Source organism: Streptomyces sp. NPDC006711 (assembly GCF_042869775.1).
Classification (GTDB): Bacteria; Actinomycetota; Actinomycetes; order Streptomycetales; family Streptomycetaceae; genus Streptomyces.
In genome coordinates this window covers 1-54,333 of record NZ_JBIAGO010000005.1, presented here as the reverse complement: position 1 = coordinate 54,333, position 54,333 = coordinate 1, and the positions used below count along the sequence as shown (strand labels likewise).

General features: G+C 72.2%; 52 protein-coding genes and 2 pseudogenes (1 of these 54 only partly in view). 26 read left to right on the top strand and 28 right to left on the bottom strand.

The features are described from left to right. Together ACFYM2_RS12995 and ACFYM2_RS12990 are read right to left on the bottom strand one after the other, a co-directional pair. Window positions 1–1,095 carry the 5' portion of an amino acid permease gene (locus ACFYM2_RS12995; RefSeq protein WP_388458942.1) on the bottom strand. 372 nt of this gene lie to the left of the window's left edge, so the window shows 1,095 of its 1,467 coding nt (coding positions 1–1,095); its start codon is at window positions 1,093–1,095; its stop codon lies off the left edge, out of view. Window positions 1,096–1,303: 208 nt separating this feature from the next. Continuing rightward, window positions 1,304–2,005 (bottom strand): FCD domain-containing protein, encoded by a 702-nt coding sequence (locus ACFYM2_RS12990; RefSeq protein WP_359001171.1) that lies wholly within the window; start codon window positions 2,003–2,005, stop codon window positions 1,304–1,306. 137 nt (window positions 2,006–2,142) lie between these two features. Here ACFYM2_RS12990 and ACFYM2_RS12985 point away from each other — a divergent pair, with 137 nt between their 5' ends. Both ACFYM2_RS12985 and ACFYM2_RS12980 read left to right on the top strand, forming a co-directional pair. After that, window positions 2,143–2,652 carry a gluconokinase gene (locus ACFYM2_RS12985; RefSeq protein ID WP_359001174.1) on the top strand — a complete coding sequence of 170 codons (510 nt, stop codon included), beginning with the start codon at window positions 2,143–2,145 and terminating at the stop codon, window positions 2,650–2,652. An 11-nt stretch (window positions 2,653–2,663) separates the two neighbouring features. Then, the gene (locus ACFYM2_RS12980) at window positions 2,664–4,070 is read left to right on the top strand and encodes a gluconate:H+ symporter (RefSeq protein WP_388835894.1); all 1,407 of its coding nucleotides are present in this window, start codon (window positions 2,664–2,666) and stop codon (window positions 4,068–4,070) included. Here the strand turns inward: ACFYM2_RS12980 and ACFYM2_RS12975 are convergent. The 4 genes from ACFYM2_RS12975 to ACFYM2_RS12960 all read right to left on the bottom strand — a co-directional run bounded on the left by ACFYM2_RS12975 (window position 4,056) and on the right by ACFYM2_RS12960 (window position 8,857). Beyond that, window positions 4,056–4,757: a cytochrome b/b6 domain-containing protein gene (locus tag ACFYM2_RS12975; RefSeq protein ID WP_388835891.1), complete on the bottom strand. Its 702-nt coding sequence runs from the start codon at window positions 4,755–4,757 to the stop codon at window positions 4,056–4,058. The genes ACFYM2_RS12980 and ACFYM2_RS12975 overlap by 15 nt on opposite strands. Then, window positions 4,696–5,430 carry a molybdopterin-dependent oxidoreductase gene (locus tag ACFYM2_RS12970; protein WP_388835888.1) on the bottom strand — a complete coding sequence of 245 codons (735 nt, stop codon included), beginning with the start codon at window positions 5,428–5,430 and terminating at the stop codon, window positions 4,696–4,698. Before ACFYM2_RS12970 ends, ACFYM2_RS12975 begins: the two co-directional genes overlap by 62 nt. Before the next feature lie 52 nt (window positions 5,431–5,482). Further along, window positions 5,483–7,024, bottom strand: a complete 1,542-nt coding sequence (locus ACFYM2_RS12965; RefSeq protein ID WP_388836220.1) for an APC family permease — start codon at window positions 7,022–7,024, stop codon at window positions 5,483–5,485. A 177-nt stretch (window positions 7,025–7,201) separates the two neighbouring features. Beyond that, entirely contained in the window at window positions 7,202–8,857 is a 1,656-nt protein-coding gene (locus ACFYM2_RS12960) for an FAD-binding dehydrogenase (RefSeq protein ID WP_359001186.1), read from the bottom strand. 166 nt (window positions 8,858–9,023) lie between these two features. Here ACFYM2_RS12960 and ACFYM2_RS12955 point away from each other — a divergent pair, with 166 nt between their 5' ends. From ACFYM2_RS12955 to ACFYM2_RS12930, 6 genes are all read left to right on the top strand, one after another. After that, complete coding sequence (locus tag ACFYM2_RS12955) at window positions 9,024–9,920, top strand: DMT family transporter (RefSeq protein WP_350229489.1); 897 nt, start codon at window positions 9,024–9,026, stop codon at window positions 9,918–9,920. A gap of 88 nt (window positions 9,921–10,008) precedes the next feature. Further along, on the top strand, window positions 10,009–10,524 hold the full coding sequence (locus ACFYM2_RS12950; RefSeq protein ID WP_388835885.1) for an NUDIX hydrolase: 516 nt from the start codon (window positions 10,009–10,011) through the stop codon (window positions 10,522–10,524). A gap of 61 nt (window positions 10,525–10,585) precedes the next feature. Further along, window positions 10,586–10,972: a YidH family protein gene (locus ACFYM2_RS12945; RefSeq protein WP_388458934.1), complete on the top strand. Its 387-nt coding sequence runs from the start codon at window positions 10,586–10,588 to the stop codon at window positions 10,970–10,972. Beyond that, a complete protein-coding gene (locus ACFYM2_RS12940) occupies window positions 10,972–11,292 on the top strand; it encodes a DUF202 domain-containing protein (protein WP_388458932.1) in 321 nt (106 codons plus the stop codon). Before ACFYM2_RS12945 ends, ACFYM2_RS12940 begins: the two co-directional genes overlap by 1 nt. 280 nt (window positions 11,293–11,572) lie before the next feature. Then, complete coding sequence (locus ACFYM2_RS12935; protein WP_388835883.1) at window positions 11,573–12,595, top strand: phosphotransferase family protein; 1,023 nt, start codon at window positions 11,573–11,575, stop codon at window positions 12,593–12,595. 8 nt (window positions 12,596–12,603) lie between these two features. Continuing rightward, on the top strand, window positions 12,604–13,818 hold the full coding sequence (locus ACFYM2_RS12930; protein WP_359001201.1) for an acyl-CoA dehydrogenase family protein: 1,215 nt from the start codon (window positions 12,604–12,606) through the stop codon (window positions 13,816–13,818). Window positions 13,819–13,830: 12 nt separating this feature from the next. Here ACFYM2_RS12930 and ACFYM2_RS12925 read toward each other — a convergent pair whose 3' ends face one another. The 3 genes from ACFYM2_RS12925 to ACFYM2_RS12915 all read right to left on the bottom strand — a co-directional run bounded on the left by ACFYM2_RS12925 (window position 13,831) and on the right by ACFYM2_RS12915 (window position 16,966). Further along, the gene (locus tag ACFYM2_RS12925; protein WP_388836217.1) at window positions 13,831–14,427 is read right to left on the bottom strand and encodes a TetR/AcrR family transcriptional regulator; all 597 of its coding nucleotides are present in this window, start codon (window positions 14,425–14,427) and stop codon (window positions 13,831–13,833) included. 116 nt (window positions 14,428–14,543) lie between these two features. Further along, window positions 14,544–16,196, bottom strand: coding sequence for a class I adenylate-forming enzyme family protein (locus tag ACFYM2_RS12920; protein WP_388835879.1), 1,653 nt, complete (start codon window positions 16,194–16,196; stop codon window positions 14,544–14,546). Continuing rightward, entirely contained in the window at window positions 16,193–16,966 is a 774-nt protein-coding gene (locus tag ACFYM2_RS12915) for an SDR family oxidoreductase (protein ID WP_388458924.1), read from the bottom strand. The genes ACFYM2_RS12920 and ACFYM2_RS12915 overlap by 4 nt, the downstream gene beginning before the upstream one ends. A 1,106-nt stretch (window positions 16,967–18,072) precedes the next feature. Here ACFYM2_RS12915 and ACFYM2_RS12910 point away from each other — a divergent pair. Then, window positions 18,073–19,377, top strand: coding sequence for a serine-threonine protein kinase (locus ACFYM2_RS12910; RefSeq protein ID WP_388835876.1), 1,305 nt, complete (start codon window positions 18,073–18,075; stop codon window positions 19,375–19,377). A gap of 17 nt (window positions 19,378–19,394) precedes the next feature. Here the strand turns inward: ACFYM2_RS12910 and ACFYM2_RS12905 are convergent, their stop codons facing one another. After that, complete coding sequence (locus ACFYM2_RS12905) at window positions 19,395–22,175, bottom strand: penicillin acylase family protein (RefSeq protein WP_388835873.1); 2,781 nt, start codon at window positions 22,173–22,175, stop codon at window positions 19,395–19,397. A 551-nt stretch (window positions 22,176–22,726) separates the two neighbouring features. Here ACFYM2_RS12905 and ACFYM2_RS12900 point away from each other — a divergent pair. The 3 genes and pseudogenes from ACFYM2_RS12900 to ACFYM2_RS12890 all read left to right on the top strand — a co-directional run. After that, a complete protein-coding gene (locus ACFYM2_RS12900; protein WP_388835871.1) occupies window positions 22,727–23,338 on the top strand; it encodes a hypothetical protein in 612 nt (203 codons plus the stop codon). A gap of 62 nt (window positions 23,339–23,400) precedes the next feature. Next, the gene (locus tag ACFYM2_RS12895; protein WP_388835868.1) at window positions 23,401–24,069 is read left to right on the top strand and encodes a 3-keto-5-aminohexanoate cleavage protein; all 669 of its coding nucleotides are present in this window, start codon (window positions 23,401–23,403) and stop codon (window positions 24,067–24,069) included. Between the two features lie 93 nt (window positions 24,070–24,162). Beyond that, window positions 24,163–24,273: pseudogene (locus tag ACFYM2_RS12890) on the top strand (3-keto-5-aminohexanoate cleavage protein); the annotation flags it as partial. Between the two features lie 16 nt (window positions 24,274–24,289). Here the strand turns inward: ACFYM2_RS12890 and soxR are convergent. Next, on the bottom strand, window positions 24,290–24,751 hold the full coding sequence (soxR, locus tag ACFYM2_RS12885) for a redox-sensitive transcriptional activator SoxR (RefSeq protein WP_359001248.1): 462 nt from the start codon (window positions 24,749–24,751) through the stop codon (window positions 24,290–24,292). 168 nt (window positions 24,752–24,919) lie between these two features. Between soxR and ACFYM2_RS12880 the strand changes: the two genes are divergently transcribed. Continuing rightward, the gene (locus tag ACFYM2_RS12880) at window positions 24,920–25,381 is read left to right on the top strand and encodes a MaoC family dehydratase (RefSeq protein ID WP_359001251.1); all 462 of its coding nucleotides are present in this window, start codon (window positions 24,920–24,922) and stop codon (window positions 25,379–25,381) included. 61 nt (window positions 25,382–25,442) lie between these two features. On the opposite strand, the gene ACFYM2_RS12875 is transcribed toward ACFYM2_RS12880, so the two are convergent. The 3 genes from ACFYM2_RS12875 to ACFYM2_RS12865 all read right to left on the bottom strand — a co-directional run bounded on the left by ACFYM2_RS12875 (window position 25,443) and on the right by ACFYM2_RS12865 (window position 27,668). Then, window positions 25,443–26,078, bottom strand: coding sequence for a TetR/AcrR family transcriptional regulator (locus ACFYM2_RS12875; protein WP_359001254.1), 636 nt, complete (start codon window positions 26,076–26,078; stop codon window positions 25,443–25,445). 71 nt (window positions 26,079–26,149) lie between these two features. Further along, complete coding sequence (locus tag ACFYM2_RS12870; RefSeq protein ID WP_359001257.1) at window positions 26,150–26,437, bottom strand: YiaA/YiaB family inner membrane protein; 288 nt, start codon at window positions 26,435–26,437, stop codon at window positions 26,150–26,152. 79 nt (window positions 26,438–26,516) lie between these two features. After that, complete coding sequence (locus tag ACFYM2_RS12865; RefSeq protein WP_388835864.1) at window positions 26,517–27,668, bottom strand: acyl-CoA dehydrogenase family protein; 1,152 nt, start codon at window positions 27,666–27,668, stop codon at window positions 26,517–26,519. An 85-nt stretch (window positions 27,669–27,753) separates the two neighbouring features. Here ACFYM2_RS12865 and ACFYM2_RS12860 point away from each other — a divergent pair, with 85 nt between their 5' ends. After that, window positions 27,754–28,398, top strand: coding sequence for a TetR/AcrR family transcriptional regulator (locus ACFYM2_RS12860; RefSeq protein WP_388458913.1), 645 nt, complete (start codon window positions 27,754–27,756; stop codon window positions 28,396–28,398). A gap of 93 nt (window positions 28,399–28,491) precedes the next feature. On the opposite strand, the gene ACFYM2_RS12855 is transcribed toward ACFYM2_RS12860, so the two are convergent. The 4 genes from ACFYM2_RS12855 to ACFYM2_RS12840 form a co-directional block, all read right to left on the bottom strand. Further along, window positions 28,492–29,571 carry a Zn-dependent alcohol dehydrogenase gene (locus tag ACFYM2_RS12855; RefSeq protein WP_388835861.1) on the bottom strand — a complete coding sequence of 360 codons (1,080 nt, stop codon included), beginning with the start codon at window positions 29,569–29,571 and terminating at the stop codon, window positions 28,492–28,494. A gap of 79 nt (window positions 29,572–29,650) precedes the next feature. Next, window positions 29,651–31,045 (bottom strand): aldehyde dehydrogenase family protein, encoded by a 1,395-nt coding sequence (locus ACFYM2_RS12850; RefSeq protein ID WP_359001264.1) that lies wholly within the window; start codon window positions 31,043–31,045, stop codon window positions 29,651–29,653. A gap of 100 nt (window positions 31,046–31,145) precedes the next feature. Beyond that, window positions 31,146–32,564, bottom strand: coding sequence for a CitMHS family transporter (locus ACFYM2_RS12845; protein WP_388835859.1), 1,419 nt, complete (start codon window positions 32,562–32,564; stop codon window positions 31,146–31,148). 243 nt (window positions 32,565–32,807) lie between these two features. After that, window positions 32,808–33,383, bottom strand: a complete 576-nt coding sequence (locus ACFYM2_RS12840; protein WP_388458907.1) for a TetR family transcriptional regulator — start codon at window positions 33,381–33,383, stop codon at window positions 32,808–32,810. 147 nt (window positions 33,384–33,530) lie between these two features. On the opposite strand from ACFYM2_RS12840, the gene hmgA reads away from it, so the two are divergent. Genes hmgA through ACFYM2_RS12825 form a run of 3 tightly spaced genes read left to right on the top strand, consistent with a single transcriptional unit; the run spans window position 33,531 to window position 36,862 of the window. After that, entirely contained in the window at window positions 33,531–34,865 is a 1,335-nt protein-coding gene (hmgA, locus tag ACFYM2_RS12835) for a homogentisate 1,2-dioxygenase (RefSeq protein WP_388835856.1), read from the top strand. 23 nt (window positions 34,866–34,888) lie between these two features. Beyond that, the gene (locus tag ACFYM2_RS12830) at window positions 34,889–35,638 is read left to right on the top strand and encodes a GntR family transcriptional regulator (protein WP_359001276.1); all 750 of its coding nucleotides are present in this window, start codon (window positions 34,889–34,891) and stop codon (window positions 35,636–35,638) included. A gap of 24 nt (window positions 35,639–35,662) precedes the next feature. Further along, window positions 35,663–36,862, top strand: a complete 1,200-nt coding sequence (locus tag ACFYM2_RS12825; protein WP_388458904.1) for a type ISP restriction/modification enzyme — start codon at window positions 35,663–35,665, stop codon at window positions 36,860–36,862. A gap of 36 nt (window positions 36,863–36,898) precedes the next feature. On the opposite strand, the gene ACFYM2_RS12820 is transcribed toward ACFYM2_RS12825, so the two are convergent. After that, window positions 36,899–37,432 carry a GNAT family N-acetyltransferase gene (locus ACFYM2_RS12820; protein ID WP_350229516.1) on the bottom strand — a complete coding sequence of 178 codons (534 nt, stop codon included), beginning with the start codon at window positions 37,430–37,432 and terminating at the stop codon, window positions 36,899–36,901. Window positions 37,433–37,485: 53 nt separating this feature from the next. Further along, on the bottom strand, window positions 37,486–38,193 hold the full coding sequence (locus ACFYM2_RS12815; protein ID WP_388835853.1) for a TetR/AcrR family transcriptional regulator C-terminal domain-containing protein: 708 nt from the start codon (window positions 38,191–38,193) through the stop codon (window positions 37,486–37,488). Window positions 38,194–38,257: 64 nt separating this feature from the next. On the opposite strand from ACFYM2_RS12815, the gene ACFYM2_RS12810 reads away from it, so the two are divergent. Both ACFYM2_RS12810 and ACFYM2_RS12805 read left to right on the top strand, forming a co-directional pair. Further along, window positions 38,258–39,220, top strand: a complete 963-nt coding sequence (locus ACFYM2_RS12810; RefSeq protein WP_388835850.1) for an ATP-binding cassette domain-containing protein — start codon at window positions 38,258–38,260, stop codon at window positions 39,218–39,220. After that, on the top strand, window positions 39,217–39,999 hold the full coding sequence (locus ACFYM2_RS12805) for an ABC transporter permease (RefSeq protein ID WP_359001289.1): 783 nt from the start codon (window positions 39,217–39,219) through the stop codon (window positions 39,997–39,999). The genes ACFYM2_RS12810 and ACFYM2_RS12805 overlap by 4 nt, the downstream gene beginning before the upstream one ends. A 192-nt stretch (window positions 40,000–40,191) precedes the next feature. Here ACFYM2_RS12805 and ACFYM2_RS12800 read toward each other — a convergent pair whose 3' ends face one another. Together ACFYM2_RS12800 and ACFYM2_RS12795 are read right to left on the bottom strand one after the other, a co-directional pair. Further along, complete coding sequence (locus tag ACFYM2_RS12800) at window positions 40,192–40,455, bottom strand: hypothetical protein (RefSeq protein ID WP_350229520.1); 264 nt, start codon at window positions 40,453–40,455, stop codon at window positions 40,192–40,194. Between the two features lie 368 nt (window positions 40,456–40,823). Further along, complete coding sequence (locus ACFYM2_RS12795) at window positions 40,824–41,633, bottom strand: SGNH/GDSL hydrolase family protein (RefSeq protein WP_359001292.1); 810 nt, start codon at window positions 41,631–41,633, stop codon at window positions 40,824–40,826. 894 nt (window positions 41,634–42,527) lie between these two features. On the opposite strand from ACFYM2_RS12795, the gene ACFYM2_RS12790 reads away from it, so the two are divergent. The 4 genes and pseudogenes from ACFYM2_RS12790 to ACFYM2_RS12775 all read left to right on the top strand — a co-directional run. Next, window positions 42,528–43,346 carry a glycosyltransferase family 2 protein gene (locus tag ACFYM2_RS12790; protein WP_359001295.1) on the top strand — a complete coding sequence of 273 codons (819 nt, stop codon included), beginning with the start codon at window positions 42,528–42,530 and terminating at the stop codon, window positions 43,344–43,346. Next, complete coding sequence (locus ACFYM2_RS12785; protein ID WP_388835847.1) at window positions 43,343–44,377, top strand: glycosyltransferase family 2 protein; 1,035 nt, start codon at window positions 43,343–43,345, stop codon at window positions 44,375–44,377. Before ACFYM2_RS12790 ends, ACFYM2_RS12785 begins: the two co-directional genes overlap by 4 nt. Beyond that, window positions 44,374–45,183, top strand: a complete 810-nt coding sequence (locus tag ACFYM2_RS12780) for a polysaccharide deacetylase family protein (RefSeq protein ID WP_359001301.1) — start codon at window positions 44,374–44,376, stop codon at window positions 45,181–45,183. The genes ACFYM2_RS12785 and ACFYM2_RS12780 overlap by 4 nt, the downstream gene beginning before the upstream one ends. Before the next feature lie 2 nt (window positions 45,184–45,185). Continuing rightward, window positions 45,186–46,433 (top strand): annotated as a pseudogene (locus tag ACFYM2_RS12775) (lipopolysaccharide biosynthesis protein); the annotation flags it as partial. Window positions 46,434–46,438: 5 nt separating this feature from the next. On the opposite strand, the gene ACFYM2_RS12770 reads toward ACFYM2_RS12775, so the two are convergent. Continuing rightward, the gene (locus tag ACFYM2_RS12770) at window positions 46,439–47,818 is read right to left on the bottom strand and encodes a xylan 1,4-beta-xylosidase (protein WP_388835843.1); all 1,380 of its coding nucleotides are present in this window, start codon (window positions 47,816–47,818) and stop codon (window positions 46,439–46,441) included. Between the two features lie 103 nt (window positions 47,819–47,921). On the opposite strand from ACFYM2_RS12770, the gene ACFYM2_RS12765 reads away from it, so the two are divergent. After that, window positions 47,922–49,052, top strand: a complete 1,131-nt coding sequence (locus ACFYM2_RS12765; RefSeq protein WP_388835840.1) for a DUF5925 domain-containing protein — start codon at window positions 47,922–47,924, stop codon at window positions 49,050–49,052. Between the two features lie 43 nt (window positions 49,053–49,095). On the opposite strand, the gene ACFYM2_RS12760 is transcribed toward ACFYM2_RS12765, so the two are convergent. Then, a complete protein-coding gene (locus tag ACFYM2_RS12760) occupies window positions 49,096–49,470 on the bottom strand; it encodes a GntR family transcriptional regulator (protein ID WP_350229527.1) in 375 nt (124 codons plus the stop codon). Between the two features lie 109 nt (window positions 49,471–49,579). On the opposite strand from ACFYM2_RS12760, the gene ACFYM2_RS12755 reads away from it, so the two are divergent. Beyond that, window positions 49,580–50,083: a DUF402 domain-containing protein gene (locus ACFYM2_RS12755; protein WP_388835837.1), complete on the top strand. Its 504-nt coding sequence runs from the start codon at window positions 49,580–49,582 to the stop codon at window positions 50,081–50,083. Window positions 50,084–50,458: 375 nt separating this feature from the next. On the opposite strand, the gene ACFYM2_RS12750 is transcribed toward ACFYM2_RS12755, so the two are convergent. Together ACFYM2_RS12750 and ACFYM2_RS12745 are read right to left on the bottom strand one after the other, a co-directional pair. Next, window positions 50,459–51,043, bottom strand: coding sequence for a class I SAM-dependent methyltransferase (locus ACFYM2_RS12750; RefSeq protein WP_388835834.1), 585 nt, complete (start codon window positions 51,041–51,043; stop codon window positions 50,459–50,461). Between the two features lie 56 nt (window positions 51,044–51,099). Further along, window positions 51,100–51,549 carry a GNAT family N-acetyltransferase gene (locus ACFYM2_RS12745; protein ID WP_388835830.1) on the bottom strand — a complete coding sequence of 150 codons (450 nt, stop codon included), beginning with the start codon at window positions 51,547–51,549 and terminating at the stop codon, window positions 51,100–51,102. 289 nt (window positions 51,550–51,838) lie between these two features. On the opposite strand from ACFYM2_RS12745, the gene ACFYM2_RS12740 reads away from it, so the two are divergent. Further along, window positions 51,839–52,873 carry a lytic polysaccharide monooxygenase gene (locus tag ACFYM2_RS12740; protein WP_388835827.1) on the top strand — a complete coding sequence of 345 codons (1,035 nt, stop codon included), beginning with the start codon at window positions 51,839–51,841 and terminating at the stop codon, window positions 52,871–52,873. Between the two features lie 92 nt (window positions 52,874–52,965). On the opposite strand, the gene ACFYM2_RS12735 is transcribed toward ACFYM2_RS12740, so the two are convergent. Further along, window positions 52,966–53,826: an esterase/lipase family protein gene (locus tag ACFYM2_RS12735; protein ID WP_388835824.1), complete on the bottom strand. Its 861-nt coding sequence runs from the start codon at window positions 53,824–53,826 to the stop codon at window positions 52,966–52,968. Window positions 53,827–54,064: 238 nt separating this feature from the next. Next, on the bottom strand, window positions 54,065–54,333 hold a 269-nt coding region (locus ACFYM2_RS12730), incomplete at its 5' end, for a transposase (RefSeq protein WP_388835821.1).

The following is a 54,333-nucleotide window of genomic DNA, read 5'->3' as shown; positions in this document are numbered from 1 at the left end:
CGTGAACAGGACGCCGCCGTAGGGGACCTTGCCCTTGTTCATCACGCCGACGAACTTGGGCGCGGAGCCCGCGAGCGACATCGAGCGCAGGATCCGGCCGGTGGAGTACAGGCCGGAGTTCAGGCTGGAGAGCGCCGCGGTGAGGACCACGAGGTTCATCACGCCGGCCGCACCCGGCACGCCGACCTTGTCGAGGACGGTGACGAACGGGCTCTGGTTCTCGGAGTACTCGGTGTACGGAAGCAGCAGCGCGAGCAGCACCACGGAGCCGACGTAGAAGATGCCGACGCGCCACATGATCGAGTTGATCGCCTTGGGCAGGACCTTCTGCGGGTTCTCCGTCTCGCCGGCGGCGACGCCGCACAGCTCCACCGAGGCGTACGCGAAGACGACGCCCTGGATGACCAGCAGCATGGGCAGCATGCCCATCGGGAAGATGCCGCCGTGGCTGGTGATGTTGGCGAAGCCGGGCGTGGAGCCGTCGACGTCGTGCTGGGTCACCACGAGGTAGATGCCGACCAGCATGAAGGCCACGAGCGCGACGACCTTGATGATCGCGAACCAGAACTCCATCTCGCCGAAGTACTTCACCGAGATCAGGTTGGCGGTGAGCACGACGGCGAGCGCGACGAGCGCGCAGACCCACTGCGGGACGCTGCTGAACATGGCCCAGAAGTGGGCGTAGGTCGCGGCCGCGGTGATGTCGGCGACGGCGGTGGTGGACCAGTTCAGGAAGTACAGCCAGCCCGCCGTGTAGGCGCCCTTCTCGCCCATGAACTCACGGGCGTAGGAGACGAAGGCGCCCGAGGAGGGGCGGTAGAGCACGAGCTCACCGAGGGCCCGTACGACGAAGAAGGCGAAGACGCCGCAGACCGCGTAGGCGATGGCGAGCGAGGGGCCCGCGCCCGCCATCCGGCCGCCGGCACCGAGGAAGAGGCCGGTGCCTATCGCGCCGCCGATGGCGATCATGTTGATGTGGCGGGACTTGAGGTCCTTGCTGTAACCGGCGTCACCGGCGTCGATGTGGGGGGTGCCCGTGCTCGCCCCCGCGGGGGCACTCTGGGGCTCGGCCGCAGGCATGGTGCGGTCACTCATGGAGTAGTTCGCCTTTGTGAGGGGTCATGCGGTCGTGCGGGACCGGTTCGCGTCGGTGATGCAGATCGTCACCCTGGCACGGGCCGGCGGCCCATACTCCCCGCTGTCGGCACAGTTTGGCAGTGTCCAATGTCACGTACGGGCAGATTTGAGATGTTTCTGAGGTAACCGAAAGGTATCCGGTGCGTGTTTTTGTTGCTCAGGGTACCTAGGGCGCGAGGACGTCGAGTTCCTGGAGGGCGCCCACCGCGATCTCCCGGGTCAGCCGCTCCGCCTCCGCCGCGTCTCGTGCGCGCACCGCCTCGGCCACCCGCACGTGCAAAGTGACGGCCGCCGGATCGGGGTCGGGGAACATCACGCGGTGGTGGGTGCGGCCGGTCAGGACCTCCGCCACCACGTCGCCGAGCCGGGCGAACATCTCGTTGCCCGAGGCGTTGAGCACGATCCGGTGGAAGGCGACGTCGTGCACGAGGTACGCCTCCAGCCGGCGCCCGCGCGAGGTGGCCACCATGCCGAGGGCCTGCGCGGTGAGGTCGGCGCACTGCTCGGGGGTGGCGTGCAGGGCGGCGAGCCCGGCGGCCGCCGGCTCCACCGCGGAGCGCAGCACGGTCAGGGAGCGCAGCTGGCGCGGGCGGTCGGCGCCGGCCAGGCGCCACCGGATGACCTGCGGGTCATAGACGTTCCACCGCTCGGGCGGCTGTACGGTCACGCCGACCCGGCGCCGGGACTCGACCAGATACATGGATTCCAGGACCCGGACCACCTCGCGGACCACGGTGCGCGAGACGTCGAAGCGCTGGGCCAGCTCATCGGTGCGCAGCACGCTGCCGGGCGCGTAGTCACCTGCGGTGATCGCCAGGCCGAGGCGTTCGAGCACATGCGGGTGAAGGCCCCGGGCCCCAGTCGTCATGCGCCAAGCCTACGGGGGCGCAAGGAGGCTTCAAAAGTATGACTTTTACATCACGACCTCTTGAATATGTCGTACCTAATGGGTTTGAGTGTGCGCGACGGACATCGATGTCGATGAGGACAGCGAGGCACCACCGCATGAACTCCCCCCTGACCATCGTGGTGATGGGCGTCGCCGGGACCGGCAAGACCACCATCGGACCGCTGGTGGCGGCACGGCTCGGCGTCCCCTACGCCGAGGGCGACGACTTCCACCCCGAGGCCAACGTCGCCAAGATGTCCGCGGGCATCCCGCTCGACGACGCCGACCGCCTGCCCTGGCTCGACGCGATCGGCGCGTGGGCGCACGGCCGCGCCGGACTCGGCGGCGTCGTCAGCAGCTCCGCGCTCAAGCGGAGCTACCGCGACCGGCTGCGGGCGGCCGCCCCGGGGATCGTCTTCCTGCACCTGACCGGCGACCGCGCGCTCATCGAGCGGCGGATGGCCGAGCGCAGGGGCCACTTCATGCCGGCCGCGCTGCTCGACTCGCAGTTCGCCACCCTCCAGCCGCTCGGCGCCGACGAGGCGGGCGTCGCCGTCGACGTCAGCGGCACCCCCGAGGACATCGCGGAGCGCGCCGCCACCGCGCTGCGAACGCTCACCATCTAAGGATTTCCACCGTGACCAGACTCAGCGTCGAGTTCCTGGCAGCGGACGCCACGCAACCGATCACTTCGGCCGGCCACACCCAGCTGGGCATCGCCGTACTCGCGGGCATCGCCGTCATCGTCCTGCTCATCACCCGGTTCAAACTGCACGCCTTCTTGGCCCTGACCATCGGCTCCCTCGCGCTCGGCGCCTTCGCGGGCGCGCCGCTCGACAAGGCCATCGCCAGCTTCAGCGCCGGGCTCGGCAGCACCGTCGCGGGGGTCGGCGTACTCATCGCGCTCGGTGCGATCCTGGGCCGCCTGCTCGCCGACTCCGGCGGCGCGGACCAGATCGTGGACACCATCTTGGCCAAGGCCGGCAAGTCCGGCGGACGGGCCATGCCCTGGGCGATGGTGGCCATCGCCGCGATCATCGGGCTTCCGCTGTTCTTCGAGGTCGGCATCGTGCTGCTGATCCCCGTGGTGCTTCTCGTCGCCAAGCGCGGCAACTACTCCCTGATGCGGATCGGCATCCCCGCGCTGGCCGGGCTCTCCGTGATGCACGGCCTCATCCCGCCGCACCCCGGGCCGCTGGTCGCCGTCGACGCGATCGGCGCCAACCTGGGCATCACCCTCGCCCTCGGCGTCGTGGTCGCCGTCCCGACGGTGATCATCGCGGGGCCGGTGTTCTCGAAGTACGCCGCCCGCTGGGTCGACATCCCGGCCCCCGACAAGATGATCCCGGCCAGGCCCTCCGAGGACCTGGACAAGCGGCCCGGCTTCGGCGCGACGCTGGCCACCGTGCTGCTCCCGGTCGCCCTGATGCTGGCCAAGGCGCTGGTCGACATCGTCGTCGACGACCCCAAGGACCATGTGCAGCGCGTCGCCGACGTCGTCGGCTCGCCGCTGATCGCGCTGCTCGCGGCCGTCCTGGTAGCCCTCTTCACCCTTGGCCGGGCCGCCGGGTTCACCAAGGAGCGGATCTCGACGACCGTCGAGAAGTCCCTCGCGCCGATCGCGGGCATCCTGCTGATCGTGGGCGCGGGCGGCGGTTTCAAGCAGACCCTGATCGACGTGGGCGTCGGCCACATGATCCTGGACCTCTCCAAGGACTGGGCGATCCCCTCCCTTCTCCTTGCCTGGCTGATCGCGGTGGCGATCCGGCTCGCGACGGGCTCCGCGACGGTGGCCACCATCTCCGCCGCGGGTCTGGTGGCACCGCTCGCCGCCGACATGTCCAGCGCGCACACGGCGCTGCTCGTGCTCGCCGTCGGCGCCGGCTCGCTCTTCTTCAGCCACGTCAACGACGCCGGGTTCTGGCTGGTGAAGGAGTACTTCGGGATGGACGTCGGCCAGACGGTCAAGACCTGGTCGCTGATGGAGACGATCATCTCGGTGGTGGCGCTCGGCTTCGTGCTCCTGCTGTCACTGGTGATCTAGGCGCGCGCTTTCCGCGGCGTCGTCGGACTCCGACTCCGGCTCCCACAAGGGGTGTTCGCGCGTCGCCCACGTCCGCTCGACCGACCCGGTGCGCATGCCACGGCGTGCCTCCGGGTCGCCGAGCGCCATCCACACATGGCCGGCGACGACGATGCCGATGGCCAGCGACAGCCAGTCGTGCACGAACGTGGAGCCCGTACGCACCTCGATGGGCGCGAGGTGGGTGAACCACATCAGCACCCCGGTGCCCAGCATCACCAGCGCGGCGCCCGCGATCCAGCCCGCGTACAGCTTCTGCCCCGCGTTGAACTTCCCGGCGGGGCGCGGCGCGTGGAGCCGGCGCAGCGCGCTGCGCAGCCAGGTCCGGTCGTAGGGGTGGAAGCGGTTGAGCCGGCCGAGCTCCGCGCGGAACGCCCGTGAGGCGAGCCCGACGAGAGCCGGCGCCGGCAGCAGCACCCCGCAGATCTCATGCACCCGCACGACCAGTTCGCGGCGTCCGACGGCCTCGGCGAACTGCGGGACGTAGAGGATCGCCGCAGTGACCACACAGGCCCCCATCAGCCAGGCCGTCACACGGTGCACCCAGCGCACACCGGGCGTGAACCTCCTTACGGCGCTGGGGAGTTCAGGGGGCGGTGGGGGTGTCGTCGCGTCCGTTGGACCGGCCGACCCAGGCGTCGGTGTCATAGCCTCGCTCCTCCCAGTAACCCCGCTCGGCCTTCTCCGTCACCGTGATCCCGGAGAGCCACTTCGCCGACTTGTAGAAGTACATCGGCGCCACATACAGACGGACCGGGCCGCCGTGGACGTGGCTGACCGGCTTGTCCTGCATGCTCAGGGCGACCAGAACGTCGTCGCGGCGCGCCTGTTCGAGGGTGAGGCTTTCGCTGTAGGCCCCGTCGAAGCAGGTGAAGCGGACCGCGCCGGCACCGGGACGTACGCCCGCCGCGTCCAGGAGGCGCGAGAGCTGGACGCCCGCGAAGGGGGTGCCGGGCACCCGCCAGCCGGTCACGCACTGCACGTCGCGCACCAGACGGGTCTGCGGCAGCGCGCGCAGGGCGTCGAGGGTGTAGGTCGTGGGTCTGGTGACCATGCCGTCGATGGTGAGGCGGTAGTCGGCGGCGCTCTTGGTGGGGACCGATGAGGTCACCGAGTAGTAGCGGAAGCCGCCGCCGTTGGGCAGCAGGCTGGTGAGGCCGGTGGGGTCCTTGTCGGCGGCGGCGCCGAGGAAGGATTCGAGTCCGCCCTGGACGTAGCGGGCGGAGGCGACGCCGGCCACGCCGAGCCCGAGCATGCCGAGCACGAGTCTGCGGCCGATGGGGGTGCCCCGTGGTGGCGACGGGGTTGGTTCTGGTGTCACCCCCTGATTCGAACACCCGGGGGCGGGTCGTGCCAGGGTTCCGGTCCGCACGTCACCGTTCCGTCAGAATTCCGGCGGGCGGTTCAGGGGCCGGCGCGCCGCACGGGGCCGGACGCTCCGCCTCCCCGCCCCGGCCGATCCGGGCGTGCGTCCCGGGTCTCCTCGCCCGCAGCACGAACCCGTGGAGCAGCCCGCCCGCCCACGCGAGGACGAGGATCCCGGGCAGCAGCCGCGCCACCGCGTCGCCCGGGCCCACACCGATCAGCACCGGGAACTGTTTGACGGTGTACGCGGCGACTCCGAGCAGGGCGATGCCCGCGACGCCCGCCGCGAGAAGCCGCCACCACTGGGCGGCGGCCGCGCCGTGGCGCGCGAAGAAGACGATCACCGCGAGCGAGGTGGTGGCCAGGAGCAGGACCACGCCGAGGGCGCCCGTCGTGCTCGCCCAGGTGAACAGGTGCGTGACCGGTGCCGTCGCGTCGCCGGGCGGTCCCTGGTCGGTCAGCGCGAAAGCGGCGACGAGAGCCACCGAGAGCACGGTCTGGAGCAGTGAGCCGGTGGCCGGGGCGCCGCCCGCCGTGGTGCGCCCCACAGCGGCGGGCAGCAGTCCCTCGCGGCCCATGGCGAAGGCGTACCGGGACACGACCTGGTGGAAGCTGAGCAGCGCCGCGAACACGCCGGTCACGAACACGACGTGGAGTGCGTCGGTGAACGTGCCGCCGAGGTTCTTGTCGGCGAGGGCGAACAGCAGCCCCATGCCCTGTTTCTGCGCGGAGTCGGCGACATCGCGCGGGCCCGAGGCGAGGGTCAGCGCCCAGGAACTGAGCGCGAACAGCGCCGTCACACAGCCGATGGCGAGCAGGACGACGCGCTTGACCACGACGCCGGCGCGGCGGGTCTCCTCGGCGTACACCGGGGCCTGCTCGAAGCCGGTGAACGCGGCGGCGCAGAAACACAGCGCGATCCCGACGCCGCCCCTGGCCAGCAGGTGTGGGTTGAAGGCGTGCGGCGAGATCCGGCCTTCGGCCGGATGTGCGAGGGCCGCGACGTCGAAGACGAGGACGAGCGCGACCTCGGCGGCCAGGAGCACGCCGAGCACCGTGGCACCGAGGGCGATCCCCCGCCGGGCCAGGGCGCCGACCAGGGCCGCCGCGAGCAGCGCGGGCACCCACCAGTCGATGGTCACCCGCAGATGGGCGGCGAGAAGCCCCGAGACCTCGGCTCCGAACAGGCCATAGAGGCCGGATTGGAGCGCGCTGTAGGCGGTGAGCGCCCCCCAGGAGGCGGCGGCGCCCGCGGTCGGTCCGAGTCCGCGCGCGACGCAGGCGTAGAGCGCGCCGGCGTGGCGCACCTGGCGGCTCACGCCGGCGTACCCGACGCCGAACAGGGCGAGCACACCGCCCATGACCACGAAGAGGAGCGGCTGGCCGACGACGCCCGTCGCGGCGAACGCGGTCGGCATCACCCCGGCCACGACGACCAGGGGCGCGCTCGCGGCGAGGACCGAGGCCAGCACGCCCGCCCCGCCGAGCCGCCCGCCCCTCAGCGCCCGGCCCTGCCCGTCGTACGTGGTGCTCTCGGCCTCGCTCGGCATGCGGGATGACTGCCCTTTCGGTGAACGCGCGTCCAGCTCAAGGGAGTTGGCGCGGTCGTGACCGTAGAACGCGCGCGTGAACACGAAAGGGACGCCGCCCCAATGCGCGCTTGCCGTGCGGGGGCCACCGCATGATCGACTTCTCGTGGCCGCGCGGCCCGGCGCTGCCGCAGGCCGCTACGACACCGCGCGGGCCGCCGCCCGCCCCGCCGCGCGGCCCGAGAAGAGGCACCCGCCCAGGAAGGTGCCTTCGAGGGAGCGGTAGCCGTGGACGCCTCCGCCGCCGAAGCCCGCCGCCTCGCCCGCCGCGTACACGCCCGGCAGGGGGTCGCCGCCGGGGGTGAGGACGCGGGAGGACAGGTCGGTCTCCAGGCCACCGAGCGACTTGCGGGTCAGGATGTGGAGCTTGACCGCGATCAGCGGGCCGGCCGCGGGGTCCAGGAGGCGGTGCGGGGGCGCGGTGCGGATGAGTTTGTCGCCGAGGTAGCGGCGCGCGCCCCGGATGGCGGTGACCTGGAGGTCCTTGGTGAAGGGGTTGGCGATCTCGCGGTCGCGGGCCCGGATCTCGCGGCGCAGGGCGCTCTCGTCGATCAACGGCTCCTTGGTGAGCGCGTTCATGCCGCGCACCAGGGACGCGAGGTCCCTCTCGACGACGAAGTCCGCGCCGTGGTCCATGAACGCCTTGACCGGGCCCGGCACCTCCGCCCTGGCCCGCCCGATGACCCCGCGCACCGACATGCCGGTCAGGTCGGGGTTCTGCTCGGAGCCGGAGAGGGCGAACTCCTTGCCGATGATCTTCTGGTCGAGCACGAACCACGTGTAGTCGTACCCGGTCCGCATGATGTGGTCGAGCGTGCCGAGCGTGTCGAAGCCGGGGAAGAGCGGCACCGGCAGGCGGCTGCCGCGCGCGTCCAGCCAGAGCGAGGAGGGTCCGGGCAGGATGCGTATGCCGTGCCGGGCCCAGATCGGGTTCCAGTTCTGGATGCCCTCGGTGTAGTGCCACATGCGGTCGCCGTTGATGTGGTGGGCGCCGGCCTGTTCGGTGATGCCGAGCATGAGGCCGTCCACATGGGCGGGCACCCCGCAGAGCATGTGCTCGGGCGGGGTGCCGAGCCGCGGGGGCCACTGGGCGCGGACGAGATCGTGGTTGCCGCCGATGCCGCCGCTGGTCACGATCACGGCCTGCGCCTTAAGCTCGAAGGCACCGGTGACGGTCCGGGTGGACGCGGTTCCGCGCGCGGCGCCCGACGGCTCCAGGACCTCGCCGGTCACCGTGTCGATGACGCCGGCCGTGCGGCCGAGCCCCGTCACCCGGTGGCGGAACGCGAACCGAACAAGCCCCCGGGCGGCGCCCTCCCGCACCCTCCGCTCGAACGGGGCGACGATGCCGGGCCCGGTGCCCCAGGTGATGTGGAAGCGGGGAACGGAGTTGCCATGCCCGGTGGCGTCGTAGCCGCCCCGTTCGGCCCAGCCCACCACGGGGAAGAACCGCACGCCCCCGGCCCGCAGCCACGCCCGTTTCTCGCCGGCCGCGAAGTCGACATAGGCCTCGGCCCACGCACGCGGCCAGCGGTCCTCGGCCCGGTCGAAGCCGGCCGTGCCGTACCAGTCCTGGAGCGCGAGCGCCCGGCTGTCCTTGATCCGCATGCGGCGCTGCTCGGGCGAGTCCACGAGGAAGAGCCCGCCGAAGGACCAGTGCGCCTGGCCACCGATGGACTGTTCGGGCTCCTGGTCGAGCAGGATCACCTTCCTGCCCGCGTCCACCAGCTCCGCCGTGGCCACCAGGCCCGCGAGCCCCGCCCCGACCACGATCACATCGGCGTCGTACGCCATCGGCCGCTCACTCCGCTCGTCCGCCACGTTACCCGTGGGTCAGATCTTCGGGCGGCACCCACCCGGCGTCAACCGCCCGGCTGCGGGCACCCGGCAGGCAGCCGCCTCCCCGGGGCGCTATCGTCGGCCAAGGCAGCGCCCCCCGGCCGTACTTGAGGTGTACGTCGTGTCGGTCCTGGTCCTCGTCCTCGCCGTGAGCGCAGCGTGTTGTCTGGGCTCGGGCTTCGTGTTGCAGCAGAACGCGGCGCAGCACGCCCCGCTGAGCGACTTCCTGTCCCCGAGGCTGCTGCTCGACCTGGTGCGGATGCCGCGCTGGCTGGCCGGGATAGGCCTGATGGTGGCGGGCATGGCTCTCAGCGCCCTCGCGCTCGGCTGGGGCGAGGTGTCCCTGGTCGAACCGCTGGTGGCGACCAACTTGTTCTTCGCCATGTGGCTGTCCAGACTCCAGACCCACCAACCGCTGGGCCGCCAGGGCTGGGCGGGTCTCGCGCTGCTCGCGGGCGGGGTCACCGCGTTCATCGTGGCGGGCCAGCCCCAGGGTGGCGTCGCGGTCGCGGGGGCGCTGCGGCACTGGCTGATCGTGGGCCTGGTGGTCGGCATCGCCCTGCTGCTCGCCGCGCTCGCCAAGCACGCCCGGCTCAGCGTGGCGGCCCCGGTCCTGCTGGCCGTCGCGGCGGGCATGCTCTACGGACTCCAGGACGCGCTGACCCGGATCAGCGGCCAGCGCCTGTCGCGCGGCGGCTGGCCCGAGCTGATGGCGAGCTGGCAGCCGTACGCGGTGATCGCGCTCGGGGTGAGCGGACTCGTCCTCGTGCAGAGCGCCTTCGAGACGGCCCCGCTGCGCATGTCGCTGCCCGCCCTCACGGCGGCCCAGCCGCTCGCGGGGATCGCCTGCGCGGTCGGCTTCCTCGGCGACCGGCTGCGGACCGACACCGGAGCGCTGGCCTGGGAGGCCGCCGGGCTCGCGGCGATCGTCGCGGGCATCGTGCTGCTCGGGCTGCATCCCGCGATGCCGTCGGGCAGCGCGTCCCAGGAGGAGGCCCGCGACCTCCAGCCGCACTGAACGGCCCCGAGCGCGACGAAGGCGGGGCTGCGGGCTGCGGGCTGCGGGCTGCGGGCTGCGGGCTGCGGGCGGATGCTTTCATGGGCCCATGAATCCGGCTGACGAAATCCTGGACATCGTCGACGAGCACGACACCGTGACCGGGCAGGCCCGGCGCGCCGACGTCTACGCGCGCGGCCTTCGCCACCGCTGCGTGTTCGTCCTGGCCTGGGACGCGGCGGGCCGGGTCTTCGTCCACCGCCGCACCCCCCAGAAGCTGGTCTTCCCCTCCCTGTACGACATGTTCGTCGGCGGTGTGGTCGGCGCGGGCGAGTCCTACGACGTCGCGGCGCTGCGCGAGGCCGAGGAGGAGCTGGGGGTCACCGGGCTGCCCCGGCCCGTGCCGCTGTTCAAGTTCCTCTACCAGGACGGGGAGCTGAGCTGGTGGTCATCGGTGTACGAGGTGCGCTGCGAGCTGCCGGTGCGCCCGCAGGTGGAGGAGGTGGCCTGGCACGCCTTCCTGCCGCTCGCCGAGCTGGAGCGCCGCATCGACGACTGGGAGTGGGTGCCGGACGGGCTCGCGGCCTGGCGGCGGCTGCGCGCAGGCGGTCACGGGCCTTCGTGAGGGATGCCGGGCCGATGCCGGGCCGTCGTGAGGGCCGACGGGTAGGGTGCGGCAGGTGATCATGATCGTGCAGACCCTGCGGCTGTGGTTCGCGCCCGGGCGCATCGGCGAGGAGGGCGACACCCCCGACTACCGGTTCTCCCTCGCCAACGAGCGCACCTTTCTGGCCTGGATCAGGACCTCGCTCGCGCTGGTCGGGGGCGGTTTCGCGGTCGATCAGTTCCTGCCGGGACTGCGCTGGGGCGTCCGGGTCGCGCTCGCGCTCGCGCTGCTGGCGTCGGGGGTGCTGTGCGCGCTGCGCGCGGTCAACCACTGGGTGCGGTGCGAGCGGGCCATGCGGCGCGGCGAGGACCTTCCGGTCTCGCGCTTCCCCACCGTCCTCGGCCTGGCGGTGGCACTGGTCGCGGTGGCGATGGTGCTCGTCGTCGTCTTCGGCTGGGCGGGCTGATGTCCGCGCCGGGCGCCGCCCGCGACCCCGGGCTCCAGCCGGAGCGGACCCGGCTCGCGTGGCGGCGTACCACCTTGTCCTGCACGGTGGCGGCCGTGCTCGCCGCCAAACAGGCGCTGCGACAAGGGAGTTCACCCTTCGCCCTGGCGGCGGTGGCGCTCAGCGCGCTGGTCTGGCTCGGCTTCCTTGCCGTGGCGCACCGCCGCATCCAGACCCTGAGCGACGGCGCCCGCCCCCGGGTGCTCGCGCCCCGCGCCGCGCTGGGCGCCGCCGCGTGCACGGTGGCCCTGGCGTCATTCGCCGTCGCGATACTTTTCTGAGCCGGACGCCCGTTCTGAGCCGGACGCCGTTTCTCAACCGGACGCCCTTTGTCAGCCGGACGCCTCCTGAGCCGGACAACCTTCTGAGCCCAACGCTTCCTGAGCCGGACGCTCTTCCTGAGCCCGATGTTTTTCCGGGCCTCCCTCGCCCGACGCGGTTTTTCCGGGCTTCCCTCCCCCGACGCGCCCGCCGATCCAGGGGCCGGCCTGGACGGCATACCGACTGGTCGGTAGCGTATCCCGGTACACGATGACCGACCCCGCTGTGGAGGTGCCGAACATGAGCGCAGTCCCCCCGCCAGGCCTCGATCCGGAGCGGCTGCGGACCCATCTGGACCGCGCACGGCCGGGCCTTGTGAGCGGACCGCTCAGCGCCCGCCTGATCGAGGGCGGCCGGTCGAACCTGACGTATGTCGTCACCGACGGCGCCGGTCAGTGGGTCGTGCGGCGGCCGCCGCTCGGCCATGTGCTCGCCACCGCGCACGACATGAAGCGCGAGCACCGGGTCATCAGCGCGCTGCACCCGACGAACGTCCCGGTGCCCGAGCCGGTGCTGCTGTGCGAGGACGAGTCGGTGCTCGGCGCGCCGTTCTACGTCATGGAGTACGTGGCGGGCACCCCGTACCGCACCGCCGAACAGCTCGCGCCGCTCGGTCCCGAGCGGACCAGGGCCGCCGTGCTCTCCCTCGTGGACACGCTCGTCGAGCTGCACGCCGTCGACCCCGAGGCGGTCGGGCTCGGCGACTTCGGACGGCCGGACGGCTTCCTCGACCGCCAGCTGCGCCGCTGGGGCAAGCAGCTGGACGCCTCGCGCAACCGCGAGCTCGCCGGCATCGACGAACTGCACGCCGCCCTCGGGCGCGACCTGCCGGCCTCGCCCGCGCCCACCGTCGTGCACGGCGACTACCGTCTGGACAACGTCCTGATCGGCGACGACGACCGGATCAAGGCGGTGCTCGACTGGGAGATGTCCACGCTCGGTGACCCGCTGACCGACCTCGGGCTGCTCGTCATGTACAGCGCGAAACTCGACCTGCCCCACTCGCCGGTGTCCACCACGGCGGGCGCCGCAGGGCACCCCTCCCCCGCCGAGCTGATCGAACGCTACGCGGCCCGCTCCGGCCGGGACACCTGCGCCATCTCCTGGTACACGGCGTTCGCCTGGTTCAAGCTCGCCGTGATCCTCGAAGGCATCCACTACCGCTACACCCTCGGCCAGACCGTGGGCGCCGGGTTCGACCGCATCGGCGAGCTGGTCCCCGTCTTCATCGAGCACGGCCTCACCACCCTTCAGGAAGGCTGAACCCCCGCATGGACTTCGCATTCGACGCCCGCACCGAAGAGCTGCGGACCAGGCTCCTCGCCTTCATGGACGAGTACGTCCACCCCGCCGAGACCACCGCGCACGAGCAGCGCGCCGAGCTCGCCTCGCCCTGGGACACCCCGCGCGTGGTCGGCGAGCTCAAGGCCGAGGCGCGCCGCCAGGGCCTGTGGAATCTCTTCCTTCCCGACGCCGAGCACGGCGCGGGGCTCACCAACCTCCAGTACGCCCCGCTGGCCGAAATCACCGGCCGCTCCCCGCAGTTGGCGCCCACCGCCCTCAACTGCGCGGCCCCCGACACCGGGAACATGGAGGTCCTGGCCCAGTTCGGCTCGGACGAGCAGAAGAAGCGATGGCTGGAGCCGCTGCTCGCCGGGGAGATCCGCTCGGCCTTCGCGATGACCGAGCCGGAGGTGGCCTCCTCCGACGCCACCAACATCGAGACGCGGATCGAGCGGGACGGTGACCACTACGTCATCACCGGGCGCAAGTGGTACATCTCCGGCGCGATGAACCCGGACTGCACGATCTTCATCGTGATGGGCAAGACGGACCCGGGCAACGCCGACGTGCGCCGCCAGCAGTCGATGGTCCTGGTGCCGCGCGACACCCCCGGCGTCGAGATCCGGCGCGCGATGCGGGTGTACGGCTACGAGGACCACTCCCACGGCGGCCACGCCGAGGTCGTCTTCCACGGCGCCCGGGTGCCCGTGAGCAGCCTGGTCGGCGAGGAGGGCGGGGGCTTCGCCATCGCGCAGGCCCGGCTCGGGCCCGGCCGGATCCACCACTGCATGCGGCTGATCGGCATGGCCGAGCGTGCCATCGAGCTGATGTGCCGCAGGGCCGTGTCCCGTACGGCGTTCGGCAAGCCGATCGCACAGCAGGGCGTGGTGCAGGAGTGGATCGCGGACGCGCGGGTCGCGGTCGAGCAGCTGCGCCTGCTCGTCCTGAAGACGGCCTGGCTGATGGACACGGTGGGCAACCGGGGCGCGCACACCGAGATCCAGGCCATCAAGATCGCCACCCCGCGCACCGTGGTCGGCATCCTCGACGACGCCGTCCAGCTGCACGGGGCGGGCGGCGTGAGTCAGGACTTCCCGCTGGCCGAACTGTGGGCGGCGGCAAGGACGTTGCGGCTCGCGGACGGCCCGGACGAGGTGCACCAGCGCTCACTGGCCCGCCGCGAGCTGAAGAAGTACCTGTAGCGAAGGGGAGGTTCAGGGGCGCAGCGCGCGCAGCAGCAGGTCGGCGAGGTGGTCGGCGACCTGCTGCTGGGTGAGCGGGCCGCCGGGGCGGTACCAGGTGGACAGGTGGTGGACGGAGCCGAAGTGGTAGTCCACCACCAGGTCGGCCGGGGTCGCCACGGAGAACACGCCCGCCTCCTGGCCCTCTTCGATGAGCGCGCGGAACCGTTCGTGGTAGCGCCGGCGCTCGGCCCGCACCTGCTTGTTCTTCTCCGGGCTCAGTTGGTGCATCGAGCGGAAGAAGATCGCCGCGTCGTCCAGGTTGTCGATGGTGGTCACCACCACGTCGGCGGCCGCCTCGCGCAGCCGCTTCTCGATCGGCTCGTCCGCGTCGGCGAACGCGTCGAGCCGTTCCTGCTGGAGGCGCAGCACCCGGGCGTACACCTCCTGGAGCAGGTCCTCCTTGGAGCCGAAGTAGTGGTAGAGGGCGCCCTTGGTGACGCCCGCCGCCTCGACGATCTCCTGCACGGAGGTGCGGTCGTAGCCGTTCTCCGCGAACAGCCGGGTGGCGGCGGCGAGCAGCCGCTGGGGGACGGGCGTGGTGCCGCTCGTGTCCGTCGCCTTGGCCATCGCCGCCACCTTTCCGTGGTGCTTGCGCGAGGGGCGCTGCCCCCGCCGTGTGCTGGTCGCGCGGTACCGGTCGTGCCGCGCCGGCCGGCCGTTCACGCCGGCCCGCTCCTCGGGCGCTACGCCCGGTCGCGCAGTTCCCGCCTGAGGATCTTCCCACTCGTGGTCTTGGGAAGTTCCGTCAGGATCTCCACCTCGCGCGGGTACTTGTAGGCCGCGAGCCGTTCCTCGCAGTACGCCGCGAGCCGGTCCGGGTCGGCGTCCGCGCCGGGGCGCAGACTGACGTACGCCTTGACGCTCTCGCCCCGGTAGGGGTCGGGGATGCCCACGACGGCGGCCTCCCGCACCGCCGGGTGGGTGTAGAGGACGTCCTCCACCTCGCGCGGCCAGACCTTGAAGCCGGACGCGTTGATCATGTCCTTCATCCGGTCGACCACGTAGAGCCAGCCGTCGCGGTCCATGAACCCGATGTCGCCGGTGCGCAGTTCGCCGTCCGGGAACGCCTCGGCGGTGGCGTCGGGGCGGCGCCAGTAGCCGGGCACCACCTGCGGTCCGCGCACCACGATCTCGCCCTGCTCACCGAGGGGCACCTCGTTGCCTTCGGCGTCGATGATCCGTACGACCGTTTGCGGCCCCGGCACGCCGACCGAGAGCGTGCCGGAGACGGGATCGACCGGGGCCTCCCTCTCGGGCGGGACCGAGGCGCAGGGGGCGGTGCACTCGGTCAGGCCGTAGCCGTTGCGGATGTACGGTCCGAAGTCCGCGCGGAACTTCTCCACCAAGGCGGGCGGCAGCGGGGCGCCGCCCGAGAAGATGAGGCGGAAGGAGGCGAAGTGCTCCCGGGTGACACCGGGAGCGGCCGCGAGCGCCATGAAGGCCGTGGCGGGGCCGACCGTGTAGGCGGGGCGGTGTTCGGTGAACGCGTCCAGGACGACGCCCGGGTGGAAGCGGTAGGTCAGGATCAGGGTGCCCGCGTTGGCGAGGCAGGTCGCGAGTTCGCAGACCATGCCGGTGATGTGGAAGAGCGGCGCGAGCGTGAAGTAGCCCGAGCCTTCGGCTATGGGGTGTCCGGTGCGCTGCCTCTCCGCGTTGTAGGTGATGCCGCGATGGGTGTTCATCGCGCCCTTGGGGGTTCCGCTGGTGCCGGAGGTGTAACTGATCAACGCCGTGTCGTCACCGGATGGTTCCCGCCCCGCCGGAGCGTCGTGCTCCGCCCGGGCGACGGCGATGAGGTCGTCGGCGTCCGCCGGCCGGGGCAGTCGTTCGAAGCCGAGGACGCGCTTGTCGTCGCGGGTCTGGAGGTCGAGTTCGCAGGCGGTGAGCGCGATGCGTACCGGGGAGCGGGCGGCGCTCTCGCGCAGGTACTCCTCCCAGGCCCCCTCGGAGCAGATCAGCGCGGCGGCCTCGGCGTCCGCGAGGACGTGCGCCACCTCGCCGGACTTGTACATCGGGTTGAGCGGCACGACCACGGCGCCGGCCTTCCAGGCGCCGAGCAGGGCGATCACGAAGTGCGGGGTGTTCTGGAGCATGAGCGCGACGCGCTCGCCGCCGGCCAGGCCGCGCTCGGCCAGGTGCCCGGCCACGGAGTCGGACAGGGCGTCGACCTCCCGGTAGCTGAGGCGGCCGTCGAAGTAGGCGAGCGCGGTGTGTTCGGGGGCCCGGGCGACGGCGGCGCGCAGGGAGTGCAGCACCGTTTCGGGCGGGGTGATGTCCGCGCGCTGGGCGGCGCTGAGCTGGGTGAGCCAGGGCCTGGCCGCGTAGATCGAGGTCATCCCGCTTGCGTCTCCCACTTCTGCTGAAGGTGATTCATGTTGGCCAGCCAGCGGTCCGGGGTGGCGGCGCGGGCGGTGTAGTAGTCGGCCACCTCAGGGTGGGGCAGGACCAGGAAGCGCTCGTCGGCCATCGCGGCGAAGAGCGCGTCGGCGACCTCGTGGGGCTCGATCGCGGTGGGCTTGAGCACGAGGTCACCGGCCGTTCCGGTGGCGGCCAGCATGTCGGTGCGTACGCCCTGCGGGCAAATCGCGTGGACCTGGACGCCCCGGTGGCGGTAGGTCAGCGAAAGCCACTCGGCGAAGGCGAGCGCTCCGTGCTTGGTGACGCTGTACGGGGCGGCGCCGATCATGGTGAGCAGGCCGGCGGCGGAGACGGTGGAGACGAACCGGCCGCTGCCGCGCTCCAGCCAGTGGGGCAGCAGTTCGCGGGCGGCGCGGACGTGGGCCATCACGTTGACGTCCCAGGCGGCGGCCCAGACGTCCTCGGGGGCCGCCTGCGAACCCGCCGATCCGAGGCCCGCGTTGGCGCAGTAGATGTCGATGGGGGCGCCGAGCGCGTCGCGGGCGGGGCCGACGACGGTGGAGGCGTCGCCCGGCACGGCGATGGCGCCGATCTCGTCGGCGGTCCTGCGGGCCTTGTCGGCGTCCAGGTCGTTGACGACGACGCGGGCGCCCTCCTCGGCGAATCTGCGCGCGAGGGCCGCGCCGATGCCGCCGCCGGCGCCGGTGACGACCACCGTGCTGTTCTGGACCGCCTGTGCCGTGCTCATGGGGCCGCCTCTCCGCGGGTGCCGTGCCGTGCCGTGCCGGATGCCTTGGCAGACTAACCGGTCGGTATGTCGAGGCGAAACCCCCGCCGTCAACGCGCGGGCCACGTGCGCCCGGCGGGGCGTTCCCCGCACCCCTGACAGGGCTGGTGCTGGCCCACGGGGGCCGCTCGGGGGCAGGGCTCATGCCGGCCCACGGGGCCACCCCGGGGCAGGGCTCATGCTGGCCCATACAGGCAACCTCAGCCTGTCATGGGGGTCCCCCCTGGCCCTTAAGGCCTTGGGGGAGATTGAGGACGAGGCCCTTCAGGCCGAACGGGGTCTGGGGCGGAGCCCCAGGGACCTCGGCTGCGGGCCGTGGGCGGCTGGTCGCGCAGTTCCCCGCGCCCCTGGCGGGACTGGTGCTGGCCTGCACCGGCACCCTCAGCCCGTCCGGCGTTTGAGGACGAGGCCGTTCAGGCCGAACGGGGTCTGGGGCGGAGCCCCAGGGACCTCGGCTGCGGACCGTGGGCGGCTGGTCGCGCAGTTCCCCGCGCCCCTGGCGGGACTGGTGCTGGCCTGCACCGGCACCCTCAGCCCGTCCGGCGATTGAGGACGAGGCCCTTCAGGCCGAACGGGGTCTGGGGCGGAGCCCCAGGAACCCCGGCTGCGGACCGTGGGCGGCTGGTCGCGCAGTTCCCCGCGCCCCTGGCGGGGCTGGTGCCGGCCCGTGTGGATTGTCTCGGGGCAGGGCTCATGCTGGCCCACACAGGCAACCTCAGCCCGTCCGGCGATTGAGGACGAGCGCCTTCAGCGCGAACGGGGTCTGGGGCGGAGCCCCAGGGACCCCGGCTACGGACCGTGCGTGGCTGGTCGCGCAGTTCCCCGCGCCCCTGGCGGGACTGGTGCCGGCCCACCCGGTAGAGCCCAACCCGGCCCCGCCCCCGGCAGGGTTGGTGCTGGGCCACCCGGCATGGCCCGGCCCGGCATCGCGCCCCTGGCCCGCATGGGCATGGCTCGACCCGGCACCGCGCCCCGCCGCGCATCCGCGGTGTCCGGCGTATGGCCAGGTCCTCGCCGTCGCAGGACGATGGAGGACGCTCATCGTCGAGCGGACCGGAGGTCGGGGCATGACGGACATCGGAGTCGAGCCGTACCGGGAGATCACCTTCGACGCGGACGGCGACGCCGATCCCGCCGAGCGCGCCGCCCTGACCGGCGTGGACGCCACGGACCTGGTGCTGTTCGCGCACGGCTGGAACAACACCCCGACCTCGGCCCGGGGCCTGTTCCGCGCCTACTTCGCCGCCTACCCCGCGCTCCTGACGGGCGCCCCCGGCGTACGGCTCGCGTACGGGGGCGTGATCTGGCCCTCGATCCGCTTCGCCGACGAGAACATCCCCGATTTCCCGCACGCCGCGGCCAACGCCCCCGGCCCCGGACTCGACAGCGCGACCGTCGCCGCGCTCAAGGGGTTCTTCCCCGGCCAGGACGCCGCCATCGACCGGGTCGCCGCCTACCTCGCCGAACGCCCGGACAGCGCCGAGGCGTTCACCGACTTCGGGCGACTGACCAGGGGGCTCGTGGCGGCCGGGGCGGGCGCGGGCGCCGGGGACCTGGTCCTGGACGGCACCGCGCCGCCACCCCCCGCGCTCCTCACGGACGACACACTGGAGCTGTGCCGGCGGTTCACGGCCGCGCTCGCCGAGACCGGCATGGACGTACAACCGGGCCCGCCCGGGCCCGCGTTCTCGATCGTCGGCTCGCTGAAGCACCTCTGGGACGGCGCCAAGGAAGTGCTGCGCCAGACGACGTACTACGAGATGAAACATCGGGCCGGCACCGTCGGGCAGCGCGGTCTCGGGCCGCTCATCGGCCAACTCGCCCTCACCAGACCCGACTTGCGGATCCACCTCGTCGGACACAGCCAGGGCGCGCGCCTGGTCGCCTTCGCTCTGAAAGGACTTCCGCCGGGCGCGCGCAACGTGAAGTCGCTGACGCTGCTCGAAGGGGCCTTCTCGCACTACGCCTTCGCCGAGCGGCTGCCGGACGGCCTGGCGGGTTCGGGCGCGCTCAGCGACGCGCAGGCGCGGATCGACGGACCGGTCGTCTCCTGCTACTCGCACCTCGACACCGCGCTCGGCGTGATCTATCCGCTGGCCTCCGCCGTCTCGGGCGACTACGCGAGCGCCCTGCCGGGCCTGGAGAGGCGGTGGTGGGCGATCGGCCACGACGGGATCCAGGCCGTCAGCCCCTGCACCACCCTGACCCTGGCCGAGGCGCTGCGCGACGGCGTGCCCGACTCGGGCTGCGTCAGCGTGGACGCGGCGGCCGTGGTCAAGAACGGCGGCCCGCCCACCGGCGCGCACAGCGACATCTGCCACCCGGAGCTGGTCCGGGTGGTGCTGGCCGCGGGCCGGATCATCCCGACCTGACCCGCGGCACGGGCGTCCTAGCGGTGGCTGGGGAACTCGACGACCTGCTGGTAGGTCGGCCGGTTCTGCCAGCTGATCGCGGACTGCGTGATGCCGCCGAGCGGGCGCTGCACGATGGAGTCGGCGCACCACTGGTCACCGGCCTTGCAGCCGGCGTCCCCGGGGTAGACCTGGGCCGGGGTCTTGGCCATGGCCTGCTTCAGGGTGCTGAGCAGGCTCTCGCGGCAGGCGTCCACCTTGCCGTCACCGCAGTACGCGCGGGCCAGGGGACCCTGGACCGGCTGTCCGAGGACCGTACGCAGATCCTTGTCGGCGTAGCTCCACCAGCCGTACTGGAAGGCGGACCCGGCGTGCGCGCCGGTCGGGCCGTGCCCGGCGGAGGGCGATTCGTCGATGCCGAGGTTGGCGGTCAGGGCGCTGTAGAGGGGGTCACCGAGCCCGGGCCGGAACTCCGCCTCGACCAGCAGCGGCCACCAGGCGTCCATGAGGCGCACCGCGTCGGGGTGGGTGTAGGTGTGTGAGCCCTGCGAGGTCTCGCGACGCTGGGAACCGTCGGCCTGCCAGGCCTGCAACTGCTGTACTGCGGTGGCGAGTTGGGGATCGGTCACGGGCGCCGTGCGCAGCACTTGGAGGAGTTCGGGCAGGACGTCCTCGCCGCGCAGATCGGTGACGGCGGCCTGCGCCATCGCCCGGGTGAGCGAGGACCGGGTGACGCCGCCCTGGGCGACCAGCGCCTTCACACGGTCGTCGAGGAGGTTGGCGCGGTGCACGGAGCCGTCACCGAAGCCGGCCGTGGAGTAGCCCTTGGCCTGCTTGTTGTTCCAGGAGACGTAGTAGTCCTGGCCGGTCGACTGGGGGTGCTGGGCGGAGGGGGTGTAGTCCGCCGTGTTCGCGGCGGGGTCGAAGCCCTGCCACTCATAGGCCCGGTCGGCCTTGACGGGCAGGGACGGGTCGACGTCCGGGTCGCGGACCGGGTTCAGGCCGCTGTTGTAGTAGGCGGCGGTGCGGGAGTCGGCGTAGAACCAGTTGAAGGTGTAGTCGACCGACTGGGCCGCCTCCTGGAAGGACTTGGCGTCCTTGACGAACGTGGGGTCGTTCATCATCTGGAAGCCGATGATCGAGTCGGCCTCGTGGCGGTAGGTGGAGCGCAGCGAGGTGTAGGCGACGGGCTTGCCCGCGACGGTGGCGCGCGCGGTGACGATGCCGTAGTTGGTGCGGTACACCTGCATCCGGTAGGAACCGGCCGCGGTGGTGTCGGCGACGGTCGGCTTCCAGGAGTTGGTCTTCTCCAGCTTCTCCATGGGCGTGCACACGCCCCGGTACACGTAGTGGGTGGCGTCCTGGCACAGGTCCACCGTGTAGGTGTCGGTGATGTCCTGGCCGGCCGACGTGGCCGACCAGGCGTAGTCCTGGCCCCGGCCGAGCTGGACGTACATGCCGACGCCCGCGAAGGAGGCGCCCCGGGCGCTGATGCCGGGGCCCTGGATCTCCTGGAGCATCAGCAACTGCGGCGCGAAGTAACCGGTTTGGGGCCCGAACACCGCCACCGGGTTGCCGCTCGCGGTGTGCGCGCCGGACACCACCAGGGCGTTGGACATGCCGCGCGGCTTGCCGAGGTCGATGCCGGGCAGCGCCCCGCTGTCGTACATGCCCTTCAGCGACGCCAGTTTCCGCGGCACCTTCACATCCGCCTTGGCGCCGGTGACCGCCGAGCCGGTGCGGTCGTAGACGAGCTGTTCGGGCACGACGGAGCCGGTGTCGGGCAGCGCGGCGCCCTGGGGGCTGGCGGGTTTGCCCGCGTACGGGAAGCTGGTGCCGTCGTGGACGGTCAGCACCGCCTCGGGGTCGTCGCGCTCGCGGAAGGACTCCCAGACCTTGGTGCCCTCGGCCACGCCGTACTTGGCCTGGGCGGCCTGGAGCGCGAGCGCGGCCTGCACCTCTCCGCCTCCGCCGCCGCCGAACAGGCCGCCGACCACGGAGGCGAGGGCTATGAGGTCGGTGAGCTTGAAGGGCTGGATCTCCCCCACGTTGGTGACGGAGTCGATCTTCCCGGTGAGGACGTACTCGCCGGGGAAGTAACGGCCGTCCTTGGCCTGCTTGGCATAGGCGTTGATGCCGTCGACGTAGGCCTGCGCGTCGGCCATGGCCTGCTCGCCCCGGGCGCCGTTGGTGGTGCGGATGCGGTCGACCTGGGCCTGGAGATCGGCCTCGGTGTACGGGGCCTGCGGCCAGAATTCCTGTTCGAGGCCCTGGTTGGCGAGCGCGCCGCCCGCGAACGAGGTGAGTTCGCCGCGCCCGATGTGGCGGAAGAGGTCCATGAGCCAGAGCCGGTCCTGGCCGGCCGCGTACCCGGCGCCGTACTCGGTGCCGTACCGCGTGGTGCCCTTGATGTGCGGTACGCCCGTGGCCTTGTCCCGGGTGATGGTGACGTCGGGGCGGGGCGAGGTGGCCGACTGGGCCTGGCCGCTCGGCACGCCGAACGAGGCGTCGTTGAAGAAGGTGTTGAGCTTGTCGTCGGTGAGCGAGGACTGGCCCGCCACCAGGGCGTCGTACTTGCCGAGCTCGTCGTCGCTGTGTGCGGGGTGGGTCCCGAACATCTTGTTGCCCAGGATCTCCACGAGCGTGGCGCTGCCGTTGGCGCCGGGCGGCAGGATGTCGGAGCACTGGCCCTGGCAGAGGTCGCCGTCCGAGGGCTCGGCGGCGCCGGCGGGCAGGGCCGGGCCGAGCAGGGCGGCACACAGGGCGGTCACGGTCAGGGCGCAGGCGGCGGCCCTGCCCCGTTTCACGCGGGCCGTCATGGACCCGAGTCCCTTGGTTTGAGGGGCAGTTCTGAGCCTTGCGGTGCGTCGTCGCATGCGCGCTCCTAGTGGGGGCCGATGCGCGGGAGGCTACTCAGGGGTACGGCGCCGCGTAAGGTGAACATACGTCACCTTCTCCGAATCCCCACACGCCCCCACACACCCGCCGGATCGCACCGGCGCCCGGGCCTGGACCGAGGGCGCCCCTCGAGCCGTACCCTTTCCGCCTCCGCCGACACGCGTATGTCGTCCGGTCCCTTTTCGTCCGGGGCCACTTGGCCGGGGCGAGCGCGGCCAAGTGGCGAGCCGCCTCCCGGCCGGGGGTTCGAGCCGCCCCACGCCGGGGCCCGGGGGCGTTCGGGCAGGTCGGCGGCGCAACCGCCGCATATGGGCCACGTTCTGAGTAGTTCGTGAGAAACGGATTCCAACCCTTGGGGCAGGGTAGGCGAAACCCCCGTAATGGACGTCATCGGAAATTCGATGGAGCCGGATCGCCTTCGGGTACGTCCATTCCTCGACGCCGAAGTACGAGCGACGGAGGTGGCAGGGCCATGGCTGGTTTCCGCAGTCTGGCAAGACAGGTGCGCGACCCGCGCAATGATCTCGCGCTGCGGCGCTATTCGCTGCGCAAGTGCCTGGAGCGGTTCGCCCCTTATGGACACCGGGCGACCTGGGACCATCTGTGCGGCAGGCACCGCATCGGGCCCGAGGACCGGGCTCCCGATCCGGCGCGGCTGGTGGCCGCGCTGGAGGAGCTGGAGGCGGCGCGCGCCGTCTGGCTCGCCTACGAAGTGGAGTTCGCCAGGCGCAGGAAGCGCGAGAAGCACGCGGGCCTGCGCCGCCCGGGCTCCTTCGACGACTGGCACCGGCGCACCTGGGGCGGCTTCGGGGTGGCGTGGTGCGACGACCCCCGTACGCATCCCACCGGGCCGATGGCCGAGGTGCTGGGCCGCATGATCTCGGCCCTGCGGGCCGAACCCGGGACCGCGTGCCCGGTCTGCGGCGGGAGCTGCCTGGTGTGGAGCCAGGAGCTGGCGCACGAGCCGTGGTTCGGACCGGTCTGTTCGGGCTGCGGGATCCTCGTGCCGCAGCCGGTCCTGACCCCCGAGGCCCTGACGCGGGCCAAGACGGCACGGCGCGGAGAACTGGCATCGGTGGCCTGAGGAGCGCGGGGGCGAGCCGGCTCTCCCCCGCGTTGTCAGTGGCCTCCGGCACCATCGGACCCATGATTCAGGTCTGTCTGAACGGAGCTCGCGGCGCGGATGACGGAGCGGCGGTGCCGCTGTCCCCGGCCGCTCTCGCCGAGTCCGCCGAGGCCGCCGTCGCGGCCGGCGCGGCCGAGGTCCATGTCCACCCCAAGACCCCCTGCGGCGGCGACTCGCTCTCACCCCGCGGGGTGGGAGCGGCACTTGAGGCGATACGGGCGGCGGTGGACGTGCCCGTGGGGGTGACCACGGGCGCCTGGGCGGAGCCCGACCCGGCGCGGCGCGTGGAGCACATACGGTCCTGGACGGTGCTGCCCGACCACGCGTCGGTCAACTGGCACGAGGACGGCGCGGAGGAGGTGGCGGCGGCCCTGCTGGACCGGGGCGTGGGGATCGAGGCGGGCATCTGGTCCGGCACCGACGCCACGCGCCGTTTCCTGGCCTCGCCCCACTCCGCGCGGGTGCTGCGTGTCCTGGCCGAGGTGACGGAGACGGGCGCGGGGACCGCCGAGCCCGGGGCCCGCGCCCTTCTCGCCGAGCTGGGCACCGCGCACGGCAGGCCCGTGCTCCTGCACGGCCAGGACGACGGCGCCTGGCCGGTGCTGCGCCTAGGGGGTGTCTGGTGGACCATGGCCGGGGGCGCGGCGTCTGGCACGGCACCTCGCGGCGTTGCCGAATCGCCCCGATAGCTCCGCTATCGAGACGCTCCGGCGCCTTGCGATGCACCGCACCAGACGCCGCGCCCTGACCGACCCTGATCCACCAGACACCCCCTAGCCCTGCGGCTCGGCCTCGACACCCGCATGGGCCTGGAGGACGTACTGACCCTGCCGGACGGCCAACGGGCCCGGTCCAACGCCCAGTTGGTGACCGTGGCGCTGGCCTGCGCGTAACGGGGGTGCGGGACCGTCAGGTCTTGCGCTCGCCCAGAAGGCGGGAGCCGATGAGGCCGGTGCCGAACACGTCGTCCGGGTTGGACAGGACGCAGTTGTCCAGGGACAGGCAGCCGCAGCCGATGCAGTCCGTGAGGTGATCGCGCAGCTGGCCCAATTGCGCTATGCGCCGGTCGAGTTCGGAGCGCCAGGCCTCCGAGAGACGTGCCCAGTCCTCCCGGGTCGGGGTGCGCTCCTCGGGCAGCTCGGCGAGCGCGTCCCTGATGGTGGCCAGCGGGATCCCCACCCGCTGCGCGGCCCGTACGAAGGCGACGCGGCGCAGGGTGTCCCTGCCGTAGCGGCGCTGGTTGCCGGAGGTGCGACGGCTCGTGATGAGCCCCTTGGCCTCATAGAAGTGCAGGGCGGACACGGCGGCTCCGCTGCGGGCGGACAGCTGCCCGACCGTGAGTTCGTGGATCTTCTCTGGAATCTGCGGCACCCCTCGAACCCTACGGGCAGCCCCGGAGCCGTCGCGGGCCCCCGTCCCCGCACGGCCCCGGCGCCCGGTCGCTCGTTGACAGGACCCTCCACCCGAACCATGCTGAGGTTGCTGAGCAAGCGCTTGGCCAGGACCGCGAGAGCGTCGTGAGAGGCAGGGACCAGGGACATGGCAGAGCCGAGGATCTTCACGTCCGCCCAGGAGCTGAGGGCCGGCGTGGGCGAGCAGCTGGGACACAGCGACTGGCTGGAGATCGACCAGAAGCGGATCGATCTGTTCGCCGACGCCACGGGCGACCACCAGTGGATCCACGTCGATCCCGCGCGGGCCGCGGCCGGCCCCTTCAAGACGACGATCGCGCACGGCTACCTCACGCTCTCGCTGCTGCCCACGCTGGTGCCGCAGGTGCTGCGCGTGGAGGGCATGAAGATGGGCATCAACTACGGCACCAACAAGGTCCGCTTCCCCTCCCCCGTGCCGGTCGGCTCGCGGCTGCGCGCCACGGCCGAGTTGACGGAGGTCGTGGAGGCGGGCGGAGGCGTCCAGGTCACCGCGAAGGTCACCGTCGAACGCGAGGGCGGCGACAAACCGGTGTGCGTGGCGGAGTCGGTCTCGCGCTACTTCTTCTGAGCACGGCTTCTTCTGAGCGCGGCTTTCTCTGAGCACGGCTTTCTCCGAGCACGGCACGCCGTCAGGTGCGTGCGCCGACCATCCGCAGCACGAGGCCGGCGTAGAGCGCGCCGACCTCGTCGGGCGTCCTGCGGCCCTCGGTGTTGAACCAGCGGGCCACGTCGATGCAGAGCGAGAGCACGGCGAGCGTGGTCCCCGGCACGTCCGGCACGTCGAACTCCCCTGCGGCCACGCCGTCGTTGAGGATGCCGCGCACCGCCGCATCGCTGCGGCGGCGCAGTTCCACGATCTCGGTGCGGTGCTCCTCGCCGAGCGCGTCCAGCTCGTACTGGACCACGCGGGCCGTCATGTGGTGGCCCGCGTGCCAGCGGACGAAGGAGCGCACGGCGGCGGCGAGCCGTTCGGCCGCGCTCCCCTCGCCCTCGGCGGCGGACCGCAGGATCTCCAGGGCCTTGTCGTGGCCGATCCGGCTGATCCGGTGGAGCAGTTCTTCCTTGGTCTTGTAGTGGATGTAGAGCGCGGCCGGGCTCATCCCGGCCCGGCCCGCGATGTCCCGGGTGGTGGTGGCGTGGTAACCGCGCTCGGCGAACGCCTCGACGGCGGCGACGAGCAGCCTCCGCGCGGCCTCCGGCGTGACCTCGCCCCACGGCTTCTCCTCGCCGCCGGCCGTCTCCTTCGTCACGTCAGCCGTGCCCATCGCTCGCCCCTTTCGTCCGTCCGCGCTTCGTTCAGCAGGACGAACACCATACCCCGAGGGTGAGCAAGCGCTTAGACCTTCTGGAACGGGTCGTGTTCGGCGAGCAGCTTCTCCAGGCGCGCCTGATCGACGCGGCTGACGATCTGGCCGGCCTCCTGCCGGTCCCTGATCACCTTGGCGAGGGTGAAGGCGGACGTCACCAGGTAGAGGACCGCCATGGCGAGGAAAGCCCGCACCCAGGCGTCGGCCTGGAGGCGCAGGATGCCGACCGCGGTGGCGCCGAGCGCGATCGAGAAGGCGGCGACGGCCTGCCCGTAGTAGGCCGCGGTGTTCTGCTGCTTGACCTGTGTCTCACTCATGACCGACAGCATGCAGCGGATGCGGCACCTGCCCCATCCGCTCGCGTACTCAGTACGTACTCAGGTGCGCCGGGACCGCTCAGAAGGCCGAAACCCCGGTCTCCGCGCGGCCGATGATCAGTTTCTGGATCTGGCTCGTGCCCTCGTACAGGGTCATGACACGGGCGTCGCGCAGCAGCTTTCCCACCGGGTACTCGTCGATGTAGCCGTAGCCGCCGAAGACCTGGACGGCGTTGTTGGCGGCCCGTACCGCGGCCTCCGACGCGAACAGCTTCGCCTTGGAGGCGGCGGTCGCGAACTCCTGGCCACGGTCGATGAGATCGGCGACCCGCCAGGTCAGCAGCCGGGCCGCGTCGACGTCCACCGAGATGTCGCTGATCAGCTCCTGGACCAGCTGGTAGTGCGCGATGGGCTTGCCGAACTGCTCGCGTTCGCCGGCGTAGCGCACGGCCGCGTCCAGGGCCGCCTGCGCGATGCCCACGCAGCCGGCGGCGACCGACATGCGGCCCTTGGCCAGCGCGGACATCGCGAGCGAGAAGCCCTTGCCCTCGGGGCCGATGAGGGCGCTCGCCGGTACGCGTACGCCGTCCAGGACCAGTTCGGCGGTGGCCTGGCCGCGCAGGCCGAGCTTGCCGTGGACGGTGCGGCGGGTCAGACCGGGAGTGTCGGTGGGGACCAGGAAGGCGGAGATGCCCCGGTGGCCCGGCGTGTCGTTGGTGCGGGCGAAGAGCAGCACCACGTCGGCCCAGGTGCCGTTGGTGATGAACATCTTCGCGCCGTCGATCACGTAGCTGTCGCCGTCCCGGACGGCCCGGGTGGAGAGGTTGCCCGCGTCCGAGCCCGTGCCCGGCTCGGTCAGGCCGAAGCAGCCGATGGCCTCGCCCGAGGTGAGCCGGGGCAGCCACGCGCGCTTCTGCCGCTCGTCGCCCCAGGCCGCGATGGTCTTGGCGACCAGGCCGAGCGAGACGGACACGATGCCGCGGACCGAGGAGTCGCCCCGGCCCAGCTCCTCGGTGACCAGGCAGTAGGCGAGGTGGTCGCCGCCCGAGCCGCCGTACTCCTCGTCGATGGTGAGCCCGAGGAAGCCGAGCGCGCCCAGCTTCCGCACGATCGACTTGTCGACGTTCTCCGCGCGGTCCCAGGCCACGACGTGCGGGGTCACCTCGCGCGCGACGAACTCCTCGGCGAGCTGCCGGACGGCCGCCTGCTCCTCGCTCAGCTCCAGGTTCATGGGCTCAGCTCCAGGTTCATGGTGGGTGCACCCCAGATTTAATTACCACTGCTAGTTTTTGGTTGCCGGGCCTACTATGTGCCGCATGGCCCGACCGCGCAAGCCCCTCCTGAGCACCGACCGCATCGTCGCGGCGGCGAGCGCGCTCGTGGACGCGGAAGGCCTCGCGGCCGTCTCGACCCGCCGCCTCGCAGCCGAGCTCGGGGTCAGCGGGCCCTCGCTCTACAACCACTTCCGCACCAAGGACGAGATCCTGGAAGCCGTCGCGGACGCCACCTCCGCACAGGTCGATCTGTCGATGTTCGAGGAGGGCGACGAGCGCGACTGGCGTACCGCCCTGCACGACTGGGCCCTCGCCTACCGCGCGGTCCTGACCCGGCATCCCCACATCGTCCCGGTGCTCGCCCAGGGGCCGGGCCGGCGCCCCGCGGGCCTCAGGCTCGCGGACGCGGTGTTCGGCGCGATGGTCGCCGCGGGCTGGCCGCCCGCCCAGGCGACCCGCATCGGCGCCCTCATGCGGTACTTCATCATGGGCTCCGCGCTCGGCTCCTTCGCCCGCGGCTTCGTGGACGACGAGACGGCGTACGATCCGGCCGACTATCCCCACCTCGGCCAGGCGCACCTCCTCGCCGAGCGGCAGGAGGAGATCGACGAGGGCGCGTTCGAGACGGGCCTGCGGGCGCTGCTCGACGGGCTCGCGCTCCAGTACCCGGCGGCGCGGGACGCCTGATCGTGCCTTCGCGCCAGGCGCGGGCCGCCTGGTCGTGCCTTCGCACCGAGCGCGGGCCGCCGCGCCTGGCAGCCCACGCCACTCGGAGGGTTCCTAGAACACCACCAGCGCCCTGCCCCCCTTGCCCGCCAGCATGTTGTCGAAGGCGGCCGGGATGGCGATCAGGGGGATGCGCTCGGACACCAGGGACGCCAGGTCCAGCCGGCCCGCGCGGATGTGGGCGGCCAGGACCGGGAGGTCCTTGGCCGGGTCGCAGTTGCCGTAGACGCAGCCCGCCAGGGTGCGGCCCCAGTGGAAGATCTCCAGGGCGTTGAAGGTGACCTGCTGGTCCTTGCCGCCGATGCCGACCACGGTGGTGCGGCCGCCGCGCCGGGTGGACTCCCAGGCGGTACGGATCGTCACCGCGCGGCCCACGCATTCGACGGCCACGTCCGTGCCCTGGCCGCCGGTGAGCCGGCGGATGTCCTTGGCCGTGGTGTCCGAGGCGAGAACGAAGTCGGTGGCCCCGGCCTCCCGGGCCAGTTCCTCCTTGTCCGGGGAGACGTCGACGGCGATGATCTGCCCCGCGCCCGCGATCCGCGCGGCCTGGAGCGTGGCAAGGCCCACGCCGCCCGCGCCGAAGACCGCGACCGTCTCGCCCTGGCGCACCTTCGCCGAGTGGTGGATGGCCCCGTACCCGGTGAGCACCGCGCAGCCCAGCAGCGCGGCCTCGGTGAGGGGGATGCCGGCAGGGAGGGGGATGACGCAGTTCTCCGCGACGACGGTCTCCTCGGCGAACGCGGCGACGTTCAGACCGGGGTGGAGCTGCGTGCCGTCGGCCGTGCGCGCGTACACCGAGGCCGCGCCGGCCAGGGCGTTGACGCAGAGCCACACCTCGCCGAGCGAGCAGGGGTGGCAACTGCCGCACGAGGGAGCCCAGTTGAGGACGACCTGGGCGCCGGGCGCGACCGAGGTGACCCCGTCGCCCACGGCGACGACGGTGCCCGCGCCCTCATGGCCGAGGACGGCGGGCACCGGGACCCGCATGGTGCCGTTGGTGAGCGAGAGGTCGGAGTGGCAGACCCCGGCGGCGGCCAGGCGGACCCGGACCTGGCCGGGACCGGGCTCGGGCAGTTCGATGTCGGTGATCTCCAGCGGAGAGCCGACGGCGGGCAGTACGGCGGCGCGAACCATGTGGACGTGACTCCTGAAGCGAGCGGCGGGAAGCGAGGGCGAGAAACGGGGGCAGGAAGCGGGGGCAGGAAGCGGGGGGTCAGAACTGGAGCGACTTGGTCTGGAGGTACTCCGTCAGACCGTGGACGCCCAGTTCGCGTCCGACCCCCGACTGCTTGTAGCCGCCGAACGGCGCCAGGGGGTTGAACCGCCCGCCGTTGATGTCGACCTGGCCGGTGTCCATGCGGCGGGCGAAGGCGACGGCTTCTGCCTCATCGCCCGCCCAGACGCCGCCGGCCAGGCCGTACACCGTGCCGTTGGCGATCCGCAGGGCGTCGTCCTCGTCCTCGTACTTGATGATCGAGACGACCGGGCCGAAGATCTCCTCCTGCGCGATGGTCATCTCGGGGGTGACATCCGCGAAGACCGTCGGCGTGACGTAGTAGCCCCGCTCCAGGGGCGCTTCGGGGCCGCCCGCCACGATCCGGGCGCCCTCCCGGACCCCCTGCTCTATGTAGCCGCGCACGCGCTCACGCTGCTTGGCGTTGACCAGCGGGCCGACGCGGTCGCCGACGGTGTACTTGGCCGCGGCCGCCGAGGCCAGCTCGACGGCTCGGTCGTACTGGCCGGCGTGGACCAGCATCCGCGTCCAGGCGCTGCACGTCTGGCCGGAATTGCTCATCACGTTGGCGACGCCCACCTGGACCGCCTTGGCGAGGTCGGCGGAGGGCAGGATGACGTTGGCGGACTTTCCGCCGAGTTCCAGCGCGACGCGCTTGATGGCGGCGCCCGCCGTGGCGCCGATCTGCCTGCCGACGGCCGTCGAGCCGGTGAAGGAGACCAGATCCACCCCCTCGTGCTCGGCCAGTGCCTGGCCCGCGACCGGACCGAGGCCGGTGACCAGGTTGAACACACCGGCGGGCAGGCCGGCCTCGTGCACCGCCTCGGCGAAGAGCTGCGCGGTGAGGGGTGTGTCCTCCGCGGGTTTGAGGACCACCGTGCAGCCCGCCGCCAGCGCGGGTGCCACTTTGTTGACGATCTGGTGCAGCGGATAGTTCCAGGGCGTGATCGCGCCGACGACACCGGCCGGCTCCTGGTGGACGGTGGAGTTGCCGATCCGATCCTCGAAGGCGTACGAGGCCGCGAGTTCGGCGTAGGAGCCGGCGATGGCGATCGGCAGGCCCGTCTGCACGCTCTGGGCGAAGGGCAGCGGGGCGCCCAGTTCGGCGCTGATGGTCTCGGCGATCTCGTCCTTGCGGGCGGCCAGGCCGTCGCGCAGGGCCGCGAGCCGGGCGGCGCGCTCGGCGGGCGGGGTCGCGGCCCAGGCAGGGAAGGCCGCGCGGGCGGCGCGCACGGCGGCGTCGACGTCCTCGGCCGTGCCCGCGGGGACCTCGGCGATGACCTCTTCGTTCACCGGGTTCACCACCGCGATGCCGTCCCGGCCCGCGGCGGCTCGCCACGCTCCGTCGATGTACATGCCGTCGTGGGCCTTCATCGCATTTCCTCCCGAGCGGGCCGGTGTCGTCCGTCGCACAAACTAGCGCCGTTAGTTTTTGGGCGCCAGAGGCACCCCGCGCCCCGGGCCGCGCGCGACGTCAGATGATGCCGAACAGGATGCCCGAGCCCAGCACCACCAGACAGGTGAGGGCCGCCCACTTCACGGTGAAGCGGGTGTGGTCGCCGAACTCCACCTTGGCCATGCCCACCAGGACGTACACGGCGGGCACCAGCGGGCTCGACATGTGCAGGGCCTGCCCGGCCAGCGAGGCGCGGGCGATCTCCAGGGAGGAGACGCCGTGTGCGGCACCCGCCTCGGCCAGCACCGGCAGGACACCGAAGTAGAAGCCGTCGTTGGACATGAAGTACGTGAGCGGCAGGCTGAGCAGTCCGGTGACGAGCCCCATCTGCGAGCCCGTGCTGTCCGGCACGACACCGACCAGCCAGTCGGCCATGTGCTTGACCATGCCGGTCCCGTTGAGCACGCCGGTGAAGACGGCGGCGGCGAAGACCATGCCGGAGACGTTGACGACATTGTCGGCGTGGGCGGCGATGCGGGCCTTCTGGGCCGGGATGTGCGGGAAGTTCACCGTCAGCGCGAGGGCGGCGCCGATGAGGAAGAGCACCGGGATCGGCAGCCACTCCATGATCATGGAGGTGAGCAGGGCGACGGTGAGCAGCGCGTTGAACCAGTACAGGCGGGGCCGCAGCGTCTCCCGTGCGGCGTCGAGCCCCTGGAAGTCGTCCTCGCCCTCCGGGGCGTCCGTGCCGGGACCGTCGCCCGGGACACCCGGGGCCCGGTCGGAGCCGGTCGTGGCCGGGGCGTCGCCGGAGCCGCCCGCACCCCCCGCACCCACGAGCACCGTCTCGCCGTGCGGCGTGAGGACCTTGTCGAGCGAGAGGTAACCCACGCGCCGGCGCTCGCGCATGCCGAGGACGTAGGACAGGACGAGGACCGCGACCAGGCCGACGGCGAGCGCGGGGATCATCGGTACGAAGATGTCGGAGGCGTCCACCTTGAGCGCGGTCGCGGCACGGGCCGTCGGACCGCCCCAGGGCAGCGTGTTCATGACGCCGTTGGCGATGGCGGCGACGCCGGTCATCACGACCAGGCTCATCCCGAGCCGCTTGTACAGCGGGTACATCGCCGAGACGGTGATCATGAAGGTGGTGGAGCCGTCGCCGTCGAGCGAGACGATCGCGGCGAGCACCGCGGTGCCGACCACCACCCGCATCGGGTCCGCCTTGCAGAAGCGCAGGATGCCGCGCACGACGGGGTCGAAGAGGCCCACGTCGATCATCACGCCGAAGTAGATGATCGCGAACATGAGCATCGCGGCCGTCGGCGCGAGCGAGCCCACGCCCTTGATGACGTAGTCGCCGAGGTGGGCTCCTTTGCCGACGAAGACGCAGAAGAGAGCGGGGATCAAAACCAGCGCCGCGATCGGCGACATCTTCTTCAGCATGATGAGGACCAGGAAGGTCGCGATCATGGCGAAGCCGAGGATGGTCAGCATGGAGGACACCTAACGTTCACCCTTGAACTCCCGCCGGGGGCCGGCGGTGCGGATGACGTTAGGTGGCCGATTCTGGCCTTAACAAGACGTTGACACCTGAGCAATACGAGCAAAACTCCAGGTCACGCGGGCCCCGGCTGCTCGCCGCCCTCGACGAGCGGCGCCGGGCGCGCCCCTGACGGCAACGCGCGGGCCCTGGGCGCATACCGACCGGTAGGCAGGCGCGGGAGGCCCCGCGCGCCCTCAGTCCAGGGTGCGGGCGAGGTAGGCGTGCAGGAGCTGGCGGGTTTCGGCGACGATGGCCGGGTCGCCCTGCGGATCCGTGCGGAAGGCCAGGCGCAGGGTGGCGTCGGCCGCCTCCACCGCGACCAGGATCGTGCGGCGCAGATCCGCGTCCAGAGTGCGGCCGAACTGCGCGGGCAGGAGTTCGGCCAGGCGCGCGGCCAGGAGGTGGTTGGCGTCGGCGTCCGGGTCGGGCACCGGCTGGGGGCCGCCGAAGTCGACCAGGTTGAACCCGGGCACCGTCTGTTTCAGGACGAGGTATTCGTCCAGGACCGCGTCCACCGCGCCCCGCCAGTCGGCCGCCTCGATCGTCGCGAGGCGCGCGTTGATCATGCCGGCGTACCGGTCGAGGTTGCGGGCTGCCAGCGCCTCGGCCATGGCGCGCTTGTTGGGGAAGAAACGGTAGACCGAGCCGATGGGCACGCCCGCGCGCTGGGCCACGGCCCGCGTGGAGAGGTCTTCGTAACCGGTTTCGTCCAGGAGTTCGGCGCAGGCGTCGAGTATCCGGGACAGCCGCTCGGCGCTGCGCTGCTGCACGGGCGTCCGGCGGAGGTTCGCGTGGAGATCAGGAGCAGGAGACACCCGCCCATCATCCCCCGGGCGGCCGGTTTTGCCGTTGACGCGACCGCATCGTAATCCTACGGTTGAGCATAGGATTCCGGCACGGCAGCAGGAGAGCGCACGATGACGACACCTACCGGCGGACAGGCGCGGAAGACCGCGGAAAGCCTCGGCTACTCCCGCGGCTTCGGCAATGAGCACAGCTCGGAGGCGGTCCCCGGCGCCCTCCCGCACGGCCGCAACGCACCCCAGCGCGCCCCGCTCGGCCTGTACGCGGAGCAGTTGAGCGGGTCCGCCTTCACCGAGCCCCGCGCGCACAACCACCGCTCCTGGCTGTACCGGATCCGGCCATCGGCCGCGCACCCGCCCTTCACCCGCGCCGACAACGGCCATCTGCGCACGGCGCCCTTCACCGAGACCGTGCCCGACCCCAACCGGCTGCGCTGGAACCCGCTGCCCGAGCCCCCGGCGGGCACCGACTGGCTGGCCGGCCTGTGGACGCTCGGCGGCAACGGCGACGCGACGCAGCGCACGGGCATGGCCGTGCACCTCTACCACGCCAACGCCTCGATGGAATCACGGGTGTTCAGCGACGCGGACGGTGAGCTGTTGATCGTCCCCGAGCGCGGCGGCCTGCTCCTGCGCACCGAGCTCGGCCTGCTCGCCGCCCACCCCGGCGAGGTCGCCCTGATCCCGCGCGGCGTGCGCTTCCGGGTCGAGCTCCTGGACGAGAGCGCCCGCGGCTACGTCTGCGAGAACTACGGGCGGCCCTTCGAACTGCCCGAGCTCGGCCCGATCGGCGCCAACGGCCTGGCCAACGCACGCGACTTCCGCGCCCCGCTCGCCGCGTACGAGGACCACGAGGGGCCCGTCGAGGTGGTCAACAAGTTCTGCGGCAACCTCTGGAGCGCGACCTACGACCACTCCCCCCTCGACGTCGTGGCCTGGCACGGCAGTCACACGCCGTACGTCTACGACCTGCGCACCTTCAATGTCATCGGCAGCATCAGCTACGACCACCCCGACCCCTCGATCTTCACCGTGCTCACCTCGCCGTCCGACACCCCGGGCCTGGCCGGCGTCGATTTCGTGGTGTTCGCACCGCGCTGGCTGGTGGGCGAGGACACGTTCCGCCCGCCGTACTTCCACCGCAATGTGATGAGCGAGTACATGGGCCTGATCGAGGGCGCGTACGACGCGAAAACTGCCGGTGAAGGGGGCTTCGTGCCGGGCGGCGGCTCGCTGCACAACATGATGTCCGCGCACGGCCCCGACCGGGAGACCTTCGACCGCGCGAGCGCCGCCGAGCTGAAGCCGCAGAAGATCGACGACGGCCTTGCCTTCATGTTCGAGACGCGCTGGCCGGTCACCGCGACCGGCCAGGCGGCGACGGCGGACCACCTCCAGCGGGGCTACGACGACGTGTGGCAGGGTCTTCAGCGCCACTTCCGCTCCTGAGCACCGCCTGATACGGAATCCCTGTGACCTCCTCCTTCGCACCCGACTCGCTGGTCCTGAACCGGAAGCTCCCGCTCTGGTACCAGGTGTCCCAGTCACTGCGCGCCTCGATACTGGGGCGCACCCCCGACGCCTCGCTGCGCCTGCCCACCGAGGAGCAGCTGGCGACGCACTACGGGGTGAGCGTTCTGACGATGCGTCAGGCGCTCAAGGAGCTGGAGGAGGAGGGCCTGATCAGCAGGCACCGGCGGCGCGGCACGTTCATCGAGCCCTCGGCCCGGCGGGCCTCCCCGGTGCGGCTGCTCGGCTCGATCGACGCGATCGTGGCCCAGCAGTCGGGCGAGCGCACCACGATCCTCGGCCACGGCCCCGAGGCGGTGCCCGGCGATCTGGCCGAGCACTTCCCGGACTGCGCCGAGGTCGTGGCCTACCGGCGGCTGCGCTGCGACGAGAGCGGCGAGCCGACCAACTGGGCGTACAACGCGGTGCGTCCGAAGATCGCCGCCGCCATCGAGCTGGCCGATCTGGAGCGCTGGCCGATGACCAAGGTGCTGCGGGACGCGGTCGGGGTGGACATCGCGCGCATCACGGACACGGTGGAGGCCCGCCTCGCCGACCCCGTCACCGCCGGCCTGCTCAGGGTGCCGCTGCTCTCGCCGATCCTGCACTACACGGGGGTCACCTACGACGGGAGCGGCCGGGTCGTGGACGTGGCCCGGATCCACTACCGCGGCGACCGGTTCTCGTTCTCGATGACGGTCGAGGCCCGCTGATACGGGCGCGTCATCGTCACTAGCATGCTGGGCGTGAGCGATGACGTGCCTCTCCTCGACGACCTCATGCCCTGGTCGGTGGCCCCGCTGCGGCTCGGACGCGACTGGGTGGTGGCGCCGGACGAGCAGACCCTGCGCGCCCGCTGGGACCTGCTCGTACGCTCCGAAGGGGCCGAGCGGGAGCGGCTGTTCGCGCCGACCCGCTCCCGTACGCTCTCCTCCCCCGCCGCCGCCCTGCCCGGCCGGACCGGCGGCACCGGGCCGCTCGCCCGTGAGCGCGGCGCCTGCCCCCGGCCGGTCCGCCTGCGGTACGGGCCCTTCGACGAGCAGTGGCTCCTCGCGGACCAGCGCCTGATCGACGCGGCCCGCCCGGAGCTGTGGCGGGTGGCGGACGAGCGCCAGCTCTTCGCGGTGGAGCAGGCGTACGCCCCGAAGACCCCGGGGCCGGCCCTGACCGTCTCGGCCGCGCTGCCCGACGGCCGCTCCCCCACCGGGCGCCCGGGCCGCGTCCGCCCCCTGTACCGCCGCCCCGGCGGCCTCGAACCGAACCTCGCGCCGGGCCTGCTCGCCCTCCTGTCCACGACGTACGCCGTCGAGGTCACCGCGCCCGATGTGCTGGCCTGGGCGGTGGCGGCGGGGCGGGCGGGCCCGGCGGGGTGCGCGGTGGCGCTGCCGCGCGATCCCCGCCTGTGGTGCGCGGGCGTGGCGCTGGGCCACCGGATGACCGCCGTGATGACGCGCGGGGCACGCGGCGGCGACAAGCCCCGGCTGCCCGGCGGGCGCCGTCCCTATGTGCGGGCCGCGCTGCCGGCCCGACCGGAACAGCTGCGCTACGACGCCGCCGAGGACGCCCTGCGCGTGGGCGACGAGGGACGGATCGCGCCGGTGCCGGACTCGGCCTGGGAGTTCGAGGCGGGCGGGGTGCGGCTGCTGCCGTGGTGGTTCCAGCGGCGCACGGAGCCCGCCGAGCCGGGCACGCTCGCCGCCGTCGGGCCCTCGGCCTGGCCCCAGGAGTGGACCTCGGACCTGCTCGAACTGATCACGGTGCTCGCGCTGCTGGCCGAACTCGCCCCGCAGCAGGCCGAGTTGACGGCGGGGCCGCACCTGACACGCACGGACCTGCGGGCGGCCGGGGTGCTGCCGGTGGCGGACGCCGCACGGCGTCCGGCCTCCGTGTTCGACCACCACGAGGAGGGCCCGGGCGGACAGTTCGCCCTCGTCTGACGCCCCGGCCGCTCGGCGGGACGCGGGCCGCCCGGATCAGGCCTCGTACTCGGTCAGGTCGATGGAGTGGATGTTCAGGGCGTGCCCGAACTGCGGGTGGACCGTCTCGCGCTCCAGCTTCATCCCGAGCTTGCGCATCACGTTCTCCGAGGCGTCGTTGCCCATCCGGGAGATGCTGATGACGCGGCCGAGCCCGCGGTCCTGGAGGGCGAACTCCAAGGCGGCGTGCGCGGCCTCCGAGGCGTAGCCCTGGCCCCAGAAGGGCCGGCCGAGCCGCCAGCCGATCTCCACCTCGTGGGAGACCTCGGGCAGGAAGTGGGGCACGGAAAGACCCGTGAAGCCGATCATCTCGCCGGAGCCCAGGAGCTCGACGGCGAAGAGCCCGAAGCCCTCGTCGTCCCACTCCTCCTCCCAGCGCTCGATGTCGGCGGCGGTGCGGTCCAGGTCGCGCACCGAGCCGTCGCCGATGTAGCGCATGACCTCGGGGTCGGCGTTGATCTCCGCCATGGGGACGAGGTCGTCGTCGGTCCAGCGGCGCAGCAGGAGGCGGGGGGTGCGGATCTCGGTCATGGGGCCATCCTCCCCCGACCGGGGCCGCGCCGGAAATCCGCCCCCGCGGCCCCTCACTTGTCGAAGGCGCCGATGGTCCTGGCCAGGGCCCGCTCGAAGACCGCGTCCAGGTCGATGGGGCCCGAGTCCTCGGTGAAGGCGGCGGCCAGGCGCGGATAGCGGCCGGTGGCGACCTGGCTGAAGAGGTAGGCGATCCGCACGCCCTGCTCCTGCTCCGGGGACCAGGGCAGTGAGCGGGTCCGTTCGGCGGTGGCGATCTCGTTGGCGACGTAGGTGGTGACGACGCCGTTGACGGAGGCGATCAGCTCCATCTTGGTGCCGTACGTCGCCTCCAGCGGGTCCAGGACCGTCATGCAGTGCTCCAGGTACCGCAGGGCGTTCGGGCTGAAGCCGTAGACCGGGGACATCAGGCGGGGCACCCAGGGGTGGCGGTGCATCAGCGCCCGGGTCTGATGGGCGAGGGCCATCATGTCGGCCTTCCAGTCGCCCGTCGGGGCACTCAGGTCGTACTCGGCGCTGACCGCGTCCACCATCAGCTCGTACAGGTCCTCCTTGCGCGGCACGTAGTTGTACAGCGACATCGTTCCGCAGCCCAGTTCGGCAGCGACATGGCGCATGGAGACCCCGTCGATGCCCTCCGCGTCCGCGACGCGCACGGCGGCGGCCGCGATGTCGGCACGGCTGAATGCGGGCCTCGGGCCCCGTCCGGCGCGCTCGGGGCGCGCCCAGATCACTTCTGGTTCAGCAGGTCGCCCTGCCATGGATCATCACCTCGCTCACCATCGTAGTTACGTACGCCGTACGTAGTGCGCTATGGTGAGCCGTATGACAACTACGTACGCTGTACTTAGTGAAGGTCTGGAGAAGCGGTTCGCCGACGTCCACGCGCTGCGCGGGCTCGATCTCGCGGTGGCCGAGGGCACCGTCTGCGGGATCCTCGGCCCCAACGGGGCGGGCAAGACGACGGCGGTGGGGCTGTTGACGACGCTGCTCGCGCCGGACGGCGGATCGGCCCGAGTGGCCGGGTACGACGTGGTGCGCGAGCAGGACGCGGTGCGCCGGCACATCGGCGTCACCGGCCAGTCCACCTCGGTCGACATCGAACTCACCGGGCGCCAGAACCTGCGCCTGTTCGCCAAGCTGCACGGCATGCGCGGCGCCACGGGGCGCGCCCGCGCCGACGGACTCCTGGCCGAGTTCGGTCTCGCGGACGCGGCGGACCGGGCCGCCGGCACCTACTCGGGCGGCATGCGCCGCCGCCTCGACCTCGCGGCGAGCCTGCTCACCCGCCCCCGGGTGCTGTTCCTCGACGAGCCCACCACCGGCCTCGACCCCCACAGCCGCAACCAGATCTGGGCCGCCGTACGCGCGCTCGCGGACCAGGGCGCCACGGTGCTGCTCACCACGCAGTATCTGGAGGAGGCCGACCAGCTCGCCGACGACATCGTCCTGATCGACCGTGGCCGGGCCGCCGCCACCGGCTCCCCGGCCGAACTCAAGGCCCGGATCGGCTCCTACGCCGAGGCCGTGGTGACCGGTGAGGCCGCGCTGGCCCAAGCAGCCACCGCCCTGCACCGGTTGACGGGCGCCGAGCCCCGGCTCGACCCCGTCAGGCGCACCGTGGGCGCCGTCTGCCTCGACCCCACGCTCACCGTGGCGCGCATCGTGCGCGAACTGGACGCGGCCTCGGTGCCCCTGCTCGACGTGAACCTGCGCCCGCCCACCCTCGACGAGGTGTTCCTGCGCCTCACCGACACCGCCAACTCCCGCGAGGAGACCGTGACATGACGTCGCTCACCCACGACAGCACCGCACTGCTCGGCCGCCAGCTCCAGCGCCTCAAGCACGCGCCCGGCGTGCTGATCCTCACCCAGACGATGCCGATCACGATGCTCCTGTTCTTCGGCTACGTCTTCGGCAGCGCGCTCGCCACACCGGGCGAGCGCTACCGGGCCTTCCTGGTACCGGGCCTCCTGGTGGCGACCGCCGCCAACGGCCTGATGACCGGCATGTTCCAGGCCGCCCAGGACTCCCACCGAGGGGTGATGAACCGGCTGCGCACCCTGCCGATGAGCCGGGCCGCGGTGCCGCTCGGCCAGAGCGCGGCCGATCTGCTCACGCACGCGGCAGGCACGATCCCCTTGATGGCGGTCGGGTTCGCGGTCGGCTGGCGCGCCGAGCGCGGACTGCCGGGCCTGCTCGGCGCGTTCGGACTGCTGCTGCTGTTCCGCCTCGCGGCCACCTGGGCGGGGCTCTTCCTCGGCCTGCTCACCCGCAGCGAGGAGGCGGCGGGACAGCTGGGCTCGGCGACCTTCGTCCTGCCCCTGCTCTCCAACGCCTACATCCCGACGGACCACCTGCCGGGCTGGCTGCGCGCGATCGCCGAGTGGAACCCGATCAGCGCGCTCTCCTCGGCCGTCCGGGATCTGTGCGGCAACGCCTCGCCCACGCAGGGCGCCGCCTGGCCGGTCGCCCACCCGGTGGCGGGCTCGCTCGCCTGGTGCGCCTTGCTCCTGGCCGTCTTCGTGCCGCTTGCGATACGCCGCTACGCGCACTCGGGCCGCTAGTTACTACACCCGGGGCACCTTCCCCGAGGCCTGAACGAGCCCCGCACGGGCCTTGAAGGCGCCCTGAAGGACCAGGGGAGAGGGAACCCCGCGCAGCCCCGCGAGCCCTGGGAATGACGGACGAGCGGGTGCCGGGCTGCGCCGGGACGGCGTGATCGCCGGAACGCGGTACGCGTGATGTCGGGAGTGGATTCAGCCGCGGCTGCCGAAGAGCGAGCGGCGCAGCCGCCGCAGTGGCGCGAAGAGCGAGACCCGAGCGGTCCTGCTCCCGCGGGTGTGCGCGACGTCACGCGAGGTCAGCTCGCGCATCAGCAGCGTCGCCTCGGCCGCCTCGCGCTGCGGGACGGCGGGACCGCCGAGCACCGAGAGATGGCGGTCGAGCCGCGAGCTGGTCGCGGTGCTTCCGCAGGTGATCGCGGGCACTCGCGCCCTGCTGCGCACTGTTATCTGTTCCATGTCACTCCCCACCCGTACGAGGGCACCCGGCCCCGGGCAGGGTAACCCTATCGCCCCCGCGTCACACGCGTGTATCCCGGTGACGGGATTCACCTCACGCGGCGCCGTGTTGACGAGGATTCGCCGAATCCAGGTGATTCCAGGGCGAGTTGGACAGGTTGCCGCTTGGTCGTCACGCAGTGTCGCGCCCCTGTTTGCACGAGCGACGCGACGCCGTTCAAGGAGGCGGCGGCCGCGCCCCTTGGGTGACGTGCGCCGAGGAGAGCCCGACGAGCGGGCCCTCCTCGGCGCCGACGCCCGCCGGCCGAACGCGCCGGACGGGCGGACCTGGACGCGTGGTTCCGGGCGGCACGGAACCGGGCGCCGGATCAGGCGGCGCGGGTGAAGGCGGGCAGGTAGGCGCCGGACTGGCCGGCGGCGGTCGGGTGGTAGGACTCGCCGATGTTGGTCCATACGACGCTGTTGAGCCACGGGCTGCTGGAGCAGATCTCGTGGTTGGTGAAGCCCGCCACGACGTCGGCGAAGCTGAAGCCGTGGTCGGCGGCGCGCTTGGCGGTCACCGTGTTGAGCTCGTCGGCGGCGCCGTTGATGGCCGAGCGGGAGTTCTCGCTGAGACCGGCGACGCAACTGCCGCCGATCTTGTAGAAGTGCGGGTAGCCGATGACGACGACGTCGGCGTTGGGGGCCTTGGATCTGATCGCCGAGTACACCGAGTCGAGCAGGCCCGGCAGCGTCGAGTCGACGTAGGCGCGGGCCGCCGCCACCTTGCTGAGGCAGGTGGACTCCGAGTACAGGACACAGTTGGTCATGACGTCCGAGAAGCCGGCGTCGTTGCCTCCGATGGTGATCGAGACGAGGTCGGTGGTGGAGCTCAGGGGGCCGAGCTGGCTTGCCGTCACATCACCCGTACGAGCGCCGGAGCAAGCGGTGAAGTCGAACGAGGCGGGTGAATGCGCCGCCGCCCACAAGGCCGGATAGGCCCTGGTGGAGCGCTTGCAGCTGCCGCTCGAACTGTCGTAACTCCCGGAGCCGACACCGGAGGAGTACGAGTCGCCGAGGGCCACGTAGTGGGATCCGGCCGCCTGGGTTGCCGCCGCTGCCACGCCGGCCCCGGTGAGGGAAAGCGCGGCAGCCAGCACGAGCGCCCATGCATAAGCCGCGATTCGGGACAGTTTCATGGAACCTCCTTGTAGCGGGTTTTCCGCCACGGCAGTGGTACCAGCCGGTACGAGTCGCGGGAAGTGTCCATGCCAAGAACGTCGGACGGACATCTGTGCTTATCCGGTGATCCGTCAGCAACTCGCGGGTAATCCTTCACCGGAGGACCACACTCCGCTGACGCTCCGTCACACTCCTTGCGCCCGTGGTGATGTGCCGTCTTGACGCGACTGTCCGGACTGCGCCACATTGAAGCCTCGCATCCGGCGCATCGGGGGGAACCGTCGCCAATGCAGACCATCAGTGACAGACCGGCGGAGAGTGCGGCGCGCGGCGCCGACCCCCCGTCCGTCCTCGCGGGAGCGACGCCGGCCATCTCGGCCACCGGCGCGGCCCCGGCGCTCTTCACTCCGGACGCCGCCTCGCGCGCCCCGCTCGCGCTCTGTCCGCCGGGCGCGCGGCATTCTCCATTTCGTGGGGGAACGGGGGTGAACCGATCCGGGCACGGCCGGTAAAGCCCGGCGTAAATCCCAGAAAGTAAGGCCTTACTCAGGCCTTGCCCTACGGTCCCGGACATCAATACCGTCTACATCCACTCGCATCGGTCCATCACGTACGGCGGCGCTGGGGGAGGGTCCGAGCGCCGCGATGGTTTCCGGCGCGGGGCGCGTGGGGGGGTGCCGTAACCGGTCTCGCCTGGTCGAAGCCGGGAGACGGGTACGCGCCGCCGGCGAAAGCCGGCTCACCCGAAGAGTGCGGTGTGCCATGCCGTCATGACCGGCGTGAGAACCCCCCCTTTCGTCACCGGAAAACCATCCGGACCGCCCGGAGGCGGACGGTCCACCGGACGAGAGGGACAGAGAATCATCGTGACTCCTTCCGTGCACCCGGCCACAACGGGCCAAGATCAGTTAATGGCGAATTCACCGATTCACGCGCCATCCGCCCCGGCGAGCAGCCGAATACCCGCCGCTTATCGTCCGGTTTCCGCGAATCTCGCGATCGCGCCGCCGGTGAGCGTCGTGATCCCGGCCATGAATGAGGCCGAAAACCTTCCGCATGTGTTCGGCTCCCTACCGGACTGGATCCATGAAGTCGTCCTGGTCGACGGCAATTCCACCGACGACACGGTGCGGGTCGCGCGCGAACTGTGGCCCGGAGTCAAGGTCGTCAGGCAGGTCGGCAAAGGCAAGGGTGACGCCTTGATCAGCGGCTTCGCCGCCTGCACCGGCGACATCATCGTGATGGTCGACGCGGACGGCTCGGCCGACGGCGACGAGATCGTCAGCTATGTCTCGGCGCTGGCCGGCGGCGCCGATTTCGCCAAGGGATCCCGCTTCGCCAACGGCGGCGGCACCGACGACATGACCCCGATCCGCAGGCTGGGCAACGCCGTGCTGTGCGGCATCGTCAACCGCAAGTTCGGCGCCCGCTACACCGACCTCTGCTACGGCTACAACGCCTTCTGGAAGCACTGCCTGGACAAGATCGTGCTGGACTGCACCGGATTCGAGATAGAGACCCTGATCAACATCCGGATCGTCAAGGCGGGACTGCGCGTCCAGGAGGTTCCGAGCTACGAGTACAACCGCATCCACGGCGTCTCCCACCTCAGCGCGGTGCGCGACGGCATCCGGGTGCTCAAGGTGATCCTCAAGGAGAAGGCGGTGCCCAGGGCGCTACGGCGCACCCAGGCGGTCTTCCTCAACGCGCGCCGAGGAGCCATCTCTTGACGGAACGTCACTTCACGGTGGTGATCTGCGCGTACACCGAGGACCGCTGGACCGACATCCTGGCAGCGGTCTCCTCGGTGCGCGCCCAGTCGCTGCCGCCCCTGGAGACACTGATCGTGGTGGACCACAACGAACGGCTGCTGGCCCGGCTCGGTGCGGAGTACGCCGACCACGCGGCGTCCGGGGAGGTACGGGTGCTCGCCAACGCGGGCCCCCGGGGCCTCTCGGCCGGACGCAACACCGCGATCGCCGAGGCCCGGGGCCAGTTCGTGGCCTTCCTCGACGACGACGCGGTGGCCGAGCGCGACTGGCTGCGCCACTTCGCCGAGGGATACGCGGACCCCCGGGTGATGGCGGTCGGCGGCCGCACCCTGCCCTCCTGGGCCTCGGGGCGCAGACCCGCCTGGTTTCCCGAGGAGTTCGACTGGATCGTCGGCTGCACCTACCGGGGACTGCCGAGGGGCCGGGTCGCGGTGCGCAACGTCCTCGGCGGCAACGCCTCTTTCCGCGCGTGCGCCTTCGACGCCACGGGCGGCTTCGCCACGGGCATCGGCCGCGACGGCGACCGGCGCCCGCTCGGCTGCGAGGAGACGGAGCTGTGCATCCGGCTGAGCGGCGCGCTGCCCGGCGCGGTGCTGCTCATCGACGACCGCGCGGTCATCCACCACCGGGTGCCCGCGGTCCGCGAGCGCTTCGGCTACTTCCGCGCGCGGGCGTACGCGGAAGGGCTCTCCAAGGCGCTGGTGGCCCGAAGTGTCGGGCGCGCCAAGGGGCTTGAGGCCGAGCTCCGCTACACGAGCCGGGTGCTTCCGGCCGCGGTCGCCCGGGGCGCGCGCGACGCGGTGCTCGGGCGGGCCGGGGGCGCGGGGCGCGCGGGCGCGATCGTGACCGGCGTCGCGGCGGCGGCCTGCGGCTATCTGGTCGGCACCCTGCGGGCCCGCAGGGGCACCATGGTCTTCACCGTCGCTCCCGTCGTGCGCGCGGGACGCGCCGAAGAGCCCGAAGAGCCCGAAGAGGGTGAGGCGGCATGACGGCCACGCCGAGCGGGCCCGTGCCCGTCCTCATGTACCACGCGGTGTCCCACTCCCCCGCCGAGGCCGCCCACGGTCTGTCGGTCACGCCGGACGCCTTCGCGGCCCAGATGGACCTGCTGGCCCGCCTCGGCCGCACACCGCTCACCACCGCCCAGCTGGCGCACGCCTGGCGTTCGGGCCGGCCGCTGCCGCGCCACCCCGTCCTGATCACCTTCGACGACGGTTACGAAGGGGTGCACCGCCACGCCCTGCCGGTCCTGGCCGGGCACGGCTTCGTCTCCACGCTCTTCGTCTCCACCGGCTGGCTGCGCGGCGCCCACGAGATGGGCGGCGCCCTGGACACCATGCTCGACTGGGACCAGGTACGCGCCCTCGCGGCGGCCGGGACCGAGATCGGCGGGCACAGCCACAGCCATCCCCAGCTGGACCAGCTCGACGACGCGCGGCTGTGGTCCGAGACATCGCGCTGCCGGGAGATCCTGGCCGGGGAACTGGGCCGGGCACCCGTGTCGTTCGCCTACCCCTACGGCTACTCCACGCGCCGGGTACGGCGCACGGTGCGCTCGGCGGGGTTCGCCCAGGCGCTCGCCGTGGGCAACGCGCTCGCCGAGCGGAGCCAGGGACCGTACGCCATCGAGCGGGTGACGATCCGGCGCACCACCGGCATCGAGACGTTCGAACGGCTCCTGTGCGGGACAGGACGCGACATCGCGCGCGTCTTCGCCAAGGACCGCGCCCTGACCAAGGGGTACGCCCTGATGCGCGGCGCCCGCCGGTCCTGGCGCGCGCTCGGCGGCCCCTGACCATGGACCCGGACCGCGGCGCCCCCCTCTTTCGCAACGCCTACGCGCTGATGCTGAACACGGGCATCAGCGCGGTGCTCGGGCTCGGCTTCTGGCTGATCGCCGCCCGCTACTACAGCGACGACGCGGTCGGCCAGGGCTCGGCGGCGATCGCCGCGATGAAGTTCCTCGCCGGGATCAGCGCGCTCACCCTGACCGGGGCGATGGCGCGCTTCATCCCGGTGTCGGGCGCGGCCACCGGCCGTCTCGTCCTGCGCGCCTACGGGCTCAGCGCGGGGGTGGTCGGCGCGGCGGCGCTGGTCTTCCTGGAGACGCTGGACTTCTGGGGGCCCTCGTACCGTTTCCTGCACGGCCCGTTCAAGGGGCTCGGTTTCATCGCGGCGGTGATCGCCTGGTCGGTCCTCACCCTCCAGGATGGGGTGCTCACCGGGCTGCGCAGCGCGGTGTGGGTGCCGGTGGGCAACACCGCGTTCTCCGCCGTCAAACTGCTCCTGCTGGTGGCGATCGCGGCCGCGCTGCCGACGAGCGGCGTCTTCGTGTCCTGGGTGGCGGCGATCGCGGTCTCCGTCCTGCCGCTTGGCCGGCTGGTCTTCTGCCGCCTCATCCCCCGCCACGCCGCGCTCACCGCGCACCGCGCCCGGCCGCCCGGCCCCCGCGAGCTCGGCCGCTTCCTGGCCGGGGACTGCACGGGCTCGCTGTTCGCGCTGGCCGTGGTCTATCTGGTGCCGGTCGTCGTCGCCTCGCGGATCAGTCCGGCCGAGAACGCGTACTTCTACATCACGGCGACCATCGGCGGCACCGTGGAACTCCTCGCGATCAACATGGGCGCGTCGCTGACCGTGGAGGGCGCGCACGATCCCGGTCGGCTCGCCGGCGCCGCGCGGGCGGCGCTGGCGCGCATGGCCAGGATCGTGCTGCCGGTCTGCGTCTTCCTGTTCGTGCTCGCGCCGCGCGTCCTCGGGGTGTTCGGCGCGGGATACGCCCGTCATGCCACGCCGTTGCTGCGCTGGCTGGTGGCGGGCGCGCTGCTGCGGGTGGTGATCGAGCTGTACTTCGCCGTACTGCGGGCGCGCAGCCGGACCGCCCAACTCGCCCTGCTCCAGGGCGTGTTGTGTGTGCTGGTGGTCGGCCTGACTCCGGTGCTGCTCGGTCTCCTCGGTCTGACCGGGGTGGGTGTCGCCGAGGTGACGGGGCTCTCGGTGATCGCGGCGGTCGCGGCGGTGAAGCTGTCCGGGGTGCTGCGCCGCGCCGAGCCTCAGCGCCGTAGCCAGCGCACCTCGTAGGCGGCCAGCGGGAACGAGGCTCCGTCGGCCTTCGCCTCCACCGCGTGGTCGAGGGTGTTGACGACGAGGACGTCCTTGGCGCTCGCGAGGGTCCGGAGCCCTGCGGTGTCGGCGCCCGCGGTCACCTCGACGCCCGTGAAGCGGGTGCCCGGCGCAAAGGCCTCGGCGAACTTGGCGATGAGCGCGTACATCGCCAACGGGGCGCCGCCGTCGCCCTGTTGGGTCGGGCGCCACAGACAGCCCGGGCAGGGCCCGCCGCGCTGTTCGGGGTTCCAGTAGAACGCGGTGCTCGTGCCGCCGCGCGCCAGGGCGGCCATGGCGACGGCCTGGGCGGCCACGCGCCGCTGTTCGCTCCACCCCGACGCCTCGGGCTCGATGTAGTACTCCGCCCACCACAGCGGCAGCCCGCTCACGCCGCGCACCCACTCGCTGACGACCGTGAGCTTGTCGGCGGCGGCGAAGGCGTCGGGCAGCAGCCGGCCGGCGCGGGTGAAGCCGGCGCCGTCGACGACCACGAAGTCGGCGCCCGCCTTGTGCTTGTTCCAGTAGGTGAAGGCGTCGAGCACCCGCTGGTCGACCGAGCCCCAGGGGCCCTTGAGGCCGGACGCGTACGACTGGTCCCCCGGTCCGTAGCTGTCCATGGCCAGATAGGGGCCGCCGACCAGATTGGCCTTGTCGACCTTCTTCAGCGCGTCGTAGACCTGGTTGTAGAGCCGGGTGTAGCCCTCGTAGTCCCAGCGGCGGCGGGTGTCGTCGTAGAAGCCCTTGAACTCGTTCCACACGATGAAGTGCCGCACGTCCGGATAGCGCTCGGCGACACGGGCGGCAAGCGCCGCGAAATCCGCGTAGTGGGCGGGCAGCGGAGCCGTCTCGAGCGAGCGCGTGCTCCAGTTGGTCCCCGCCGCTCCCGGGCGGCCGCCCTTCATCCAGTCGGGCGCGCAGCACAGGGTGATGACGGGGGTGGCGCCGGTGGAGCGGATGTAGGCGACACGGCGGTCCAGGTCGGTGAAGTCGTAGGCGCCGGGCGCCGGTTCGGGGTTGCCCACGCCCCAGCCCATGATCGCCTGGTTCTGCGGCAGGGCCCGCTCCGCGAGCAGCCGGCGGGCGCGCGCCACGGCGTCGTCGGCGCCACTGTCGGCGCTGTACTGGGTGTGGGTGAAGCCCCAGCCGAGCGCGAGGTCGGTGTTGCTCGGCCCGGTCCGCCCGGGGCCGGGCTCGCCCAGGTCATGGCCTGAACCGTCGCACCCGGCCAGGGCGAGCAGGACGGCGACCGCCATCGCCGGGATCCGGCGCCGGTGCCTGCCGCGGGGTCCGCCGGCGCCCCGGATGGCGCTCGCACGGTGACGTTCCATCATGGGCCAGCGTACGGGCGGCAGTTGATGGATGGCGTTCTTTGTCGGAACGCGCGGCGTGGGGTCCTGAGGCCGAGTGGCGGGCCGCACCCGGACAAAGCACATGCGCGGGCGGCCCTGTTGCCGGATCATGGGCGCCATGTCCGCGAACCCAGAAGCCGCCCTGCCGATCCGGCTGACCATGGACGACGGCGATTCGCCGGCCGACGTGGTCGACGCGCTCTTCCTCGGCCGCTTCGCCACGGGCGAGCAGCCGTTCTCGCACAGTTCCTCCATCGACCCGGTCAAGAAGGGCGTCAGCCTGCTGCCGCCCGCCGCCAAGGTGCTGCGGACCGCCCGCGACGACGACCGCAGCACGACGCTCGCCGAGGGCGCGGGCTGGACGCTCCTGGTCTCGCGCTGGAGCAGGGGCGCGGACGTGACGGTGACCGCGACCAGCGCGGAACTGGCGGAGCAGGTGCTGAAACAGGCCACCGAGGACGCAGAGGACGAGCCGGAGCCGCGGTCCGAGAACGTCACGATGGGCTTCTGGTACGTCTCGCCGCGCCGTGGCCCGCACCGCACGACCCGGCAGATCGCGGCCGGCACCTGGGAGGAGGTGCGGCCCAACTACACCGCGCCGGTGGGCGACGCGCTCGACCGCCTGATGAAGGTGACGCCGGACGACATCGCGGGCCGCCTGCTCCTGCTGCACGGGCCGCCGGGGACGGGCAAGACCTCCGCGCTGCGCACCCTGGCCAGGTCCTGGCGCGACTGGTGCCAGGTGGACTGCGTGCTCGACCCGGAACGCCTCTTCAACGACATCGGCTATCTGATGGACATCGCGATCGGTGAGGACGAGGGCAGCGCGAAGGGCCGTTGGCGGCTGCTGCTCCTCGAGGACTGCGACGAGCTGATCCGTGGCGAGGCCAAGCACACGGCGGGACAGGCCCTTTCACGGCTGCTCAATCTGACCGACGGCCTGCTGGGCCAGGGCCGCAACGTCCTGGTGGGGGTCACGACCAACGAGGACCTTGAACGCCTGCACCCGGCGGTGGTACGCCCGGGCCGCTGCCTCGCCCGCATCGAGGTGGGCCCGCTGACCCGGACGGAGGCGGTCGGCTGGCTGGGCACGGAGGAGGGCGTGGCCCGCGACGGCGCGACCCTGGCCGAGCTGTACGGTCTGCGCCGCGGCACGTCGCCCGCGTCCGTGCCCGACCCTCGGGCCGGCGCGGACGCGGGGCTCTATCTGTGAGCAGGCCGTCCGCGCGGCCGGGCCGTCGGGGCCTACGGCCCGTTCACGCGCCGTAGGCCGCCCGCAGCGCGTCCTCGACGGCGGCGCGGGCGGCGTCCCGCCCCAGTCCCAGCCTGCGGGCCTCCCCCGCGTACGCCGCCGCCGCGGCCGCCGCGAGGCGCTGTGACGCGTCCCCCGCCGCCGCGACGAACGTGCCGTTGCGGCCCCGGGTCTCCACGACCCCGTCCGCCTCAAGGGCCCGGTAGGCCTTGGCCACCGTGTTCGCGGCGAGCCCCAGCTCCTCGGCCAGGCCGCGGACCGTGGGCAGTTTGTAGCCGACCGGCAGTTTCCCCGACCGGGCCCGGTCGGCGATCTGGGCGCGCAGTTGCTCGTACGGCGCGGTGGCCGCGCCCTGGTCAATCACGATCTTGAGGGTCACGACCCGATTCTGCCCCGCCCCGTCGCCCGGCGAAAACGGGAGGCGCGGGCGGCGGGGCCCGGCATACCGTGCGCACCCCAGTCCTCGATGTGTGCCACGGAGGTACGCCATGACCACGAACCCCGCCGAGCCGGCCGGCACCCCCATCCATGTCGTCCTGGTCAAGGCCGGGCGCACCAAGCTGCGTTACCCGGCGTCGGTGGTGTCCGACGACGGGACCCGGCTGACCGCGCGGGCTCCCTGGGCCACGGAGAACACCCGGGACTTCGGCTTCGTACGGTTCGAGCCGGGCGATGTGTTCACCGAGCACTACTGGCGCGATCGCTGGTACGCCGTGAAGGAGGTGCGCGCGGGCGACGCCTCGCTCAAGGGCTGGTACTGCGACATCACCCGGCCCGCCGTGGTGCAAGGCGGCGAGGTCATCGCCGAAGACCTCGATCTCGACCTCTGGGTCTCGGCGGACGGCTCCGTCGTACTGCGCCTGGACGAGGACGAGTTCGCCGCCGGCGGTCTGGCCGAGCACGACCCCGAGGCGGCGGCCCGCGCCGTGGAAGCGCTCGACGAGCTCGAACTCCTGGCGAAGCTCGGCCGGTTCACGGCGCTCATCGACTGACGCGGGGGCGGGGGCGATGCGGGGCGCGGGCGGCGCAGGGGTACGGGCGGGGCGGCGCGGGGCGCGGGGCGGCGAGGCGCGGGGCGTGCGGTCGGCGGCTCCCGGGCCGTTCGGGAGGGGGTGCCCTCGCCGGCGCGTGGGTCTGGGGCGCGGTGGCGCGGGGGGCGCGTGGCGCGGGGGGCGCGTGGCGCGGGGGGCGCGTGGCGCGGGGGGCGCGTGGCGCGGGAGGCGCGGGGGGCGCGTGGCGCGGGAGGCGCGTGGCGCGGGAGGCGCGGGGGGCGCGTGGCGCGGGGCATGCGGTCGGCGGCTCCCGCGCCGTTCGGGGGGCTCTCCGGACGGCGCGTGGGTCTGGGGCCCGGGGTGCCGGGGCCGGCGTCAGGCTCCGGCAGCCGTGGCGATCACCGCGTACCGCTCGTCATCGACCTCGCGCCCCCACAACCGGGCGTCCCCGGACAGCCGTTCGCAGCGCGTCACGGCGTTCAGCCGAGCCAGCGCCCCGGTCAGGCGCTCGGCGGGTATGCCGGTGGCGCCCCACACCCCCTCGACCAGGACGAGCCGGCCGCCCGGCCTCAACAAGGACCACCAGTGGCGCAGCACCGCCTCGTGATCGGGCAGGGCCCACACCACGTGGCGGGCCAGCACCACGTCGAAGGCGCCCCCTTCGACGGGTGGCCGCGACGCGTCGCCGGTCAGCACCCGCGCGCCGGTGCCGGCGAGCTTCGCCCGGGCCCGCTCGACCATGCGGGGCGACAGATCGACGGCCGTCACCCGGTGGCCCCGCGCGGCGGCCAGCAGCGACAGGCTCCCGGTGCCGCACCCGAGGTCGAGCAACTGCCCCGGATGCTCGGGCAACCAGCTTCCCAGGCGCTCGTCCCAGGCGGCGCGCACGGCGGGGTCGAGCAACCCGTGGTCGGGCTCCTCGTCGAAAGTGGCGGCCGCTTCGTCCCAATCGGTGTCCATGCCCCGATGCTGCCACCGGCCACTGACAATCGGCCCCGGCCCGCCTCCGCGCCGGATCACGGGGTGAGCGTCCTGCGGTAGTGCAGGCGGTCGTACACCCCATCCACGCGCCGCTCGACCAGCTCGTACCCGTACCGGGGATAGATCCGCTGGTTCTCCCACATCATCGCGTTGGTGTAGAGCCGGATTTCCAGGAGGCCCAGCTCTCGCGCGTGGTCTTCCACGAAGCGCAGCAGCCGGCGTCCGAGGCCCGTACCCCTGACGTCCGGGTGGACGGAGACCGATTCGAGGAAGAGATGGCCGGGTTCGGGGACGAGGACCAGGACCCCGACCACCGGGTCGCCGGTGACGAAGACCCGTCCCGCCGCGACGTCGGCCGCGTGGTCGGCCTCCATGGGCACGGGGACCACGCCGATGCGTTCGATGTAGGGGTGGTAGGCGGCGTCGGTGACCTCCTTCACGCGGGGTACGTCGTCGGCGTTCGCGAGGCGGATCTCATGGTTCATCGCGCCACGGTACGCCGGGGGCCGCCCCGTTCTTAATCGCCGCTGAGTGGATCCTTAACGCGGCCATAAGGATCGCCATCACCCGCTCCCAGCAGGGGATTTCACACCATCGCGGGGCTAGCGTGCTGAGCGCGGGACGGGACGCCGGACGGTGCGGATGGTGCGGACGGTGCGGGCGTCCGAAATCCCCATCGCCGCACGACCATTGCCCCCATCGCCGCACGACCATTGCCCCCATCGCCGCACGACCATTGCCCCCATCGCCGCATGACCATTGAAGGAGTACGCCGTGACGACCTCCCCCCAGCTCTCCACCGCGTTCGGGCAGCGGGGACCACGCCGGCGCCGGGCCGCCGCCGTCGTCTTCGCGGCCGGCGTCGCGCCCCTCGCCCTGACGGTGCTCGCCGCCGGACCGGCCGCCGCCCACGGTTCCATGACGGATCCGGTCAGCCGGGTATCGGCCTGTTACGCGGAAGGTCCGGAGCACCCCAGGTCGGCGGCGTGCAAGGCCGCCGTCGCGGCCGGTGGCGCGCAGGCCCTGTACGACTGGAACGCGGTGAACATGGCGAACGCCGCCGGCCGGTCCAGGCAGATCATCCCGGACGGCAAGCTGTGCGGCGCGGGCAACGACAAGTACAAGGGTCTCGACCTGCCGCGCGCCGACTGGCCGGCCACCGAGCTGTCGGCCGGCAGCCACACCTTCCACTACAAGGGAACGGCGCCGCACAAGGGCTCGTTCGCGCTCTACATCACCAAGGACGGTTACGACCCGTCGAAGCCGCTGACGTGGTCGGACCTGGAACCGACGCCGTTCCTCAAGGTCACCGATCCGCCGATGCGGGGCGGCGACTATGTCTTTACCGGGAAGATCCCGGCCCGTTCGGGGCGCCACCTGATCTACTCGATCTGGCAGCGTTCGGACAGCCCCGAGGCCTTCTACACCTGCTCCGACGTCGTGTTCGGCAAGGACAGCGGCACGGCGGGCACCCCGGCGCCCGCGGCCTCGGCGCCCACCGATCGGGAGATCGCGGCCGGCGCGGCGAAGTCGACGGTCCAGCACCACCACGCCTCCACCCCGCCGGGGGCGCCCTCGAACGCCGCCACACCGGAGGCCCCCGCGAACGCCGCCGCCCCGGACGCCGTCTCGGACGCCGTCGCGCCGGACGGGGCCGGGACGCCCGCCCCGCGCGAGCTCGCCGAGACCGGGGGCGACGGCAGCGCCTCGTATCTGGCCATCGGGGGCGCCGGCGCGATCACGCTCGGCGCGGTGACCCTCTTCGCGGCGCTGCGCCGCAGGGCGGCGGCCGGACGCCCGGGCCGTTGAGTCGCTGAGTCGCTGAGTCGCTGAGTCGCGCGAACGGGCCCGCGCCTCCCGGGAGTTGGGGGGTGCGGGCCCGCGTGGTCACGTGGTGCGCGTCAGCCGACGACGGATGCGCAGGTGGTGGGGGTGGCGTGCGCCGGGTCCAGGGCGTTGGTCACCTCGTGATAGGTGACGCGGTCGGTGAGGCCCATCGCCACGTGTTCGGAGAGGTCGAGCGCGCACTTGTCCTGGATGAGGACGTTGCGCACGTCGGTGCCGGTCAGGAACTGGGTGCGGTAGGGGGTGACCACCTCGTCGTACTTGCTCGCGATGACCGTGTAGTGGACGCCTGGGACGGTGTCGCCGCCCTGGTTCAGGCGGGTGATGAAGGGAGAGCCGGCGATCTGGTCCGCCAGACCGGGCGTGGCGAGGGTCAGCAGGTTCTCGGCGCCGGGGAAGTACGGCAGGAGCTGGGTCAGGCCGTCGAGGGTGGTGCCGTGGTTGTCGGGCGCGATGCCGACGAGGGCGTTGACCTTGGCGGCGCCGCCGAGGAACTTCAGGTACCAGCGCGGCATCATGCCGCCCTGGGAGTGTCCGACGAGATCGGCCTTGGGCGTGCCGGTGGCGGCGAGCACCTTGTCGACGAAGGTGGCGAGCTGGGCGGCGGACTGATCGATGGGGCCGAGGCCGTCGAACAAGGGGACGCCGGGCAGCTGGCCGTAGTCGAGGGAGAAGACGCAGTACCCGCGGTCGACCAGGTACGGGGCGAGGGCCAGCCAGTTGTCGGTGCCGTTGCCGAAGGTGCCGTGTACGAGGACGACGGGCCGGGGGTGGGCGGCGGAGGGCTTGCAGGAGTAGTTGTTCCAGCCGCTGCTCGGCGCGGACTGGGCGTGCGCGGAGGCGGCCGGGGCGAGCGCGGCCGCGGCGGCGAGCAGGAGCGCGGACAGCGGTCTGAGCACACGTTTCCAGGGCAGCATCGGGGGATCTCCTTGCGGCTCAAGGGAGTTGCGACGGGGGATTCGCCCTGCGGCCCGGACCACAAGTGAGTGCCGTACTGGGTGCGTACGGGGCGTGCTCATGCCAAATTACGCATCGGTAGCGTGGGAGTGAAGTTACGCGTCAGTAAAAACCTGGCGGACCGGGGCGGGCGCGGGGGGGGTGTCTCTATGTCCTTCGTCAAGGACGTGGTGCCGGGTATGGGGCTGTTTGGGGTGGTTATGCGGCGATGGTGATGGCGGGGGTTCGGGACTGGTAGAAGGTGCCGTCGCGGAGCATGGCGAACAGGACGCTGACGCGTTGGCGGGCGAGGCGGAGGAGGGCCTGGGTGTGGGTTTTCCCGCGGGCTCTTTGTCTGTCGTAGTAGGTGCGGGAGGCGGGGTCGGCGTTCATGCAGGCGAAGGCGGAGAGGAACATGGCGCGTTTGAGCTGCCGGTTTCCGCCTCTGGGTGCGTGTTCGCCGTGGATCGAGGTGCCGGACGACTTCG

What these genes read in the sequence shown, in the direction of transcription:
- ACFYM2_RS12990 (WP_359001171.1), bottom strand. Translation starts at nt 2,005, where the DNA reads ATGACGACTGGGGCCCGGGGCCTTCACCCGCATGTGCTCGAACGCCTC.
- ACFYM2_RS12985 (WP_359001174.1), top strand. Translation starts at nt 2,143, where the DNA reads ATGAACTCCCCCCTGACCATCGTGGTGATGGGCGTCGCCGGGACCGGC.
- ACFYM2_RS12975 (WP_388835891.1), bottom strand. Translation starts at nt 4,757, where the DNA reads ATGACACCGACGCCTGGGTCGGCCGGTCCAACGGACGCGACGACACCC.
- ACFYM2_RS12965 (WP_388836220.1), bottom strand. Translation starts at nt 7,024, where the DNA reads ATGCCGAGCGAGGCCGAGAGCACCACGTACGACGGGCAGGGCCGGGCG.
- ACFYM2_RS12960 (WP_359001186.1), bottom strand. Translation starts at nt 8,857, where the DNA reads ATGGCGTACGACGCCGATGTGATCGTGGTCGGGGCGGGGCTCGCGGGC.
- ACFYM2_RS12950 (WP_388835885.1), top strand. Translation starts at nt 10,009, where the DNA reads ATGAATCCGGCTGACGAAATCCTGGACATCGTCGACGAGCACGACACC.
- ACFYM2_RS12945 (WP_388458934.1), top strand. Translation starts at nt 10,586, where the DNA reads ATGATCGTGCAGACCCTGCGGCTGTGGTTCGCGCCCGGGCGCATCGGC.
- ACFYM2_RS12940 (WP_388458932.1), top strand. Translation starts at nt 10,972, where the DNA reads ATGTCCGCGCCGGGCGCCGCCCGCGACCCCGGGCTCCAGCCGGAGCGG.
- ACFYM2_RS12935 (WP_388835883.1), top strand. Translation starts at nt 11,573, where the DNA reads ATGAGCGCAGTCCCCCCGCCAGGCCTCGATCCGGAGCGGCTGCGGACC.
- ACFYM2_RS12930 (WP_359001201.1), top strand. Translation starts at nt 12,604, where the DNA reads ATGGACTTCGCATTCGACGCCCGCACCGAAGAGCTGCGGACCAGGCTC.
- ACFYM2_RS12925 (WP_388836217.1), bottom strand. Translation starts at nt 14,427, where the DNA reads ATGGCCAAGGCGACGGACACGAGCGGCACCACGCCCGTCCCCCAGCGG.
- ACFYM2_RS12920 (WP_388835879.1), bottom strand. Translation starts at nt 16,196, where the DNA reads ATGACCTCGATCTACGCGGCCAGGCCCTGGCTCACCCAGCTCAGCGCC.
- ACFYM2_RS12915 (WP_388458924.1), bottom strand. Translation starts at nt 16,966, where the DNA reads ATGAGCACGGCACAGGCGGTCCAGAACAGCACGGTGGTCGTCACCGGC.
- ACFYM2_RS12910 (WP_388835876.1), top strand. Translation starts at nt 18,073, where the DNA reads ATGACGGACATCGGAGTCGAGCCGTACCGGGAGATCACCTTCGACGCG.
- ACFYM2_RS12905 (WP_388835873.1), bottom strand. Translation starts at nt 22,175, where the DNA reads ATGACGGCCCGCGTGAAACGGGGCAGGGCCGCCGCCTGCGCCCTGACC.
- ACFYM2_RS12900 (WP_388835871.1), top strand. Translation starts at nt 22,727, where the DNA reads ATGGCTGGTTTCCGCAGTCTGGCAAGACAGGTGCGCGACCCGCGCAAT.
- ACFYM2_RS12895 (WP_388835868.1), top strand. Translation starts at nt 23,401, where the DNA reads ATGATTCAGGTCTGTCTGAACGGAGCTCGCGGCGCGGATGACGGAGCG.
- ACFYM2_RS12880 (WP_359001251.1), top strand. Translation starts at nt 24,920, where the DNA reads ATGGCAGAGCCGAGGATCTTCACGTCCGCCCAGGAGCTGAGGGCCGGC.
- ACFYM2_RS12875 (WP_359001254.1), bottom strand. Translation starts at nt 26,078, where the DNA reads ATGGGCACGGCTGACGTGACGAAGGAGACGGCCGGCGGCGAGGAGAAG.
- ACFYM2_RS12870 (WP_359001257.1), bottom strand. Translation starts at nt 26,437, where the DNA reads ATGAGTGAGACACAGGTCAAGCAGCAGAACACCGCGGCCTACTACGGG.
- ACFYM2_RS12865 (WP_388835864.1), bottom strand. Translation starts at nt 27,668, where the DNA reads ATGAACCTGGAGCTGAGCGAGGAGCAGGCGGCCGTCCGGCAGCTCGCC.
- ACFYM2_RS12860 (WP_388458913.1), top strand. Translation starts at nt 27,754, where the DNA reads ATGGCCCGACCGCGCAAGCCCCTCCTGAGCACCGACCGCATCGTCGCG.
- ACFYM2_RS12855 (WP_388835861.1), bottom strand. Translation starts at nt 29,571, where the DNA reads ATGGTTCGCGCCGCCGTACTGCCCGCCGTCGGCTCTCCGCTGGAGATC.
- ACFYM2_RS12850 (WP_359001264.1), bottom strand. Translation starts at nt 31,045, where the DNA reads ATGAAGGCCCACGACGGCATGTACATCGACGGAGCGTGGCGAGCCGCC.
- ACFYM2_RS12845 (WP_388835859.1), bottom strand. Translation starts at nt 32,564, where the DNA reads ATGCTGACCATCCTCGGCTTCGCCATGATCGCGACCTTCCTGGTCCTC.
- hmgA (WP_388835856.1), top strand. Translation starts at nt 33,531, where the DNA reads ATGACGACACCTACCGGCGGACAGGCGCGGAAGACCGCGGAAAGCCTC.
- ACFYM2_RS12825 (WP_388458904.1), top strand. Translation starts at nt 35,663, where the DNA reads ATGCTGGGCGTGAGCGATGACGTGCCTCTCCTCGACGACCTCATGCCC.
- ACFYM2_RS12820 (WP_350229516.1), bottom strand. Translation starts at nt 37,432, where the DNA reads ATGACCGAGATCCGCACCCCCCGCCTCCTGCTGCGCCGCTGGACCGAC.
- ACFYM2_RS12815 (WP_388835853.1), bottom strand. Translation starts at nt 38,193, where the DNA reads ATGGCAGGGCGACCTGCTGAACCAGAAGTGATCTGGGCGCGCCCCGAG.
- ACFYM2_RS12810 (WP_388835850.1), top strand. Translation starts at nt 38,258, where the DNA reads ATGACAACTACGTACGCTGTACTTAGTGAAGGTCTGGAGAAGCGGTTC.
- ACFYM2_RS12805 (WP_359001289.1), top strand. Translation starts at nt 39,217, where the DNA reads ATGACGTCGCTCACCCACGACAGCACCGCACTGCTCGGCCGCCAGCTC.
- ACFYM2_RS12800 (WP_350229520.1), bottom strand. Translation starts at nt 40,455, where the DNA reads ATGGAACAGATAACAGTGCGCAGCAGGGCGCGAGTGCCCGCGATCACC.
- ACFYM2_RS12795 (WP_359001292.1), bottom strand. Translation starts at nt 41,633, where the DNA reads ATGAAACTGTCCCGAATCGCGGCTTATGCATGGGCGCTCGTGCTGGCT.
- ACFYM2_RS12790 (WP_359001295.1), top strand. Translation starts at nt 42,528, where the DNA reads ATGGCGAATTCACCGATTCACGCGCCATCCGCCCCGGCGAGCAGCCGA.
- ACFYM2_RS12780 (WP_359001301.1), top strand. Translation starts at nt 44,374, where the DNA reads ATGACGGCCACGCCGAGCGGGCCCGTGCCCGTCCTCATGTACCACGCG.
- ACFYM2_RS12770 (WP_388835843.1), bottom strand. Translation starts at nt 47,818, where the DNA reads ATGGAACGTCACCGTGCGAGCGCCATCCGGGGCGCCGGCGGACCCCGC.
- ACFYM2_RS12765 (WP_388835840.1), top strand. Translation starts at nt 47,922, where the DNA reads ATGCGCGGGCGGCCCTGTTGCCGGATCATGGGCGCCATGTCCGCGAAC.
- ACFYM2_RS12755 (WP_388835837.1), top strand. Translation starts at nt 49,580, where the DNA reads ATGACCACGAACCCCGCCGAGCCGGCCGGCACCCCCATCCATGTCGTC.
- ACFYM2_RS12750 (WP_388835834.1), bottom strand. Translation starts at nt 51,043, where the DNA reads ATGGACACCGATTGGGACGAAGCGGCCGCCACTTTCGACGAGGAGCCC.
- ACFYM2_RS12745 (WP_388835830.1), bottom strand. Translation starts at nt 51,549, where the DNA reads ATGAACCATGAGATCCGCCTCGCGAACGCCGACGACGTACCCCGCGTG.
- ACFYM2_RS12735 (WP_388835824.1), bottom strand. Translation starts at nt 53,826, where the DNA reads ATGCTGCCCTGGAAACGTGTGCTCAGACCGCTGTCCGCGCTCCTGCTC.